Origin of the sequence: Paenibacillus pinistramenti, from assembly GCF_005869875.1 — a bacterium.
In the GTDB taxonomy this organism is placed as follows: domain Bacteria; phylum Bacillota; class Bacilli; order Paenibacillales; family Paenibacillaceae; genus Fontibacillus; species Fontibacillus pinistramenti.
In genome coordinates this window covers 57,672-115,342 of record NZ_VAWG01000003.1, presented here as the reverse complement: position 1 = coordinate 115,342, position 57,671 = coordinate 57,672, and the positions used below count along the sequence as shown (strand labels likewise).

At 50.9% G+C, this 57,671-nt stretch carries 57 protein-coding genes and 1 riboswitch (2 of these 58 cut by a window edge); of the genes, 50 read left to right on the top strand and 7 right to left on the bottom strand.

What is annotated here, in order from left to right; all coding sequences use genetic code 11:
* Window positions 1-147 carry the 5' portion of a phosphatase PAP2 family protein gene (locus FCN15_RS06185; RefSeq protein ID WP_138494134.1) on the bottom strand. Its footprint begins 384 nt before the window's first position, so only the first 147 of its 531 coding nucleotides appear in the window; it begins with the start codon at window positions 145-147; the stop codon falls past the left edge of the window.
* 683 nt (window positions 148-830) lie between these two features.
* Here FCN15_RS06185 and FCN15_RS06180 point away from each other — a divergent pair.
* The 5 genes from FCN15_RS06180 to FCN15_RS06160 all read left to right on the top strand — a co-directional run bounded on the left by FCN15_RS06180 (window position 831) and on the right by FCN15_RS06160 (window position 4,001).
* On the top strand, window positions 831-2,069 hold the full coding sequence (locus tag FCN15_RS06180; RefSeq protein WP_138494133.1) for a glycosyltransferase family 2 protein: 1,239 nt from the start codon (window positions 831-833) through the stop codon (window positions 2,067-2,069).
* A 302-nt stretch (window positions 2,070-2,371) separates the two neighbouring features.
* Window positions 2,372-2,866, top strand: a complete 495-nt coding sequence (infC, locus tag FCN15_RS06175) for a translation initiation factor IF-3 (RefSeq protein ID WP_138494132.1) — start codon at window positions 2,372-2,374, stop codon at window positions 2,864-2,866.
* Window positions 2,867-2,899: 33 nt separating this feature from the next.
* Window positions 2,900-3,100: a 50S ribosomal protein L35 gene (gene rpmI, locus FCN15_RS06170; RefSeq protein WP_068694119.1), complete on the top strand. Its 201-nt coding sequence runs from the start codon at window positions 2,900-2,902 to the stop codon at window positions 3,098-3,100.
* Window positions 3,101-3,137: 37 nt separating this feature from the next.
* Window positions 3,138-3,497, top strand: coding sequence for a 50S ribosomal protein L20 (gene rplT / locus FCN15_RS06165; protein WP_138494131.1), 360 nt, complete (start codon window positions 3,138-3,140; stop codon window positions 3,495-3,497).
* A 177-nt stretch (window positions 3,498-3,674) separates the two neighbouring features.
* Window positions 3,675-4,001, top strand: coding sequence for a hypothetical protein (locus FCN15_RS06160; RefSeq protein WP_138494130.1), 327 nt, complete (start codon window positions 3,675-3,677; stop codon window positions 3,999-4,001).
* Here FCN15_RS06160 and FCN15_RS06155 read toward each other — a convergent pair.
* A complete protein-coding gene (locus FCN15_RS06155) occupies window positions 3,998-4,456 on the bottom strand; it encodes a GNAT family N-acetyltransferase (RefSeq protein WP_138494129.1) in 459 nt (152 codons plus the stop codon). The two genes, FCN15_RS06160 and FCN15_RS06155, sit on opposite strands and share 4 nt — an antisense overlap.
* Before the next feature lie 609 nt (window positions 4,457-5,065).
* On the opposite strand from FCN15_RS06155, the gene ilvB reads away from it, so the two are divergent.
* The 18 genes from ilvB (at window position 5,066) to zapA (ending at window position 28,799) form a co-directional block, all read left to right on the top strand.
* The gene (ilvB, locus tag FCN15_RS06150; RefSeq protein WP_138494287.1) at window positions 5,066-6,757 is read left to right on the top strand and encodes a biosynthetic-type acetolactate synthase large subunit; all 1,692 of its coding nucleotides are present in this window, start codon (window positions 5,066-5,068) and stop codon (window positions 6,755-6,757) included.
* Complete coding sequence (ilvN, locus tag FCN15_RS06145) at window positions 6,757-7,245, top strand: acetolactate synthase small subunit (RefSeq protein WP_138494286.1); 489 nt, start codon at window positions 6,757-6,759, stop codon at window positions 7,243-7,245. Before ilvB ends, ilvN begins: the two co-directional genes overlap by 1 nt.
* A 194-nt stretch (window positions 7,246-7,439) precedes the next feature.
* On the top strand, window positions 7,440-8,432 hold the full coding sequence (gene ilvC, locus FCN15_RS06140; RefSeq protein ID WP_138494128.1) for a ketol-acid reductoisomerase: 993 nt from the start codon (window positions 7,440-7,442) through the stop codon (window positions 8,430-8,432).
* A 195-nt stretch (window positions 8,433-8,627) separates the two neighbouring features.
* Entirely contained in the window at window positions 8,628-9,704 is a 1,077-nt protein-coding gene (gene leuB / locus FCN15_RS06135) for a 3-isopropylmalate dehydrogenase (protein WP_138494127.1), read from the top strand.
* A 148-nt stretch (window positions 9,705-9,852) separates the two neighbouring features.
* Window positions 9,853-10,392 carry a peroxiredoxin gene (locus FCN15_RS06130; RefSeq protein WP_138494126.1) on the top strand — a complete coding sequence of 180 codons (540 nt, stop codon included), beginning with the start codon at window positions 9,853-9,855 and terminating at the stop codon, window positions 10,390-10,392.
* A gap of 207 nt (window positions 10,393-10,599) precedes the next feature.
* Complete coding sequence (locus tag FCN15_RS06125; RefSeq protein WP_138494125.1) at window positions 10,600-11,004, top strand: hypothetical protein; 405 nt, start codon at window positions 10,600-10,602, stop codon at window positions 11,002-11,004.
* 379 nt (window positions 11,005-11,383) lie between these two features.
* Window positions 11,384-12,487 carry an ATP-binding protein gene (locus FCN15_RS06120; protein ID WP_138494124.1) on the top strand — a complete coding sequence of 368 codons (1,104 nt, stop codon included), beginning with the start codon at window positions 11,384-11,386 and terminating at the stop codon, window positions 12,485-12,487.
* Window positions 12,488-12,579: 92 nt separating this feature from the next.
* A complete protein-coding gene (locus FCN15_RS06115; protein WP_138494123.1) occupies window positions 12,580-14,121 on the top strand; it encodes a leucyl aminopeptidase in 1,542 nt (513 codons plus the stop codon).
* Window positions 14,122-14,227: 106 nt separating this feature from the next.
* On the top strand, window positions 14,228-15,190 hold the full coding sequence (locus tag FCN15_RS06110) for an aldolase catalytic domain-containing protein (RefSeq protein WP_203232096.1): 963 nt from the start codon (window positions 14,228-14,230) through the stop codon (window positions 15,188-15,190).
* A gap of 204 nt (window positions 15,191-15,394) precedes the next feature.
* Window positions 15,395-16,933 (top strand): putative bifunctional diguanylate cyclase/phosphodiesterase, encoded by a 1,539-nt coding sequence (locus FCN15_RS06105; RefSeq protein WP_138494121.1) that lies wholly within the window; start codon window positions 15,395-15,397, stop codon window positions 16,931-16,933.
* Window positions 16,934-17,245: 312 nt separating this feature from the next.
* The gene (locus FCN15_RS06100) at window positions 17,246-18,286 is read left to right on the top strand and encodes a BMP family lipoprotein (protein WP_138494120.1); all 1,041 of its coding nucleotides are present in this window, start codon (window positions 17,246-17,248) and stop codon (window positions 18,284-18,286) included.
* A 152-nt stretch (window positions 18,287-18,438) separates the two neighbouring features.
* Window positions 18,439-19,977, top strand: a complete 1,539-nt coding sequence (locus FCN15_RS06095) for an ABC transporter ATP-binding protein (protein WP_138494119.1) — start codon at window positions 18,439-18,441, stop codon at window positions 19,975-19,977.
* Window positions 19,970-21,046: an ABC transporter permease gene (locus FCN15_RS06090; protein WP_138494118.1), complete on the top strand. Its 1,077-nt coding sequence runs from the start codon at window positions 19,970-19,972 to the stop codon at window positions 21,044-21,046. The genes FCN15_RS06095 and FCN15_RS06090 overlap by 8 nt, the downstream gene beginning before the upstream one ends.
* Window positions 21,047-22,009: an ABC transporter permease gene (locus tag FCN15_RS06085; RefSeq protein WP_138494117.1), complete on the top strand. Its 963-nt coding sequence runs from the start codon at window positions 21,047-21,049 to the stop codon at window positions 22,007-22,009.
* A gap of 168 nt (window positions 22,010-22,177) precedes the next feature.
* The gene (locus FCN15_RS06080) at window positions 22,178-22,648 is read left to right on the top strand and encodes a hypothetical protein (RefSeq protein WP_138494116.1); all 471 of its coding nucleotides are present in this window, start codon (window positions 22,178-22,180) and stop codon (window positions 22,646-22,648) included.
* A gap of 496 nt (window positions 22,649-23,144) precedes the next feature.
* A complete protein-coding gene (gene pheS / locus FCN15_RS06075; protein ID WP_138494115.1) occupies window positions 23,145-24,179 on the top strand; it encodes a phenylalanine--tRNA ligase subunit alpha in 1,035 nt (344 codons plus the stop codon).
* A 36-nt stretch (window positions 24,180-24,215) separates the two neighbouring features.
* On the top strand, window positions 24,216-26,657 hold the full coding sequence (pheT, locus tag FCN15_RS06070; protein WP_138494114.1) for a phenylalanine--tRNA ligase subunit beta: 2,442 nt from the start codon (window positions 24,216-24,218) through the stop codon (window positions 26,655-26,657).
* Between the two features lie 183 nt (window positions 26,658-26,840).
* Window positions 26,841-28,799: a cell division protein ZapA gene (gene zapA / locus FCN15_RS06065; protein WP_162515299.1), complete on the top strand. Its 1,959-nt coding sequence runs from the start codon at window positions 26,841-26,843 to the stop codon at window positions 28,797-28,799.
* A gap of 56 nt (window positions 28,800-28,855) precedes the next feature.
* On the opposite strand, the gene FCN15_RS06060 is transcribed toward zapA, so the two are convergent.
* The gene (locus FCN15_RS06060; protein WP_138494112.1) at window positions 28,856-29,236 is read right to left on the bottom strand and encodes a cupredoxin domain-containing protein; all 381 of its coding nucleotides are present in this window, start codon (window positions 29,234-29,236) and stop codon (window positions 28,856-28,858) included.
* Between the two features lie 248 nt (window positions 29,237-29,484).
* On the opposite strand from FCN15_RS06060, the gene FCN15_RS06055 reads away from it, so the two are divergent.
* Entirely contained in the window at window positions 29,485-30,591 is a 1,107-nt protein-coding gene (locus FCN15_RS06055; protein ID WP_162515298.1) for a GGDEF domain-containing protein, read from the top strand.
* A 73-nt stretch (window positions 30,592-30,664) separates the two neighbouring features.
* Here FCN15_RS06055 and FCN15_RS06050 read toward each other — a convergent pair whose 3' ends face one another.
* Window positions 30,665-31,021, bottom strand: coding sequence for a phage holin family protein (locus tag FCN15_RS06050; RefSeq protein WP_138494110.1), 357 nt, complete (start codon window positions 31,019-31,021; stop codon window positions 30,665-30,667).
* 219 nt (window positions 31,022-31,240) lie between these two features.
* Between FCN15_RS06050 and FCN15_RS06045 the strand changes: the two genes are divergently transcribed.
* Genes FCN15_RS06045 through FCN15_RS06035 form a run of 3 tightly spaced genes read left to right on the top strand, consistent with a single transcriptional unit; the run spans window position 31,241 to window position 34,656 of the window.
* Window positions 31,241-33,601: an endonuclease MutS2 gene (locus FCN15_RS06045; RefSeq protein ID WP_138494109.1), complete on the top strand. Its 2,361-nt coding sequence runs from the start codon at window positions 31,241-31,243 to the stop codon at window positions 33,599-33,601.
* Complete coding sequence (locus FCN15_RS06040) at window positions 33,585-34,034, top strand: DUF350 domain-containing protein (protein WP_238996532.1); 450 nt, start codon at window positions 33,585-33,587, stop codon at window positions 34,032-34,034. The genes FCN15_RS06045 and FCN15_RS06040 overlap by 17 nt, the downstream gene beginning before the upstream one ends.
* A 25-nt stretch (window positions 34,035-34,059) precedes the next feature.
* On the top strand, window positions 34,060-34,656 hold the full coding sequence (locus FCN15_RS06035; RefSeq protein ID WP_138494108.1) for a hypothetical protein: 597 nt from the start codon (window positions 34,060-34,062) through the stop codon (window positions 34,654-34,656).
* A gap of 63 nt (window positions 34,657-34,719) precedes the next feature.
* Here the strand turns inward: FCN15_RS06035 and FCN15_RS06030 are convergent, their stop codons facing one another.
* The gene (locus FCN15_RS06030; RefSeq protein WP_238996531.1) at window positions 34,720-35,919 is read right to left on the bottom strand and encodes an NAD(P)/FAD-dependent oxidoreductase; all 1,200 of its coding nucleotides are present in this window, start codon (window positions 35,917-35,919) and stop codon (window positions 34,720-34,722) included.
* Window positions 35,920-36,122: 203 nt separating this feature from the next.
* On the opposite strand from FCN15_RS06030, the gene FCN15_RS06025 reads away from it, so the two are divergent.
* The 10 genes from FCN15_RS06025 to FCN15_RS05980 all read left to right on the top strand — a co-directional run bounded on the left by FCN15_RS06025 (window position 36,123) and on the right by FCN15_RS05980 (window position 43,220).
* Window positions 36,123-36,359 (top strand): hypothetical protein, encoded by a 237-nt coding sequence (locus tag FCN15_RS06025; protein ID WP_420819550.1) that lies wholly within the window; start codon window positions 36,123-36,125, stop codon window positions 36,357-36,359.
* Window positions 36,360-36,379: 20 nt separating this feature from the next.
* Window positions 36,380-36,742 carry a spore coat protein gene (locus tag FCN15_RS06020; RefSeq protein ID WP_238996530.1) on the top strand — a complete coding sequence of 121 codons (363 nt, stop codon included), beginning with the start codon at window positions 36,380-36,382 and terminating at the stop codon, window positions 36,740-36,742.
* Between the two features lie 154 nt (window positions 36,743-36,896).
* On the top strand, window positions 36,897-37,397 hold the full coding sequence (locus FCN15_RS06015) for an Lrp/AsnC family transcriptional regulator (protein ID WP_138494105.1): 501 nt from the start codon (window positions 36,897-36,899) through the stop codon (window positions 37,395-37,397).
* A gap of 13 nt (window positions 37,398-37,410) precedes the next feature.
* Complete coding sequence (locus FCN15_RS06010) at window positions 37,411-38,622, top strand: aminotransferase class I/II-fold pyridoxal phosphate-dependent enzyme (RefSeq protein WP_138494104.1); 1,212 nt, start codon at window positions 37,411-37,413, stop codon at window positions 38,620-38,622.
* 197 nt (window positions 38,623-38,819) lie between these two features.
* Window positions 38,820-39,092 carry an aspartyl-phosphate phosphatase Spo0E family protein gene (locus tag FCN15_RS06005; protein WP_138494103.1) on the top strand — a complete coding sequence of 91 codons (273 nt, stop codon included), beginning with the start codon at window positions 38,820-38,822 and terminating at the stop codon, window positions 39,090-39,092.
* A 117-nt stretch (window positions 39,093-39,209) separates the two neighbouring features.
* On the top strand, window positions 39,210-39,776 hold the full coding sequence (locus FCN15_RS06000; protein WP_138494102.1) for a cob(I)yrinic acid a,c-diamide adenosyltransferase: 567 nt from the start codon (window positions 39,210-39,212) through the stop codon (window positions 39,774-39,776).
* Window positions 39,777-39,783: 7 nt separating this feature from the next.
* Window positions 39,784-40,740: an RluA family pseudouridine synthase gene (locus FCN15_RS05995; RefSeq protein ID WP_138494283.1), complete on the top strand. Its 957-nt coding sequence runs from the start codon at window positions 39,784-39,786 to the stop codon at window positions 40,738-40,740.
* A 5-nt stretch (window positions 40,741-40,745) separates the two neighbouring features.
* Window positions 40,746-41,105: an arsenate reductase family protein gene (locus tag FCN15_RS05990; protein WP_138494101.1), complete on the top strand. Its 360-nt coding sequence runs from the start codon at window positions 40,746-40,748 to the stop codon at window positions 41,103-41,105.
* A 79-nt stretch (window positions 41,106-41,184) separates the two neighbouring features.
* Window positions 41,185-42,072 (top strand): 5'-3' exonuclease, encoded by an 888-nt coding sequence (locus FCN15_RS05985; protein ID WP_138494100.1) that lies wholly within the window; start codon window positions 41,185-41,187, stop codon window positions 42,070-42,072.
* Window positions 42,069-43,220, top strand: coding sequence for a phosphodiester glycosidase family protein (locus FCN15_RS05980; RefSeq protein ID WP_238996529.1), 1,152 nt, complete (start codon window positions 42,069-42,071; stop codon window positions 43,218-43,220). The genes FCN15_RS05985 and FCN15_RS05980 overlap by 4 nt, the downstream gene beginning before the upstream one ends.
* Before the next feature lie 8 nt (window positions 43,221-43,228).
* On the opposite strand, the gene FCN15_RS05975 is transcribed toward FCN15_RS05980, so the two are convergent.
* Window positions 43,229-43,531, bottom strand: coding sequence for a DUF3055 domain-containing protein (locus FCN15_RS05975; protein WP_138494099.1), 303 nt, complete (start codon window positions 43,529-43,531; stop codon window positions 43,229-43,231).
* A 270-nt stretch (window positions 43,532-43,801) separates the two neighbouring features.
* Between FCN15_RS05975 and FCN15_RS05970 the strand changes: the two genes are divergently transcribed.
* Window positions 43,802-44,812 carry an HRDC domain-containing protein gene (locus FCN15_RS05970; protein ID WP_138494098.1) on the top strand — a complete coding sequence of 337 codons (1,011 nt, stop codon included), beginning with the start codon at window positions 43,802-43,804 and terminating at the stop codon, window positions 44,810-44,812.
* Between the two features lie 77 nt (window positions 44,813-44,889).
* On the opposite strand, the gene corA is transcribed toward FCN15_RS05970, so the two are convergent.
* Window positions 44,890-45,825, bottom strand: coding sequence for a magnesium/cobalt transporter CorA (corA, locus tag FCN15_RS05965; RefSeq protein WP_138494097.1), 936 nt, complete (start codon window positions 45,823-45,825; stop codon window positions 44,890-44,892).
* A gap of 73 nt (window positions 45,826-45,898) precedes the next feature.
* On the opposite strand from corA, the gene FCN15_RS19130 reads away from it, so the two are divergent.
* The 12 genes from FCN15_RS19130 to FCN15_RS05915 all read left to right on the top strand — a co-directional run.
* Window positions 45,899-46,042, top strand: coding sequence for a hypothetical protein (locus FCN15_RS19130; RefSeq protein WP_162515297.1), 144 nt, complete (start codon window positions 45,899-45,901; stop codon window positions 46,040-46,042).
* Window positions 46,043-46,258: 216 nt separating this feature from the next.
* Window positions 46,259-46,389: riboswitch (SAM riboswitch) on the top strand.
* A gap of 122 nt (window positions 46,390-46,511) precedes the next feature.
* Window positions 46,512-47,468, top strand: coding sequence for a homoserine O-acetyltransferase MetA (gene metA, locus FCN15_RS05960; RefSeq protein ID WP_138494096.1), 957 nt, complete (start codon window positions 46,512-46,514; stop codon window positions 47,466-47,468).
* A gap of 14 nt (window positions 47,469-47,482) precedes the next feature.
* On the top strand, window positions 47,483-48,718 hold the full coding sequence (locus FCN15_RS05955; protein ID WP_138494095.1) for an aminotransferase class I/II-fold pyridoxal phosphate-dependent enzyme: 1,236 nt from the start codon (window positions 47,483-47,485) through the stop codon (window positions 48,716-48,718).
* Window positions 48,719-48,720: 2 nt separating this feature from the next.
* On the top strand, window positions 48,721-49,908 hold the full coding sequence (locus tag FCN15_RS05950) for a trans-sulfuration enzyme family protein (RefSeq protein ID WP_138494094.1): 1,188 nt from the start codon (window positions 48,721-48,723) through the stop codon (window positions 49,906-49,908).
* A gap of 172 nt (window positions 49,909-50,080) precedes the next feature.
* Entirely contained in the window at window positions 50,081-51,217 is a 1,137-nt protein-coding gene (gene mqnC / locus FCN15_RS05945) for a cyclic dehypoxanthinyl futalosine synthase (protein ID WP_238996528.1), read from the top strand.
* A 155-nt stretch (window positions 51,218-51,372) separates the two neighbouring features.
* The gene (locus tag FCN15_RS05940) at window positions 51,373-52,248 is read left to right on the top strand and encodes a putative sporulation protein YtxC (protein WP_162515296.1); all 876 of its coding nucleotides are present in this window, start codon (window positions 51,373-51,375) and stop codon (window positions 52,246-52,248) included.
* Window positions 52,249-52,644: 396 nt separating this feature from the next.
* A complete protein-coding gene (gene thrS / locus FCN15_RS05935) occupies window positions 52,645-54,582 on the top strand; it encodes a threonine--tRNA ligase (RefSeq protein ID WP_138494091.1) in 1,938 nt (645 codons plus the stop codon).
* Window positions 54,583-54,919: 337 nt separating this feature from the next.
* Window positions 54,920-55,477, top strand: coding sequence for a 3D domain-containing protein (locus tag FCN15_RS19590; RefSeq protein ID WP_420819554.1), 558 nt, complete (start codon window positions 54,920-54,922; stop codon window positions 55,475-55,477).
* 92 nt (window positions 55,478-55,569) lie between these two features.
* Entirely contained in the window at window positions 55,570-55,803 is a 234-nt protein-coding gene (locus tag FCN15_RS05925) for a hypothetical protein (RefSeq protein ID WP_138494090.1), read from the top strand.
* 10 nt (window positions 55,804-55,813) lie between these two features.
* The gene (locus tag FCN15_RS19125) at window positions 55,814-56,026 is read left to right on the top strand and encodes a hypothetical protein (RefSeq protein WP_162515295.1); all 213 of its coding nucleotides are present in this window, start codon (window positions 55,814-55,816) and stop codon (window positions 56,024-56,026) included.
* A 46-nt stretch (window positions 56,027-56,072) separates the two neighbouring features.
* Entirely contained in the window at window positions 56,073-57,062 is a 990-nt protein-coding gene (liaF, locus tag FCN15_RS05920; RefSeq protein ID WP_138494089.1) for a cell wall-active antibiotics response protein LiaF, read from the top strand.
* A gap of 7 nt (window positions 57,063-57,069) precedes the next feature.
* Window positions 57,070-57,671, top strand: the 5' portion of a protein-coding gene (locus tag FCN15_RS05915; protein WP_138494280.1) for a HAMP domain-containing sensor histidine kinase. It continues 433 nt past the right edge of the window; only the first 602 of its 1,035 coding nucleotides appear in the window; it begins with the start codon at window positions 57,070-57,072; its stop codon lies beyond the right edge, outside the window.

Sequence of the window (57,671 nt, the reverse complement as noted above, 5' to 3'; positions counted from 1 at the left end):
ACAAGCTGAAATCGTGAAGGTTGCTCCTCCGAGATGTGTTGCATAAACCAGCAGGTTATTCAAAAAACGCCGATGCAGCCCGGTATTGATCTTAATAAACAGGCTGCGGTCTGCTTGATTGAACTTGGCAAAAATTCGCGGAAGCATCTTGAAGTTCCCCTTTCTGTAAAAGGTTTTCCTTTGCGAAGTCCAGTCTGAATTCATTATTCTAAATTATTATTCTAATTATAATTAAGGCATATCTGGTATAAATGTATCATATTTTTGATCTTCGGACGGGCTTTTTTGCATGAATAAACGCTTTGTACCGGGGTTTTTTAAGTGGGTTGTTTCAATCATATCCGGAAAGTTTAAATTAAATTGAGTTTTAATGTAAACTTTTTGCCTTTTTGTTTCGTAATTTATAATGGTCTTCATTTATCGTGATTGGGCTTGTTATAAATTAGGCTTTCTGAAATCCTGAAAAAAAAGGAGGGCCGAAGGAAATAAAAAGGATTAAAATTGATGAAAATAAGAAAAGCAGGGATGAAACCAAGACTTTGATGCCTTCACTGCCTTAAAGCAGGCTCCTTCGGCTGTTTTTTAGCGAATGAAGCACAAATCGCCTTTTGACAAATAAAGAAAAGTCATAGAGAATCGTTATGGCATCTTGTTCGTCGCGGTTGCAAACCCGCAAATGAAGTAAACTGCAGTGAAGGTGGTCAGCGGGCTTAAGTCCGCGCAACGCATTATGGACCAGTGATAATAAACAAAGAACACTGATCTTAGAGAGAGAAAGAGACAAAGCAAATCATTCAACAGGGTTAAAAAAAAGGGGGCTGCAGAGAATCATGTTCGATGGCTTATTGATTACCCTCCAGATTATTCTGGCGGTGATCGCCGTGTATCAGTTCGTATTCTCATTGTTCGGCATGTACAGAAAGAAGCGCAAGATACAGCATGCACCGGAGAAATCCTTTGCCATACTGGTCGCGGCGCACAATGAAGAGCAGGTTGTAGGGGCTCTGATGGAGAATTTGAAGGAGCTGAATTACCCGCGGGAGCTGTATGACGTCTTCGTCATCTGCGATAACTGTACGGACCGTACAGCCGAAATCGTCCGTTCGCATGGCATGAATGCCTGCGTGCGCACGAATAACAACCAGCGCGGCAAAGGTTTTGCGATCGAGTGGATGCTGAAGAAATTATGGGAAATGCCGCGGCAATACGACGCGATCGTCATGTTTGATGCCGACAACCTGGCGCATCCCGATTTCCTGAAAGAGATGAACAACGACCTCTGCGAAGGGGCCAGAGTCATCCAAGGCTACATTGATACCAAAAATCCGGAGGACTCCTGGATCACTGCATCCTATGGGATTTCCTACTGGTATGTAAACCGCTTGTGGCAGCTGTCCCGCCACAATCTGCGCATGGCGAACTTCCTCGGCGGTACGGGAATGTGTTTCGAAACCAATCTGCTGAAGGAAATGGGCTGGGGCGCAACCAGTCTGGTTGAGGACCTGGAGTTCACAATGCGCTGTGTAGACCGGGGCGTTCATCCGGTATTTAACTACGACGCCAAGCTGTTTGACGAGAAGCCGCTGTCCTTTAAAGCTTCGGCGCGCCAGCGCCTGCGCTGGATGCAGGGTCACTTTACCGTTGCCCGTCGTTACTTCTTCCCTCTGCTGTGGAAGAGCATTAAAGAACGCAGCCTGATCAAGATGGATATGGCGCTGTACGCGGTCAACGTCTACATCGTGCTGATTACCTTTTTGCTTGCTGCACTGGTTTGGGCAGATCAATCCTTGTTCAGAGGGCCGCATTTCTCGACGCTGTATTCCTACCTTCCGGTGTGGGCATCGTTCTTTGCGGTGGGAGCTAACGTAATTACGTTCCTCCTGGCTATGGCTCTGGAGAAGGTAACGTTCAAGAAAGTGTATCTGTATCTGATTTTGTTCCCGGTATACCTGATTTCCTGGTATCCGATTACGTTCTACGCCTTCTTCACGCAAAACAACAAGCAGTGGAGCCATACCCAGCATACACGGGTAGTGCGCCTGGAAGAGGTACAGAGCAAACAGGGATAGCATCCGATAAAGTTTGCTGAAGCTTGTTGACATAAGCGGATGAAATGTGGTATATTAATCAAAGTGTTGTGAATGACGAATATTGGATTGTAAGAAGAGGCTGCCGCTTCTCACCTGTCCGACAATTGTTGGCTGGTTTTGATCCGACCAAAACTTATGAATGAAATATTCATGATGAAATGGACGATCAATTTGGGATGCGGGTGTCTGACCCGCATCCCTTTTCATTTTTGAAATACAATATTTAAGCCGCTTGCTGCGGCCATCCTTTTTGGAGGTGGAGAACTATCAGTAAGGAACATTTGATCAATGACGAGATTCGGGCGAAAGAAGTTCGTTTGGTTGGACCAGACGGCGAGCAGATCGGCATCAAACCGATTCGTGAAGCACAGCAGATGGCTGTCGACTTGAATCTGGACTTGGTAAATATTGCGCCGACGGCTAAACCGCCGGTGTGCCGGATTATGGATTACGGTAAATTCCGTTATGAGCAGCAGAAGAAAGACAAGGAAGCCCGTAAGAATCAGAAGATCGTGGACATCAAGGAAGTCTGGTTCCGTTCCAACATTGAAGAACATGACTACCAAACGAAGCTTCGCAACGTGATCAAATTCTTGAATGAAGGCGACAAAGTGAAATGCTCTGTTCGTTTTCGCGGTCGTGAAATCGCTCATGCCGATATCGGTCAGAAAATTTTGGAGCGCGTGAAGACTGAAGTGGCAGAAATGTCCAGCATCGAACGCCAGCCGAAGCTTGAAGGCCGAAGCATGATTATGATTTTGGCGCCTAAGAATTAAGCGCCATTTATAAACTATGAGGGGGAAGACCTAATGCCTAAAATGAAAACACACAGCAGCCTTAAAGGCCGCTTCAAAATTACGGGAACTGGTAAAGTAAAACGTTACAAAGCCAACAGAAATCACCTTCTGTCCCACAAATCCAAGCGCGCTAAACGCGTATTGGCTAACAGCCCTGTGATGTATTCCGGCGACGTAAGCCGTCTGAAACAAGGTTTGGCTAACCTGAAATAGTCTATTTTTAAACAATTTATCTGGGAGGTTTATTACTATGGCAAGAGTTAAAGGCGGATTCGTCGTTCGTCGTCGTCATAAGAAAATTCTGAAACTTGCAAAAGGTTACTTCGGTTCCAAACACCGCATCTTCAAAACAGCTAAGGAGCAAGTGAACAAATCCCTGCTCTACGCTTACCGTGACCGTCGTCAGAAAAAACGCGATTTCCGCAAATTGTGGATCGTTCGTATCAACGCTGCTGCACGCCAAAACGGCTTGTCCTACAGCAAATTGATGTACGGCCTCAAGCTGGCTGAAGTGAACATCAACCGCAAAATGCTTGCGGATCTGGCTGTTAACGACATCACAGCTTTCAATTCTTTGGCAACAGTAGCTAAAGAAAAAATCAACGCTTAATCGCTTATTTCATAAGTCTTGAGCAGAAGGCGCCCATTTTGGGCGCCTTTTTTGTACTTTGAAACGGCTGAGCGGCTGAGCGTTGTCCGTGTATTTTTCATCGGCCGGGCAATTGTACAAACATCCTTCCGCAATGCCGAATATTCTGAAAAGAATAAAGCAGGAGGAGGGAGTATCATGAAGAAAGCTCGTATATCGGAATCCCAGTTAAAGCAGCTTGTCGGCAAAAAAATCGTTGCGTATAAAAAAGACGGTGGTCTGGTGACAGGAACTCTGGTGAGAATCAGCGGCAAACGTCTGTATGTAAAACCGGAATCAGGTAAAAAAGTGAAGACCAAAGCGATAATACCGCTGGCTTTATTTGATCTGCTGGCCATCGGCACTGCGCCATATGCTTACGGCTACGGCGGCGGATACCATCCGGGATATGGCTACAACGGCTATGGCGGCTACGGCGGTTACGGCGGCTATGGCGGCTATGGTTACCCGGGCTTTTTTATTTAAATTTTAAGAAGAAACAGCGGCTTCTCCATCTCGTAGCACTGCGACTGAGGAACGAATCGAAGGGTCTGGTAGCCTAATCTCGTATAAAACTGGTGGGCGTGTGAATTTCCGGCGTCCACCATTACTTTTGAGCGGAGGCAGCCTCTTGAAGCTCCGAATTGCTCGGCTTTTGCCATTAAGGTTTTGCCATAGCGTTTGTGCTGCTGGTTACCGGCAACTGCGATCATGTCAATGAATAACAGTTCCCCGTGAATCATAAAATGGATAAAGGCAATAGGATCTGAATCGTAAGTGGCCGAAGCGACTAAGGTTACGCCACGTTTCATTCGGGCCGGCAGTTCCTTGCGGATCTTCTCCAGCTCAGCGGCAGGCAAATGGCTTTGGGGGACAAGCTCTTTCTCGATCAGTTTATAAATGACAGGGTCATCCTGTTTAGGTCTGCGATATCGGATCACCGCGCATTCCTCCTTAGGTCTGGGTGAATGTCTTGGGTATCCTATGTAGATAGCCTGTCAGGAGTTACAAACCAAAAAAATAAATTCTTAACTCTTGACTTAACGTGTGAGGTGAACATATAATGTTCCTAACCATTTTAACCATTTAAAGCTATAAACTAATGGCTATGAAGAGGACGAAGCTTAAGGGCTCTATGCTCAGAGAGTGGATGGATTTGCTGAGACCACCACCATTACTCCCTTAATGCGCGCTCACCTCGGAGCTGTTTTCCTGAAAGGTGCCAAGAAATGTTATTAACACTCTGTTAATAACTTCCGAAAGCAGTGAATAGGGGGAACCGTTAAGTCCACGTTACGGATAAAGGGTAAGTTAAAGAACGCTGTAAGGCTCTTTATTTACCCGCCAAGACTTGGCATTGCGAGATGCCTTGTGAATTTGGGTGGTACCGCGTAAGGAGTATAAACCTTTCGCCCCTCTAGCGATATGACGCTGCGAGTGGGTGGAAGGTTTTTTTGTTGCTGCTGTCCGTCAGACCTGAGAGGAGGAAACGTAAAGTGAAAACGGAATCCCAAGAAATCAAGTCAACTGAACAACTACGTGAGAAATGGATGAAACCTGAGGTCATTACCGGTTCGGAGGTTTTACTTAGAAGCTTGCTGCTGGAAGGCGTGGAATGCGTCTTTGGATATCCGGGAGGAGCAGTCTTATATATCTACGATGCGCTTTACGGGTTCAGTGATTTCCATCATTTGCTCACCAGGCACGAGCAGGGCGCTATTCATGCAGCCGACGGGTATGCCAGAGCAAGCGGCAAAGTGGGCGTATGTATTGCGACTTCAGGTCCTGGCGCCACGAACCTGGTTACGGGCATAGCCACGGCTTACATGGATTCGGTTCCGCTGGTAGTCATTACAGGGAACGTCAACCAGCAGCTGATCGGAACTGACGCCTTCCAGGAGGCTGATATTACCGGCATCACGATGCCAATTACGAAGCACAGCTATCTGGTAAGAGACGTGAAGGACTTGGCCCGCATCATTCATGAAGCCTTTCATATCGCGAACACAGGCAGAAAAGGCCCGGTGCTCATTGATATTCCAAAGGACGTATCCGCTGCAGCAACGCTGTTTGAACCGGAGAAAACCATGAAGCTCCGCGGCTACAATCCAACGATCGCGCCTAACCGGCTCCAGCTGGATAAGGTAGCGGCAGCTATTAAGGAAGCAGAGCGGCCGGTCATTTTGGCAGGCGGCGGGGTTGTTTACTCTGGCGGACACGAGGAACTGCTTGATTTTGCAGAGAAAACGGAAATTCCGGTAACGACCACCCTGCTTGGACTTGGCGGATTCCCAAGCGGCAACCGTCTTTGGATGGGCATGCCGGGTATGCACGGTACTTATACAGCAAACAATGCGATTCAGCAGTCGGATCTGTTGATTTGTATCGGGGCGCGCTTCGATGACCGGGTAACCGGTAAGCTTGATGGATTCGCTCCTAAAGCAAAGATCATCCACATCGACATCGATCCGGCTGAAATCGGGAAGAACGTTCATGCGGATATCCCGGTTGTAGGGGATGTCAAAACGGTGCTGGAGCAGTTAAACAAGCTCGTTGCACGTGCAGAGCAGGCAGATGCCTGGCGTGACCAGGTTCAGCAGTGGAAAGCCGACAAACCTTTCAAATATAAGGATTCAAATGACGGTTTAAAACCGCAATGGGTCATTGAAATGCTGAACCGTACGACCCAAGGGGCAGCGATTGTGACAACGGACGTTGGCCAGCATCAGATGTGGGCAGCCCAATATTACAAATTCAACCATCCGCGCTCCTGGATTACCTCCGGCGGACTCGGAACAATGGGATTTGGCTTCCCGTCGGCAATCGGGGCGCAGATGGCCCATCCGGACCGGCTTGTCATCTCCATTAACGGTGACGGCGGCATGCAGATGTGTTCCCAGGAGCTTGCGATCTGTGCCATTAACAAAATTCCTGTTAAGATTGTGGTCATCAACAATCAGGTACTCGGGATGGTGCGGCAGTGGCAGGAACTGATCTACGAGAACCGGTACAGCCACATCGATTTATCTGGCAGCCCTGATTTTGTGAAGCTGGCAGAGGCCTACGGCGTTAAAGGACTGCGGGCAACGAACAAAGAGGATGCTGAAGCCGTTTGGCGCGAGGCGATGGAGACACCGGGACCTGTATTGGTAGAGTTCGTGGTGAACAAGAACGAGAACGTATATCCGATGGTTACTCAAGGTTCTACCATTGATCAAATGCTGATGGGGGATTGTGAATGATGACGACTACAAAACATGCGATAGCTGTATCCGTAAACGATCAGCCAGGTGTATTGCAGCGTGTGTCCGGCCTTTTTGGCCGGCGCGGCTTCAATATTGAAAGCATTACGGTAGGCCAGTCCGAGGAAGAAGGACTTTCCCGGATGGTTATCGTCACTGAAGGCGATGACCAGACGCTGGAGCAAATCGAGAAGCAGCTTTATAAGCTGATTGATGTCATTAAAGTCGTGAACCTGAGCTCCAAACCGATGGTTTCACGCGAGCTGGCTCTGATCAAAGTGAAAGCAGAACCGGCTGAACGCCCGGAAATCAAATCGCTGGCAGATACCTTCCGCGCATCGGTTGTGGATATCGGCACCAAGAACATGATGATCCAGGTAGTAGGTGACACCGAGAAAATTAATGCCATGCTGGAGCTTCTGAAGCCCTATGGAATTCAAGAGCTGTCCCGCACCGGCGTAACAGCCATGACCAGAGGCAACGCCTGATTCTCAGCCTGCTCATGAGCGGGGATTTGAGCCGATCTTATATCTTATAATTGAATGACTGTATCAGCGTCTGCCCGGCAAGCCTGCCAAGATCGATTGAAATACCCGCTCATTTGTTTGCAGGGTTTAGCAAGAAGCTCTGTGCATTCGCACAGCGGACTAAAACTAACATTATTCTTAGGAGGAATTCAACAATGGCAGTGACTTTGTACTACGAACAAGATGCAGAACTTAGCGTATTGAAAGGCAAAACCATCGCAATTATCGGTTATGGCAGCCAAGGCCATGCCCACGCTCAAAACCTGCGCGAAAGCGGCCTGAACGTCATTATCGGCCTGCGTGAAGGCAAATCCTTCAACAAAGCCAAAGAAGACGGCTTCGAAGTATTGTCGGTAGCTGAAGCAACAAGCCGCGCAGACGTGGTTCAAATTCTGATGCCGGACGAAACACAGGCAGCTGTATACAACAGCGAAATTGCTCCTAACCTGAAAAAGGGCGCAGCCTTGCTGTTCGCACACGGCTTCAACGTTCATTTCGGTCAAATCGTTCCTTCCCAAGATAATGACGTTTTGCTTGTTGCTCCTAAATCCCCAGGTCATATGGTGCGCCGTACCTATGTTGACGGATTTGGTGTACCAGGTCTGATCGCGATCCACCAGGATGCTACCGGACAAGCCAAGCAAATCGGCCTTGCTTATGCAAAAGGCATCGGCTGTACGCGTGCAGGGGTCATTGAAACCTCCTTCCGTGAAGAAACCGAAACCGACTTGTTCGGTGAGCAAGCTGTACTGTGCGGCGGTGTCAGCGCCCTGATCAAAGCTGGCTTTGAAACGTTGACAGAAGCTGGATATGCCCCTGAAATGGCTTACTTCGAGTGCCTGCACGAGCTGAAGCTGATCGTCGACCTGATCTATGAAGGCGGTTTGGCTACAATGCGTGATTCCATCAGCAACACGGCTGAATATGGCGATTATGTCACTGGTCCACGGGTCGTAACCGATGAGACGAAGAAAGCAATGAAAGCCGTTCTGTCCGACATTCAGCAAGGCAAGTTTGCACGCGACTTCATCCTGGAGAACCAGTCCAACCGTGCATTCCTGACAGCTACACGCCGCAACGAGGCAGCTCATCCTATCGAAGTGGTAGGCGCAGAGCTCCGCGGTTTGATGCACTGGATTAAGAAATAAGAATAAGACATCAGGCGAATAGATGTCTGAACAATACGGCCGCGCAGCTTAGCTGCGTGCGCCGTATTTTTTTATACTCACAAAGAGGGCTATAGGCTAATCCTATTAGCTTAATAGCTTCTATATCTTTGGCAACACTGCCCTGCTATGTTACAAATAAAGAAGATGAAAAATCGTGCTGAGGAGAGGATCAACGTGGCAGAAGTGAAGAAGATTGCGGTAATTTCCGGAGACGGCATCGGACCGGAAGTCGTTAGAGAAGCAGAGAAAGTATTGAAGAGAACGGAAGAGTTGTTTGGATACCGGTTTGAAACCGAGCATGCTCTGTTCGGCGGGATTGCGATTGATGAGAAAGGAACTCCGCTGCCGGAAGAAACACTTGAGGTTTGTAAGAAAGCCGATGCCGTTCTGCTTGGAGCTGTAGGCGGCCCTAAATGGGACAGCAATCCGAAGGAGCTGCGTCCAGAGACAGGACTGCTGGGCATCCGCAAGGCACTCGGGCTGTTCTCCAACCTGCGTCCTGCTGTTGTCTTCGACTGCCTGAAGGACGCTTCCACTTTAAAGCCTGAGGTGCTGGAAGGAACAGATCTGATCGTAGTGCGGGAGCTGACCGGAGGCATTTATTTCGGGGAGAAATACCGCCGCGACAGTGAACAGGGCCAAGAGGCTGTGGACACTTGTACATATAACGTAAGCGAAGTCGAACGGATCGTGCGCCAGGCTTTTGAAATTGCAGGCAAACGCCGCAAGAAGCTGGCTTCTGTGGACAAAGCCAACGTGCTTGAAACGTCACGGCTGTGGCGTGAAGTAGTTAACCGGGTTGCGCCGGAATATCCGGATGTGGAGCTTGAGCATGTGCTTGTCGACAACTGCGCGATGCAGCTGCTCCGCCGTCCTTCAAGCTTTGACGTTATCGTTACGGAGAACATGTTCGGGGACATCCTGAGCGATGAAGCCGCAATGCTGACAGGCTCGATCGGGATGTTATCTTCCGCTTCACTTGGTGAAGGCAGCTTTGGCCTCTACGAACCGGTTCACGGCTCCGCTCCTGATATTGCCGGACAGAACAAGGCCAATCCGATTGCTACAATCCTGTCTGTAGCGCTGATGCTCCGGATGACCTTCGGTTATGAGGATGCGGCAGATGCGATCGAGAAGGCAGTCAAGCAGGTGCTGGATGCCGGCCACCGTACCGGGGATATTGCAGTAGACCCATCCTCCGCTGTAGGAACGGACGCCATGGGCGATTTGATTGTGGCAGCAATGGGTTAATTATAATAATTATAAAAAAGTAATGACTATAATCTTGACTTTAAATATGTAGAGATGATAACATCAATTTTGTAAATGAAAAACATTATCATTCATCAAACGGGGAGCGGTTAATGCGACCTTACATATTTAAAGGAGGAATTTATTCATGGCACAACGTTTGGTTGGAAGACCAGCACCAGATTTCAGCATGGAGACAGTATCGGGGGACGGTAAAGAATTTGGACATGCAAAATTGTCCGACTACCGCGGCAAATGGCTGGTATTCTTCTTCTATCCGCTGGACTTCACATTTGTATGTCCTACTGAAATTACAGCTCTGAGCGATGCTGCTGATCAATTCAAAGAACTGGACACGGAAATTCTGGGCGTCAGCATTGACTCCGTCCACAGCCACAAAGCTTGGATCAACACTGCTAAAGAAAACAACGGATTGGGACAACTGAACTTCCCGCTCGCTTCCGACATCACGAAGAAAGTTGCTGATGATTACGGCATCCTGATTGAAGAAGAAGGCGTAGCACTGCGCGGATTGTTCATCATCGATCCAGAAGGCGAACTGAAGTACCAGGTTGTTAACCACAACGACGTGGGCCGCAGCGTAGAAGAAACACTTCGCGTGCTTCAAGCTCTGCAATCCGGCGGACTTTGCCCAATGAACTGGAAGCCAGGCGACAAAACGCTGTAAGGCTTAATCGCCCAGCTATAGCGAAACCCCCTTTGACGAAAGTCAACAGGGGGTTTTTTCACCTGACAGCTTGTAACGAAAATATGACTTAAACGCGTAAAAATGGGTAAAAATCTAACGTATTGAAAGGAATTGCTCCCTTAGTTCGCGAATAAGTTATAGCAGTTAAACCATTAAGAGTGAACCGACAACAGGAGGGTGATGGGAATGAGCTTTTGCTGTGGAGGCAGCATGGTGGGGACGAAAGGAACCTTGAAACATTACCGGACTCAGGTTCACAATGTTCCCTTATTATTGTGCCCGGTGTGCCACCGGGTTGAGGTCCATTATAAAGTAGAGAATGAGTACGAAATTCTAGCCGAGTATGCTCATGCGGACGGAGCTTCGGAGATTGATTTTGCCGATTTTGTGTCCGAGGATGATGAATCCATATTTGTCAACTGCGTCAATGATGAACGCGAAGATCCGCTTGATATCGTAAAACGCCAGATTGACAGTTCCCTTGATCTCCTGCAGGTAGCGAAATTTATAGGGGATGAGAAATGGGAGGGTGAACTGAAACGCAGACTGGCTTATATGAGCAGACGAAAGGCAAGGCTTCAGCACCGCTGATCTCTGTATAAAAATCTTCCAAAGCAGCTTTTCGAGCCCGAAAAGCTGCTTTTTTCTCTTTTCTGTAAAATAAAGTCTATAAAAGGCGAATCCCCTTTTTTCGACAGTTTCTCTGATTGACTGGGCTGGATAACCTCTTTATGATTAAAATGTAAGTGATAACTATGGCAGGAGAAGCCCGTGATCGGACTTTTCAAGCATAGTTAGTTGTCTTTAAACAGTTAAATAATGGAATTAAAGGATTATTTTATAAAGTTTAAGCTCGGCCTCTAAAGTGATTGCGCCCTCGCATAAACTCAAGATCACCCTGCAATTCTCCACCGAAGATGAACAGCCCTACCGGCAGGAACATCATTCATGGGAAAAGGAGGATAACAACTTGTTGAGTGATATCGAAGAAACCTTGCTCCAACCGGTCGAATTTTTTAGATCTGCCCCACCTAAAAAAAACAAGTATGAAAGAGTGCTTCATCACCTGGATCACGCTATTATTTTAATCAATTGTGAGGGACAAATTACATTTGCCAATTCGTTAATGGCAGCTATCCTGGAGCTGCAGCCGCAGACTCTGGAGGATTGCAGCATTCGCCAATTGTTAACGCTTCCATTTATGGGGAGAAGTAAACGGAAATGGACCCTGCAGATTTACCGTGAGGTCATGCAGCAGCATAAAACGAAATTTGAGCTGGCAGATGAATACGGAAGATATTGGATGATATCGGTTACATATACCGAAGACCTGGACGGCGATTTATTGCTTAGCTTCAAGGACATTTCCGATTATAAGAAGATAGAACAAACGGCTTCGCATAATGATAAGTTAGCGATACTTGGCAAGATCTCCGCGGCAATTGCCCACGAGATCCGTAATCCTCTGACGGCAATCCGCGGGTTTATCCAACTGCTGCGGCCGCATTTGATGCAGCTGGGCAAGGACGAATATGCCCGGATTATTTTGATGGAAATTGACAGAACCAACGATATCATTCACGAATTTCTGGACTCCTCCAAGCCTTCGGCTCCTGAGAAAGCGGTATTGAGGGTTTCCTCACTGCTGCGCCAAACGGTGCTGTTAACCGAGAGCGAAGCTTTAATGAAGGATTGTGAAATTTCGCTTCAGTCGGAAGCCGATGAAATGCTTATCTCTATAGACGCCAAGCAGATCAAACAGGTTCTGCTGAATCTTATTAAGAATGGCATGGATGCAATTGAAGAAATAAGCGGCCGCAAGGGTGAAATTCACATACAAGCCAAATCTGAAGGCAGGAATGCAGTCATTTCGATCAGCGACAATGGCAGCGGGATGGAACAGGCCCGAATCAAACGGCTGTCAGATCCGTTCTTTACGACCAAAGAGAAGGGGACCGGGCTCGGCTTGTCCGAGAGCTACCGGATTATTAAGGACCATGGCGGCTCCATCAATGTGGAGAGCAGCATTGGGATTGGAACTACATTTAAAATATCGCTTCCGCTTGCTAACTAAACAGGAGATCCGATTCGCCGTTTCTTAAGAAACGGCTTTTTTGTTTAAATAACTGTTGGAAGAGGCATGAATAAGGAAATAAAGCCAAGCTGATGATAAAGGAAGGTGCTCAAGTGGACGGAAATGTAGCGGAGGTAATATGGAGGAGCGGGGGCATTCCGGCTGAATCGGACGGGAAGGTGCTTATTCTCCTGTTAGTGAAGAAAGATATGATGAACGGCTCAGTTGACTCTTGGCTAAAGCCGTATATCCAGAACCTTATGCAAAGCAGGCTGTTCGAAGGAGAAGTGAATCAAACGTTTGTACTGCCGCTGCCGGACCGCAAGCCTGCGGAGACGGTTATTTTAGTAGGGGCGGGTGAGCACCCGCTTACTGCGCATGAGCTGAGATTAAGCGCTGCAGCTGCAGCCAAGGCGGCACTGAAGCTTCAGCCGGATCAAGTGCTGATCAAGATTCCAGCTTCCATAGGCTCCTATTTGGTGGAGGGCCGAAATGAGCTTGCCGCGCATGCGCTTACGGAAGGTTTCTTGCTGGGCGCCTATGAGAGAGCCGTCTATAAGCGTGAGAAGCCGGTGTATGAAGGCATTCGAAAAGTCATTTTCTATCATGAGGAAGCAGACGTAGGTCAGGAAGAGAAGGAGTGGGAGAAAGGCATCCGCTCTGGACGCGCCTATGCAGCCGGGACGATTACTGCCAGAGATCTGACCAACCTGCCGGGCAATATGCTTACACCGGAGGATTTGGGAGAAGCGGCGGTTGAATTAGCCCAGCGGTATGGTCTGGAAGTCGAGGTCCTGGACGAAGCGGACCTACGCGAGAAGGAGATGGGCGGAATTCTGGCTGTTGGACAAGGCAGCGTGAACCCTCCGAGGCTTATTACTATAAAGTATCAGGGCCGGGAAGACTGGGAGGAAGTGACCGGACTTGTCGGTAAGGGAATTACCTTCGATACGGGCGGCCTGTCCCTGAAACGGGCCCCTGGAATGGAGGAAATGATCAGTGACATGGGAGGAGCCGCTTCTGTACTGGGAGTAATGGAAGTCTTAGGCATCCTTCGCCCTCAAGTCAATGTTATAGCTGTAATTCCAGCTGCGGAGAATATGCCCTCCGGGAGTGCGATGAAACCGGGCGATATTTTGACCACCCGGAGCGGCCGGACGGTTGAAATGCTGAATGCGGATGCGGAAGGCAGAATTGTGCTTGCTGACGGCGTGACCCATGCGAAGGAGCAGGGCGCGGTAAGAATTATAGATATTGCGACTCTTACAGGAGCCATATTGTCGGCACTAGGGGACATTGCAACTGGGGCGGTGACCAATGACGAGACTTTTTTGCAGAGCTTTATCTATGCCTCCAAACAAACAGGAGAGAGAGTTTGGCCTCTGCCCTGCTATTCTGAATATTGGGCGATGCTGAAGAGCGGCGTTGCGGATTTGAATAACCGGCCGGGGCGAAACGGAGCGGCAATTACGGCAGGGCTGTTTATCGGGACTTTTGCGGAAGGTCTGCCCTGGATTCACCTCGATATAGCCGGTACGGCTTATTTAAGCAGGGAACGCGGCGTCGACCCGAAGGGGGCGACTGGAGTAATGGTCCGCACGATTGCGCAGTGGCTGGTGGAGAATGAGTCCTAAACCAAAGCAGGACATGAAGAGCAGGATAAAACTGCTTTACTTTAACGTGCTGCATCAAGTAAGATAAAAGGGACTATATTCCGCAGATTAAGAAAGGGTTTCAATTATGAAAATTAATCCCTGCAAAATTGTTGATTGTACCATCCGGGATGGAGGCCTTGTGAATAATTGGGACTTCAGTGTAGAGTTTGTCCAGCAGCTTTATGCCGGGCTGAATGAAGCCGGTGTTGATTATATGGAGATCGGGTACAAGAATTCCCCCAAGCTGCTGAGCGGCGCTGAAGGGGCCGGTCCGTGGCGCTTCCTGAACGACGACTTCCTGAAGAAGGTTATTCCGCAGAAAGGTCATACCAAGCTGTCCGCCCTGGTGGATGTTGGCCGAGTTGATGAAGACGACATTCTTCCGCGCAGTGAAAGTCTGCTGGATCTTATCCGCGTAGCCTGCTATATCAAAGATGTCGATAAAGCGCTTGAACTGATACAGAAATTTCATGACTTGGGCTATGAAACAACCATAAATATTATGGCTTTATCCGGTGTAATGGAGAAGGAGCTTCTTGAAGCTTTCGATTTGATCCGGGAGAGCTCGGTCGATTTTGTCTACATCGTAGACTCCTACGGCAGTCTTGACCATAAAGATATGCTGTATCTGGTGGATAAATTTAAAACAAACCTTCCAAATAAACGTCTGGGTGTTCATACCCACAATAACCTGCAGCTGGCTTTCTCGAACACGCTGATTGCCGCAGATAATGGCGTCGAGCTGCTGGATGCTTCGGTTTACGGAATGGGACGCGCAGCAGGCAACTGTCCGACAGAGCTTCTGGTCACTCATTTGAAGAATACCCATTACCAGCTCCGCCCGGTACTGGAGGTTCTGGAGAAGCTGCTCGTTCCTTTGCGTGAGAAAGAGGAGTGGGGCTACCTGCTTCCTTATATGATTACAGGCACACTGAACGAGCATCCGCGTTCGGCAATGGCGGTGCGGGCTTCGGAACGCAAAGATGCGGTTGTAGAATTTTACGATAAAATGACAACGCCTGAGGTTAGTTTCCCCAAGCATAAATAATTCAATGAAGCCTTGATCCGGCTGCTTTCATGCCGGTCAAGGCTTTTTTATTCCTATCGGCCCGATAAATTCTTTTTTACGGGGAGGAAGGAAATTAGCAGGTGATGTGGAATTGTTACAAATAAGGCGATAAGCTGCCCTATTTTGACAAAATTAAGCGAATAACCGAAATCGTATAAATATGCACCCGGGGGCTGAAAACATATGCGGTTCAGGCAAGAGGGGAACGAGGGGCTGGCAAGGCTGCTTAAGCTGCTGTTATTGCTGATTATGGCAGGCGGCTGTCTATTGTTAACGATAGATGCATTTGAGAGCAAGGACGTTTGGCGCATACTGGACTGCCTCATTCTGCTGGCCGGCTGCTGCTGCTTAGCCGGAACTGCATACCGGATGGACCGTCCGATTGCGGACAGGCAAACCGTCAAGCGAGAGAGAAGTAATCAGGAGAATACGCTGGCTGGAGCCAACGATCCGTTGACAGGCCTGCCCGAGCGGATAGCTTTTCGTACAAGCCTGCAGGCCTTTCTCGAGAAGGAAGCCCAGCCGGGCACAGGCAAGGGAATCTGTATTATACATATCAATCATTATAAAATGCTGAGCGGAATTTTAGGGGATGAATCGGGGGACCGGCTTCTGCAGATTATGAGTGAGCGGATTGCCTCAAGCTGCCGGATTCAAGGGAATTTGTTCCGGGTCGGAGTGGATGATTTTGCAATATTAATGAGTGAATATGCAGAACCGGACGAAATAGTTCAATATGCTGAACATTTTCTGTCCCAGTTCGACTCCACGGTAAGACTGCTCTCGAACGATTATCATATTTCCTTAAGCATAGGCTATGCGCTATACCCTCACGACGCACAATCCAGTGAGGAGCTTGTCCGTTATGCCGAACTGGCCGCCTGCTATGCGAAAGCTAACGGGATGAACTGCTGCCGGTACGCCGGGTACATGGGCACGGCAATCTTAACCAGGCTGGAATTGGAAAATGATCTGCGGAAAGGGATCGAGCGGGAAGAATTTTTTATTGAATATCAGCCTCAAGTGAACCTGGACTCCGGCAAAATGGTCGGGCTTGAGGCGCTTGTGCGCTGGAACCATCCAAGACGCGGAATAATTCCGCCCTCCGAATTTATTCCGCTGGCTGAAGAGTGCGGATTTATTGTCCAGCTTGGCGAATGGGTTCTGCGGACAGCCTGCATTCAGAACAAGAGATGGCAGGACGATGGGTTTGAGCCGATTTCGATTTCAGTTAATATGTCCATGCGGCAGTTCAAGGATTCCCGCTTCACCAGCACCGTGGCGCAGATTTTGCAAGAAACCGGACTAGATCCCCGCTATTTGGAATTAGAGATTACAGAAAGCATGACGATGGACCCCCATTCTGCCTATGGCCAGCTAATGGATTTGAAGCAGCTTGGCATCCTGATCAGCATTGATGATTTCGGGACAGGCTACAGCTCGCTTCACTATTTGAAAAATCTCCCCATTGACCGGATCAAAATTGACCGTTCCTTCCTGCAGGAGATCTTCGGCGACCGGAGCAATGCGGCTATCGTCTCTTCAATCACTTCTATGGCGCGTCATTTGAAGCTGAAGATTACAGCAGAAGGCGTAGAGAACAAGGAGCAGCTGGAATTCTTGAAGCTTCAGAACTGCCACGACGGCCAGGGCTATCTGTTCAGCAAGCCAGTGGGTGCATACAGGCTGGAGCAGGATTTTTTGGTCAGAGCGGCCGTGTAAGTCTTCCCCTTCCGTGAATACGGAAGGTTTTTTTGTTTGACTGCATATCAGACCGATAACTTGGCGAATAATACAGCTATTGAAAGCTTTGATTAAAGAGAGTGTAAGAAAGAGGATATATACCGAACGTAGCATGTCAGATATGTCAAATTAAAGCGATTACAATAAAAAAAGAGCGAATAATCAGTGGTTGCTGTTGATTATTGTGTGGATTTTACGCTTTGATCTATGTATAATCTAGTTTGTCAAAAGGCAGTGCCGAAGAATACCTGACTTTAATCGGCATTTTATTTTTAAGGGGGAAACCACTCAATGAAGAAAAGTTTTAAACTGTCGATCGTATTGCTGCTTGCTCTTACGGTCGTATTGGCAGGATGCGGCAATAATAAAAACAACGCCAATTCCGGTGAATCTGCAAATGCTGGTTCAAGTGGTAACACGGCTTCCAACGTAAAAATCGGTCTGGTTACTGACGTCGGCGGCGTAAATGACAAATCCTTTAACCAATCTGCTTGGGAAGGTCTTTCTGCCGTAGAAGGTGCTAAAACGGAATATCTTCAAAGTACAAAAGCTGATGATTATGAAACAAACCTGAACAAATTCGTAAAAGGCGGCTATGATCTGACTTGGGGTATCGGCATGGATCTTGGCGACGCTGTAGGCAAGGTTGCTTCCGAAAATGCAGATGCGAAGCTTGCGATCATTGACGCAACGGTTGACCAGCCAAACGTTAAATCTGTTACTTTCTCCGAGAACGAAGGTTCTTTCCTAGTTGGTGTAGTAGCAGGCCTGATGACAAAGACAAATAAAATCGGTTTTGTCGGCGGTACTGAAATTCCGGTTATCAAACGCTTTGAAGCCGGCTTCCAGGCAGGTATTCAAGCTGTAAATCCAAACGCTCAGCTGCTGGTTAACTATACAGGCGCATTTGACAAGCCTGACCTTGGTAAAACGGCTGCCGCTACATTCTATGACAACGGCGCGGACATCGTGTTCCAAGCTGCAGGCGGTACAGGTACTGGCGTATTTAACGAGGCAACTGCCCGTGTTAAATCCGGTCAAAAAGTATGGGTTATCGGCGTAGACAAAGACCAATCCCTGGAATTTGGCGATGAGGTTACTCTGACTTCCATGGTTAAACGTGTTGACGAAGCCGTTAAACGCGTAAGCCAGGAAGTAATTGACGGTACTTTCAAAGGCGGAAGCGAAGTTCTCGGCTTGAAAGAAAATGGCGTAGGCATTGCTGATACTTCCAGCAAGAACGTTCCTGCTGACGTACTGGCAAAAGTTGAAGAATACAAACAAAAAATTATCAGCGGCGAAATCACAGTTCCATCTGAGCCTGCTAAATAATTTCTCTCTTATACAAGGGTTCAAAGTACAAGCATGAATTAAATACGGCACGAAAATCGACAAGGCTGGTTTTTGAACTAGCCTTGTTGTCACGTTATCGTGTATATTGTTCTATGGGCTTTAGAAGCCTAATCTGGAAGAAGGGTGATCTCATGAACTCAGCGACTCCCGTTGTCGAGCTCAAAGGCATTACGAAACGCTTTCCAGGCGTCGTAGCAAATGACTCGATCAGCTTTAAGCTGTTTAAAGGTGAAATTCATGCACTGCTTGGTGAGAATGGCGCGGGTAAATCTACATTGATGAATATCGTCTTCGGTCTGTATCAACCGGATGAAGGCAGCATTGAAATTAATGGCGAGCCCGTTATTATAGATAATCCCAACAAGGCGATCGATCTTGGAATCGGAATGGTGCATCAGCATTTCAAACTGGTTGAACCTTTTACGGTTACAGAAAACATTATTTTGGGGATGGAGCCAAAGAAAGGCTCGAATCTGGACACGAAAACAGCTGCGGCCCGTATTCAGGAGCTGTCCGAACAATACGGCCTGCGGGTTGACCCATATGCCAAAATTCACGATATTTCGGTGGGGATGCAGCAGCGTGTCGAGATTTTGAAAACGTTATACCGCGGTGCGGATATCTTGATTTTTGATGAACCGACAGCGGTTTTGACTCCTCAAGAAATCACTGAGCTGATGGAGATCATGCGCAGACTGGTTGCTGAAGGTAAGTCAATCATTCTGATTACCCACAAGCTCAAAGAAATTATGCATATTTCGAATACAGTTACGATTATCCGCCGCGGCAAGGTGATTGACACGGTAAAAACATCTGAAGCATCGCCAAGCATTCTGGCGGAGAAAATGGTTGGCCGCAACGTGACTTTTAAAGTGGACAAGCGTGCTGCAGCACCAGGCGGGAACGTCCTTGAGGTACGCGACCTGTTTGTCAAGAACAAAGAGGGCGCAACCGTTCTTAACGGATTGAATCTTAATGTCCGGGCTGGGGAAATCCTGGGGATTGCCGGCGTAGACGGAAACGGCCAGACCCAGCTGATTGAAGCGCTGACCGGCCTCAGCAAAGTGGAGAGCGGCTCTATCCGGCTGAACGGCAAAGAGCTAGCCAATGCGACGCCCCGCCAAATCAGCGAGAGCGGGATAGCGCATATTCCGGAAGACCGGCATAAGCACGGTCTGGTGCTGGATTTTTCGATGAGTGAAAATATGGTGCTTGAAACGTACTATAAGGAACCGTACAGCAAGAGAGGTTTCCTGGATTATAATGCCATTAAGAAGCAGGCCCAGCGTTTGATTCAGGCATTTGACGTGCGTACTCCGAGCGCTGAAACAAAAGCCCGCTCCCTGTCGGGGGGGAACCAGCAGAAGGCAATTATAGCCCGGGAAATAGACAAAAATCCGGACGTGCTGATTGCGGCGCAGCCTACACGCGGACTTGACGTCGGGGCAATTGAATTTGTGCAAACCCAGCTGATTGCCCAGCGGGATCAAGGCAAAGCAGTGCTGCTGATCTCCTTTGAGCTGGATGAAATCATTAATGTATCCGACCGGATCGCGGTTATTTACGAAGGGCAAATCGTCGGCGAGGTGCTTCCTGAGCAGACCAACGACCAGGAGCTTGGCTTGATGATGGCGGGCAGTACGGTCGCCGGAGGTGTGAGACATGAGTAAAATTTTGAAATTATTTTCAGGCAGTGGAGCAATCTCTATTATTGCCATTGTGCTGGGGCTGATTGTTGGTGCTGTTGTTATGCTGATCGGGGGCTATGAGCCTCTGCTGGCTTACAAATCGCTGTTTAGCCAGGTATTCGGCAACACCTACGATTTCGGGGAAACGCTGCGTGAAATTACACCGCTGATCTTGACCGGTTTCGCCTTTGCTTTTGCAGCCCGGGCGGGATTGTTTAACATCGGCGGTGAAGGACAGTTTATTGTCGGGATGACTGCGGCCAGCGTAATCGGGATTAAGGTTCATGGTCTTCCTATTTATATTCACGCTCCTCTTGCAGTGATTGCAGGCGGGCTGTTTGGCGGCATTTGGGCAGCGCTGGTTGGCTACCTGAAAGCTAAACGCGGCGTTAACGAGGTTATTACAAGTATCATGCTGAACTGGATCGCGCTTTATCTGGCGAACTTTATTGTGAGACACTTCCTGTTGATGGAAGGCAAACAGCGTTCGGAAGATATTCTGCCTACAGCATCGGTTTCGTTCCCATGGCTGTCGGATCTGATGGACAGTGCCCGTATTCACTGGGGAATGCTCATTGCGGTTCTTTGCTCGGTATTCTTCTATTACTTCATGTGGAAGACGAAACAAGGCTTTGAGCTTCGCGCTGTCGGTAACAACCCGAACGCAGCTCAATATGCGGGGATGAACGTAGGCCGCAACGTCGTGAAAGCGATGTTTATCAGCGGAATCTTTGCCGGTCTTGCCGGCGCCTTTCAAATCCTGGGAGTATTCCATTACCAGTCCATCATGTCCGGTTCGCCCGGTACAGGCTTTGACGGCATCGCGGTGGGGCTTATCGGTATGAACAATCCGTTTGGTATTCTGCTCGGCGCCCTGTTGTTTGGTACTTTGACATATGGATCTGCAGGTATGAGCTTTGGTGCAGGTGTGCCTCCGGAATTGATCCGTATCGTTATCGGCTCGATCATTTTCTTTATTGCGGCACAAGGCATTGTGCGTGGGATTATCAAGCCGTTTTACTTTAAACGCAAGAAAGAGAAGGTGTTGTAAATGGATTGGGTAACGACACTGGGACAATTAATGAATACAACGCTTGTCTTTTCAACGGCGCTGATCTTTGCAGCTCTGGGCGGGATTTTCTCCGAGCGTTCCGGGGTTACGAACCTGGGCCTTGAAGGCTTCATGATGTTTGGAGCATTTGCGGCGGCTGTAGCCACTTATTATGCCGAAGATGCCGGAATGGGTTCCGCTGCGCCTTGGATTGGCTTGATTGCAGCTATCGTGCTTGGGGTTATCACCTCACTCATCCATGCGGTCGCCTCCATTACGTTTAAAGCGGATCAGACGATCAGCGGTATCGTAATCAACTTCCTTGCTGCAGGTGCTACGCTGTATTTTGTAAAGTTGATTTTTGACGGAAATGGCGAAACGCCTCTGCTGACGCAGGTCTTTAACAAAGTTGCCATTCCGGGCTTGTCGAGCATTCCGATTATCGGTGAAGGGCTGTTCCATAACTACCCTACGACCTACATTGCAATCGTTCTTGTGTTTGTTGCATTCTATGTGCTGTTTAAAACACCGTTCGGCCTTCGCCTCCGTGCGGTCGGCGAGCATCCCAGCGCAGCTGATACGGCCGGGATCAACGTCAACCGGATGCGTTATATCGGCGTAATGATCAGCGGCGCCCTGGCTGCATTGGGCGGAGCAACGGTTACGCTGACGACTACAAGTACCTTTGCGCACAATACGATTTCCGGTCAAGGTTATATCGCGATTGCGGCAATGATCTTCGGAAAATGGAATCCGATTGGCGCATTTGGGGCTGCGGCATTCTTTGGTCTGTCACAGGCTGTGCGGACCTACGTTACGCTGTTCTCCTGGTCCAAGGATATTCCTCAGGAATTCATCTACATGCTGCCGTACTTGCTGACGATTATCGTTCTGGTAGCGGCTGTCGGCCGCTCGGCGGCTCCTGCTGCATTGGGTCAGCCTTATGACCCGGGGAAACGCTGACGTTTGCTTTAACGCAGTTCAAGAACCGAACCCGCGAAGCTGATGCTTTGCGGGTTTATTATTTTTTACACATCATGCAGTGGATTTGTCAGATTCAGACGGAAGTTTATAAACCGGTGCAGCGGGTAATAACAGCCTATAGCCACTACATCTGAGGAGGTTATCGGCATGTCCAAAAAATGGATTGGTGTATTTACATCACCGGAAGATGCAATAGCTTCAGTTGGGGAGCTCAGAAAATTAGGGTTTGCGGAAGACCAGCTTTCTCTGCTGAGAAATTACAGGACGGAACTGCTGACGGAGCAAGACATTTCGGGCGTAAGATCTTTTGAAATCGGGGGCACCGATTCGGTCCTGACGATCGTTGAAATCATCGGGACGGAGCTTCCGGATAAAGAATCCGCTATTTTTGACCAGCATATGAATGAAGGACGTTATCTTCTTGTAGCCGATGAAGGCAGCCGGGAGAGCGGCGAGGTGTATCAGATCTTCCAGCGGCATAATGCCGTTTACTCCAATTATTTTGAAGACGGAGAAACAGCCGGGGAAGAGCACTTCTATGGTATTCAGAGCAGCGCGGATACGTACTACGGTGACCAGAAGGCCAACTTCAGCCACGGTCATGGAGGCGCAGAATAACACAATTCCAGGGTAAAATGCAGAGAATACAGAACAGAGGGACGCACCAGGAATCCCGCAAAGTTACAAATCGTCCTAAACAGCTCTTGCGATCAACCTTAGCATTGCCTATAATAGTCTATAGTGTTTTTGCCGGGTTTCCGGTATAGTTAATTCCATTAAACCAATAATGTAATGCGAAGATGGAGACAAGTAAGCAGTGCCTCTTTACAGGGAGGGAACGCCGCAGATTGAGAGCGTTTCTACAGAATCAGGCTGACTGAAATTCACTCCGGAGCAGTTCCTTGAACCGCCTGGTCCGTTTGGCAGGCTTCAGTAGAGGATACCGGCAGCGAACCGTTATTTCGATGAGTGAGAGATAAACTGCGAAAGTTTGCTTATTTATGGCTGGCAAACCGCCAAGTTGATCTCTAACAAGGGTGGTACCACGGTCTTTTCGTCCCTTTCCGGGAGAGAAGGCCTTTTTTGTTTGCAACCATTAATTAGGAGGTTTGACATGAGAGAACGTTTGGAACAGCTGAAGCAGGAAGCATTGTCCGAGCTGAGTGGAGCAGCGGATGCCGGTCAGCTAAATGATCTGAGAGTCAAGTACTTGGGCAAGAAAGGGGCCCTGACGGAAATCCTGCGCGGAATGGGTTCTTTAAGCGCGGAAGAGCGTCCTGTTATCGGGCAGGTGGGTAACGAGGTTCGCGGGGCCATTGAAGCTGTTATTGAAGAGAAGCAGCAGAAGTTTGAGCAGCTTGAAACGGAGCGCCGCCTTGCTGCTGAGAAGCTGGATGTTACGCTGCCGGGCCGCCCGCTGAAGCAGGGGGGCGTGCATCCGCTGAACCGGATTATCCAGGAGATCGAGGATATTTTTATCGGGATGGGCTACACGATTGCGGAAGGTCCTGAGGTTGAAACGGATTACTTCAACTTTGAAGCCTTGAATCTGCCTAAGAACCATCCGGCACGCGATATGCAGGATTCCTTCTATTTGACCGAGGATCTGCTGATGCGTACGCAGACGTCTCCGGTTCAGGCACGCACCATGAAAGCGATGGAAGGCGAAGTTCCGGTAAAAATCATCTGCCCGGGCAAAGTGTACCGCCGCGATGATGACGATGCAACCCATTCCTTCCAGTTCAATCAGATCGAAGGCCTTGTGATCGGCAAGAACATTCGGATGAGCGACTTGAAAGGAACACTGCTGCAGTTCAGCCGGAAAATGTTTGGGCCGAATACCCAGATTCGGCTTCGTCCAAGCTTTTTCCCATTCACTGAACCAAGTATTGAAGTTGACGTAACCTGCGTGAAGTGCGGCGGTAAAGGCTGCCGGGTATGCAAAAACTCAGGCTGGCTGGAGATCCTGGGCAGCGGCATGGTGCATCCGCGTGTGCTGGAAATGGGCGGTTATGATCCGGAGCAGTATACCGGGTTCGCGTTTGGTATGGGGGTAGAACGGATTGCGATGCTGAAATACGGCGTTGATGATATCCGTCATTTCTATAACAACGACATCCGCTTCCTGGAACAATTCGCCCGTCACTAATTGTATGGAGCCCAAAGCCCAAAGGAGATGTGAACAATGAAAGTATCAACCTCTTGGTTGTCTGATTATATATCGCTGGAAAATGTGGATATTAACGAGCTCGCAGAGCAAATTACCCGTTCCGGTATTGAAATTGACAGTGTGGAGTCCCTGAACAAAGGGGTAACCAAAGTCGTAGTCGGTTATGTCAAAACGAAAGAAAAGCATCCGGATGCGGATAAGCTGAATGTGGTTACGGTGGATGCCGGTCAGGAAGAAGAGCTGCAAATCGTCTGCGGTGCGAAAAATATTGACGCCGGGCAGAAGGTGCCGATTGCACTCGTTGGAGCGAAGCTTCCCGGCGGCCTGGAGATCAAGAAAGCGAAGCTGCGCGGTGTAGCGTCTCAGGGCATGGTTTGCTCCGCCAAGGAGCTTGGCCTGAACGACAAGCTGCTGCCAAAGGACCAGCAGGAAGGCATTCTGGTGCTTCCGCCGGAGACGACAATCGGCACTCCGATTGAGCAGATCTTGAATCTGAACGATCAGATTATGGACTTCGACTTGACGCCGAACCGTTCCGACTGTCTGAGCATGCTGGGAGCGGCTTATGAAGTAGGTGCCATTCTGGCGCGTGATGTGAAGCTGCCTGAAGCCAAAGTAGCAGAGAACGCTTCCCTTGCCTCGGATTCGATCTCTGTAAAAATAAGCAATCCGGAGCTGTGCAGCCATTTTGCCGTGCGGGTCATTTCCGGCGTGAAGATCGGCCCTTCTCCGCAGTGGATGCAAAACCGGCTGATGGCGGCAGGCGTCCGTCCGATCAACAATGTGGTTGACGTTACGAACTATGTCATGCTGGAGTATGGCCAGCCTCTCCATGCTTATGATGCTGACCGCATTGCAGGCAGCCAAATTGAAGTCCGCGCAGCCCTTGAGGGAGAAACGATTGAAACCCTGGATGGCCAGGAACGCAAAGTTCCGGCTGGCGCGCTGCTGATCGCAGATGCCGAGAAGCCGATCGGCCTTGCTGGCGTAATGGGAGGGGCTAACTCGGAGGTTACAGAGAATACGGTAAACATCGTGCTGGAATCCGCCAAATTCGACGGAGGTGCCGTACGGAAGGCATCGCGTCACTTTGGACTGCGTTCCGAAGCCTCCCAGCGGTTTGAGAAGGAAGTAGATCCTGCGCGGGTCATTCCGGCGCTTAACCGGGCGGCCGCGCTGATTGCAGAGTATGCAGGCTGCACCGTTCAGCAGGGAATTGTGGAAAGCGGCGGAGACGGAACCGAACCGCTCGTCATTCCGTTATCCCTGACCAAGCTGAATCAATTCCTGGGAACCGAGATTTCGTCCCTGGAGGCCAAGACGATTCTGGCAAGACTGCACTTCGAATGCGGAGATTTGCCGGATAATGTGCTGGAAGTGAAGGTTCCAACCCGCCGCGGCGATATTACCCGCGATGTAGATCTGATCGAAGAGGTGGCCCGTTTATACGGCTACGATAAAATTCCGACAACCGCGATTGAAGGACCTACAACACAGGGCGGTTACTCCAAGCCGCAGCTGCTTCGCCGCGGAATCCGCACGATGCTGACAAACGGCGGGCTGCAGGAAGTCATCAGCTACTCTTTTGCCAACCGGGAGGCTGAAACGCTGTTCCCGGCGTTGAGAGAGGGACGCCACTCCGTCAAGCTGGCCATGCCGATGAGCGAGGACCGCAGTGTGCTGCGCACAAGCCTGATCCCGCAGCTGGTGGACGTTGCCGTTTTTAACCGGAACCGGAAGCAGGAGAACTTGGCTTTGTTTGAGATCGGGTCCGTATTCCAGAACGAAGAGCCGGAACTTACGGTACAGCCGAAAGAAATTCCGATGCTGGGCATTCTGATCACAGGGCTCCGCCAGGAAAAACAATGGAATTCCGCGTCAGACAAAGTCGATTTCTATGACCTTAAGGGGGCGGTTGAATCGGTAGTGGGCTTCCTTGGACTTACCGGACAGATCACTTATGAGGCAGACCGTCCGGAAGGGTTCCACCCGGGCCGTTCGGCATCGATTTTCCTGGATAACAGCCACAGCAAGCAGCGGATCGGAGTTCTCGGCCAAATGCATCCGGATCTTCAGCGCAGCAAAGAGCTGGACGATACGTACGTGGCGGAGCTGAAGCTGGAGCCGTTGTTTACCGCAGATACACGGGCGATCGAATACCGCGATCTCCCAAGATTCCCTTCCGTCCAAAGAGATATTGCAGTTGTCGTAGCAAATGAAGTGACCGCTGCCAGCCTCATCAAAGCAATCGAGGACAGTGCGGGCGAGCTGCTGGAGAAGGTTCAGGTATTTGACGTGTTCACTGGCAGCAAGCTTGGCGAAGGGAAAAAGAGCATCGCTCTGTCCCTGGTATACCGGCATATGGAGCGTACGCTTACCGATGAAGAAATTACGGAAGTGCACGGACGCGCTGTTGCTGCGCTTGAGCAAACTTTCGGCGCAGAATTAAGAAAATAGGCAGGAATCAGAGAAGGCCGCATCGAATCCTCTTATTACAAGAGTGGGTTCGTGCGGTTTTCTTTTTTTACATACCCGCATTGAAGCTCATTCGGATTCTTTATAACAAAGACGGCTATGCCGTTTTCGAGCGTGCATCATTTACATCAGGAACAAACAGAAGAACGAAGGAGGCACAGCGTAGTGGCTAAATCAGAACGAGTCAGTGTTGCAGTTGAAATTTATGGAACATCCTATAAAATTGTCGGCAGTAACGCCGAATATATGAAGCAGGTTGCAAGTCATGTGGATGAGCGCATGCGTGCCATTGCGAAAGCCCATCAGTATTTGGATACCCCGCGGCTTGCGGTATTGGCCGCCGTTCATATGGCGGAAGAAGCGGTTCAAATTGAAGAGCTGCAGAGCCAGCTTTCCGAGCTTGCGGAGAGCAGGGAGGCGCTGAAGAGAGAAATAGCTGTTCTCCAGGAACAGGCAGTCAAGCAGCAGGAGCGTTACGTAAACCTGCAGGAGGAGCGTTCCCATCTGAAAGCTGAATCAGCTGAAGCGGCAGACAAGCTCGCAAAGCTGGAGAACAGCCTGAAGCAGCTGGAGGCAGCCGGCGAGCAGAAATCCGCAGCGCTTGCCGAGGCCGAGAAGATGGCTGGAGATCTGAAGAGCGCTAAAGGGCGGATCGAGGCGCAGCAGAAGAATCTGGAGATGGAGCTGAAGCAGTCGAAGGATGCGCAGTCTGCATTAATCCAGCAGCTGCAGGAAGCCCGCAGTCAGGAGACGGCCGTTTCAAACGAAGCGAAGCAGCTTAAGGAAGAGCTCGCTAAGCTTGAACAACAGCACAAGGAGAAGCTGACACAGCTGGAGAACCAGCATAAGGATAAACTTCTCCTGCTGGATAATCAGAATAAACAGGAACGGGCCAAGATCGAGCAGCAGTACAAATCCCGGCTGGAAAGCCTGGAGAAGCAGCTCAAAGACACCCAGGCCAACCTCGCAGCCTCCCATGAGGAGAAGCGCAGACTGAAGCAGCAGATGGAAAGCGCCGGACGCCGTGAAGAGCAGCTGTCTTTGGAATCGGCCCAGGCGGCAAAGGATGCGCAGACCTGGAGGGAGCTGGCAGATAGCCGGACTCAGGAGGTTGAACGGCTGGAGCAGAGCCTGCAGCAGGCTTCCGAGCATAATGAAGCGCTTGAGAACGGGTTGTCCGCTTACCAGGAGGAGCTGCAGTCGGTCAAAGAAGCAGCGGCGGCTGGAGAGAGCGAGCTGCAGCAGGCCCTTGCTGAAATAGAATCCATGATGGATGAGCGCCGAAGCCTGGCTGCTGAACGCGAGCAGCTGGCGGAAGAACAGTCTCATCTCAAAAAAGACCTTGCCCAGCATGCGGAAGAACTCCGCCAGGCGCTTTCCGAGCTTGATGCAGTGGTGGAAGAGCGGCGGAAGTGGGCTGCAGACAGAGACAAACTGTCGGAGGAGCTTAAAGAGCTGCAGGAGAAGCTAGCGGAGCGTGATGCTCAGCTGGCGCAGGTCTTTGCAGAGATGAACGGATTAACCGATGAGCTTGAAGAAGCGAGGCTGGCTGCGGAACGCAATGGTGAGCAGGCATTATCCGAAATGCAGAAAGCGCAGGACCTGAGCCGTCAGACAGATGAACTTCAGCAGGAAGTTGGGACGCTCAAGGCGGCACTCGAGCAGCAAGCCGGTGAAACGGAAGAATACGCTGCGCTGGTGGATGAACGGGAAGCTGAGCTCACATCCGAACGTGAGCAGTCTGCACGCCTGCGGAGCCTGGTGGAAGAAGCCGAGCAGAAAGAGCGTGCAAGGCTGGAAGCGGAAGAGGAGCTCCGCAGTCAAATGACGGAGTGGCAGCAGGAAGCGGCGGCAGGACGTGAACAAACGGAGCAGCTCATGAAGCGGGCAGAGGCTTCGGAAGAAGAGAGCAGGAAGCTCCAGGAGCAGCTGCAGCTGATCGGCGATCAGTTTGAAATGGTCTCGCATGAATACCGTCTGCTTCTGGCCGAGAAAGAACTGAATCTGGAGCGGGCTTCCAATCAGCAGGAAGAGCTGGAGAGCCTGAAAGTGGAATATGCGAAGCTCCAAAGAGAATATAACGAATGGATTGAACTGCTGGAACATGACCAGCTGTCCAAGTGAACCTAAAAAACCAAGCCTCGGAGTTAACCGCCGCAGGCTTGGCTTTTACAAGATTATTATTCGACGATTACTTGAGCGGTCATGTTCTTATGCCCTGGGCCGCACGGAATGGAACAGGACATTTCATACGTCCCCGGTTTATCCGGCGTAATGATGACTGAAGGGTGGGCCTGATCGAGTTTGACGTCAAGGTCCGGAATTTTTAAGCCATGATTACCGGCTGCGCTGTCCAGCGTAATTTCTACCGGAACTCCTTCTTTAAGATGATAGACCTGCTGGTCAAATTGGTAATTGACGGCTTTGACCTTCAAATGGGCCTCGGCCTTGCTGTCCGGCTTGTCCGTATTTTGGCTGCTCGCATCTTTAGTTCCTCTTGCGCAGGCCGTCAGAGACAGCAGGATCAGGCCAGTCAGCAGGAAGGCAAAACATTTTTGCATAGGGCACCTCTTTTTCAAATATCATCCACTTTATTTTAGTCGTTCCCGCTATAGAAATACACTTGCTATATACGTTATAATAACGATGTTCACCAATAGACAGGGAAATGACACGGTGATACCTCGTATGAACGGGATAACGGTGTCTTTTCGCGTTCTATCTTGCTTTTTTGCTGTTTTGCTAACTTCACTAAAGGTTAAAGTAGGCGATTTATATTCTCGGGATATCGAAAAAAAACTTTGCTGCTTTGTCATGGAACCGCAAGATTATGATCTTCTACTGGTTAACCGCGCTTCTCTTATTTGTTTCCGAGGCGATCTCCTGGTTGACTTCCTTTAAATCGAAAGAATCAAGCAGATTCTGGGGTAATAATGGCTTAATTTATATATCTGTAGACTTGTTTATTGTCCTCCTGCTTTGTGCCGTTGAGCTTTGGCTCAGGCGGGAGAAAAAGGTCTATCTGAAGCGGGCCGTATTGTTCTGCGGTCTTGTTCTCAGCTATGTCTTTTATTTTGTGCTGGATCCGATCGTGAACGGTTCGGAAATTATTTTAGTCATGCCGCTGATGACTTCCCTGGTCTATTTTGAGAAAATGCTCCTGAAATCGTTCGCAATTTTAAACATCGTTCTCTACCTGATTGTAACGCTGGTGCCGGCTGTTCTGCAATGGACGAGTTTCGATTCCGCAGATTTTGTGCTGGTCTTGACTGTGCTTCTCATAGGCTCCATGCTCGGTCAGAGTGTTATCATCCGTTCGCAGGAAATGCGAAAAGCGGTTGAAAGCTTGGTGAAGTCGGAACAGAAGCTGATCGTCGAGAAGGCCATATCCGACAAGCTGCTCAAAATTGATGCGCTTACGGGGCTTTATAATCACAAGACCTTTCATGAGTATATCGAGAATCTGATTCAGCATGCGGAAGCCAACGGTGTTCCTATCCATTTGGCGGTGCTGGATATCGATAATTTCAAGATGATCAATGATACGTTCGGCCATTGGGTTGGGGATATTGTGCTTAAAGAGGTGGCTGCCCGGGTGACGAAGCTGATCAGCCCGAATGATTTTGCAGCCCGGTATGGCGGAGAAGAGTTTGCTTTGATCTTTGCAGATACAACTGCTGAAGAGGCTCAAGGCTGCTGTGAAGCGATCCGGTCGGAGGTAGAACAGATGATTCTGCCGCAGCTGGAAGGTCGGAGCGTGACCATCAGCTCCGGGTTGTGCAGTTATTTTTCGGGAGACGGCAAGGAGAAGCTGTTCCGCAATGCGGATGGCTCGTTGTATCAGGCAAAACGCTCCGGCAAGAACAAGGTCGTTGTTTATCAGGAGCTCGGCAGCATGGTCACCATGCACATGTAGGTGCATGATTTAAACCCCTGGCCCGCAAGGCCAGGGGTTTAACCGTGAGGACAATAAATGGTCCCCTCTAAACTTATTTTCGGTCATGGGCGGCATTAAATGGAGTAGCAACAGGAATGAAGAGGTCAATGATCCCGATGACCAGTGCTGCAAGCAGGGCACCAATAACGGACACATGAACGCTGCTCACCATAAATTGGGCCAGCCAGATGACAAGGGCACTGACGATAAACCCGACAATTCCGCGTCCAAACGGGTTGACTCTTTTGCCAAAAATCCCTTCTATAATCCATCCCAGCAGGGCGATTACGAGAGCGAGCAGCAGCGCGCTTCCGAACGAGCCTACTGTGAATTGAGGGACCAGCCAGCCCACAACGAGAAGAACTAATGCGGAAACAATGAAACGGACAACATGTCCAAGGAAATGCATACCCAAATGTCCTCCTTTTACTGATTTAGCGGATATCGTTATCGGTTATAGCATGGACGAATTGGCGCAAAGTTATGTACGCGTCTGAAGCAAAGTTATGTACGCGTCTAAAATGGTGTTTTAGACCCTGCATTGTTTATAATAAATATAGTTTGAAAGTAAACGCTGTTCTGCAGAGACCACGGTTTATTTTCTGCAAGCGAAAGGAGCTGTACCTTCGTGAATCCAAAAGTGCTTAAAACGATGGAATACCATAAAATTATAGATACTTTAGCTCAATATACCGGGACGGAGCTCGGGCGGAATCTGGCTAAAGAGCTTAAGCCTGCAACCGAGCTGGACCAGGTGAAGCATTTGCTGCAGGCGACAGATGAAGCTGCGAAGGTCGACCGGCTGAAGGGCGCCCCGCCATTCGGAGGAATTGTCAACATTGTTCCGGCTGCCAAAAGAGCAAGAATAGGCGGAACGCTGAGCCCTCACGAACTGCACGGCATCGCCTCAACCCTGTCCGGAGGGCGCCGGGTGCGCCGCCATCTTGCTGCGCTTCATGAGAATGATCCGATCCCGCTGCTGTTCCGTCTGACGGAGGATTTAAGCGACCAGAAGGCGCTGGAAGATGAAATTAAACGCTGCATTGATGAGAATGCGGATGTGCTGGATTCGGCAAGTTCGGCTTTGGCCCAAATCCGCCGTGAGCTGCGCGGCGGCGAAGCCCGGATTCGTGAGAAGCTGGACGCGATGATCCGTTCCTCAAATGTATCCAAAATGCTCCAGGATCAGCTTATTACCATCCGCAACGACCGCTTTGTTATTCCGGTTAAAGCAGAATACCGCTCCTACTTCGGCGGCATTGTGCACGACCAGTCCGGTTCGGGAGCCACTTTGTTTATTGAACCGGAATCCATTGTGGCGATGAACAATAAGCTGCGCGAGACCAGACTGGCTGAGGAACGCGAGATTGAAGTGATTCTGCAGAAGCTGACTGCGTTGGTGGGCGAGCAGGCGGAGCTTTTGTATTATGACTGCGATATTCTGGCGGAGCTGGATTTTATATTTGCCAAAGCCAAGCTTGCACGGGAAATGAAGGCTTCGCTGCCGATCATGAATGACCGCGGGTTCCTGAAGCTCAAGAAGGGCCGTCATCCATTGATTCCGGCTGATAAAGTTGTGCCTTTGGATATCGAACTCGGCAATCACTACACTTCCATCATCGTGACTGGCCCCAATACCGGCGGTAAGACGGTATCGCTGAAGACCATTGGACTGCTCAGCCTAATGGCCATGTCCGGATTGTTTATTCCTGCTGAAGACGGCAGCCAGCTCTGCGTATTTGATGCTATTTACGCCGACATCGGAGATGAGCAGAGCATTGAGCAGAATCTCAGTACCTTCTCGAGCCACATGACCAACATCATCAGCATCTTGAACACCATGTCGCCAAAGAGCCTTGTGCTGCTGGATGAGCTTGGTGCAGGGACTGACCCGGCGGAAGGTTCAGCGCTGGCGATCGCTATTCTGGATTATATTCATTCGCTTGGCTGCCGGATGGTTGCTACCACACACTACAGTGAGCTGAAGGCTTATGCTTACGAGCGCAAAGGCGTCATCAACTCCAGTATGGAGTTCGATGTGAACACGCTCAGCCCGACCTACAGGCTGCTGATCGGCGTGCCGGGGCGAAGCAACGCTTTTGCGATTGCCGAGAGACTCGGATTATCGACTTCCATCCTAGACTTCGCGCGGGGAGAGGTTAAGGAAGACGACCTCAGGGTGGAAAATATGATCGCTTCGCTTGAGCAGAACCGTTTAAGTGCGGAACACGAGCGGGAGCAGGCTGAGAAGCTGCGCAAAGAGATGGAAAGTCTCCGGAGCAAGTATGAGCAGGACCTCGAAAAACTCGAAGAGCAGCGCGATAAACGGATCGAGAAAGCAGAAGCGGACGCAAGGGCAATTGTCGATAAAGCTCGGGATGAGGCCCAAACCATCATTGAAGACCTCCGCAAGCTTGCGCTGGAGGAAGGGGCATCGGTCAAAGAGCATAAGCTGATCGCCGCCCGCAAAGCGCTGGATGAAGCTGCTCCGGCGCAGCGCAAGAAAGCTCCGGCCGTGCGCAAAGCGCTGAAGCAGCGCCAGATCGGCCCCGGCGATGAAGTGCGGGTATACAGCTTGAATCAGAAGGGGCATGTCGTTGAGCTGGCGGGCAAAGATGCGGTCGTTCAGCTGGGGATTATGAAGATGAAAGTCAGCCTGGATGATTTGGAGCTGATTCCGCAGGATCAGACAGCCAAGGCTCCGCAGAGAACGGTGACGAATGTGAAACGAACGAAAGACGATTCGGTTCGCACCGAGCTGGATCTGCGCGGCTCCAATCTGGAAGAAGCTCTTATTGAAGTGGATCGTTTCCTGGACGAAGCCTTTCTGGCGAACCTGGGTCAGGTGTACATTATTCACGGCAAAGGCACAGGAGTGCTGCGGTCGGGCATGCAAGAATACTTGCGCAGACACAAGCATATAAAGAGCTATCGGCTGGGCAATTACGGGGAAGGCGGCGCAGGCGTCACGGTTGCCGAGCTTAAATAGGCACGAGGGGGTAGTTGCCCTGGACACGATTGATCAGCTGCTGGCATTTCCATTTGGACATACCGTAGGAATATTATCGTTAGCCGTTCTGGAGCTGGTGGTATTTCTGGCCTGTTTCGAAGCGCTCACGTCTTACAACTGCTGGGAAGAGATTGCCTCCGGGAATATGGCGGCCGCGCTGGCAACAGGGGGGAAGATCGCAGGAATCTGCGTTATTCTCCGCTCTGCGGCTGCTTACCCCGGGATAAATGAATTTATCCTGTGGTCCAGTCTGGGCACATTACTGCTCTTTATCGTGTATCTGTTATTTGAATTTTTCACCCCCGTATTTAAAATTGACGAAGAGATCCGGGCGCGGAATACGGCGGCAGGGGTCATCTCGATGACCATCTCGATCCCGCTGGCGCTTGTGATTGCAGCGTGTTTAGTCTAGACAAAGTAGGAAGGAATGAAGAAAGATGGAGACAACCATTTGTCCATGGTGCCAGACCGAAATTGTATGGGACGAGGAGATCGGCCCGGAGGAAGAATGCCCGCACTGCCAAAATGAGCTGAAAGGTTACCGGACTTTGAGCGTGACTTTAGGCGAAGATGAAGAGGAGCTTGATGAGGAGTTTGAAGAAGAGCATCGTCATCAGCATCAGCATCAGCATCATTCGGAATCCGATTCGGAAGAAAGCTCTTGGGAGGAAGAAGATGAGGAAGCAGGCTACAGAACTCAATCGCAGGGTTTAACCCGGCTGCCTTCTCTGCCAGGCGGTGAAACAGATCTGCTTGCTTACGAGTCCGCCATTGGCAGAATTCTGGAGGTTCAGGATCAAATGCCGGAGTGCCCGCACTGCCGGGAGTATATGATTCACAGCGGACAAAATCAGGTGGAGCCGGACGTTTACAGCTCGATCATTCCTGCCGGAATGAAGCACTCCTTGCTTGAAGCTCCTTTCCGCATGAACGTATATGTTTGTCCTTCTTGCTTTCATATCAGCACTTTTCTGGCTGATGAAGACCGTGTACGTTTTGCAAGTCAGGTGCAGAAAGCCGCAGAGAACGAATAATTTTCGTTTAAGCACAGACGGCGCAATCTGAGTCTTAGGACGCCCCTTCACAGGGGCGTTTTTTTATGACCTGCTGCGGGCAGGCGACGGCCTGGAGGACCGCTTCAGCGCATACAGCTCCAAATCCGGGCTGCGCTCTCCCATTATGGCCTGCGTAATCAGCCTGGCGGCGATATAACTGTAGACGGCCCCGTTCCCGCCGTACCCCTCCATAAACCAGCAGCCCGGATAATCGGGATGTTCTCCGATAAACGGCAGTCCGTCCCGGCTCTGCCCGAAGACGGCTCCCCAGGCATATTCCGCTTTGACCCCGGCAGCTTGAGGAAAAAGCTCCGCGAGCCGCTCCAGCAGTACTTCGCTCCGGCTTCTGAAGCGGGCTTCATCCAAGCCTGACGGGCTCAGCTGCTCATCCAGACCGCCCACGATAATCCGGTGATCGGGAGTCGTCCGCAAATAAAGATAGGGACGGGCAGATTCCCAGATCAGACATTTTTCATGCCACTGATCCAGAAACGAAACGGGTTCGGTTACAAGAGCGAAGGACTGCGTCAGATAAGCCCCGCGGTCTCTTCGGATTTCCTGCGATTCATAACCGGCTGCAATGATGACATGATTTGCGGTAATGACATGTTCTCCGCTCCTGCAGCGGACATGATTGCCCTCATGGTGGAAGCCGGTCACAGGACTGTTCTCATAAATTTCTGCTCCCTTTGCGGCTGCAGAGGTCATTAAGGCGTGGATCAGGCGGTAAGGATTCAGCTCCGCATCCCCGGATGTGTAGATAGCCCCCGGCTTGGCGAACGGAAACCGGCTTGCGATCTCCCCGCGGTTCAGCCACTCAGCTGGCAAACCATACCGGTGAAGGGTTTCATATTCTTCGTACAGATCAGCCAAATCCTCATCACTGCTGGCAAAATACAGGCTGTTCCGGGGGAACATTTCGCCAGCGCCGCCAAGCTCTCTATCCATGTCCAGCAGCCCTTTGACCGCATCAAGGCATGATTTGTAAAAGCGGACGCCTTGTTCCTCGCCAAAGGTATGTATGCAGGAAGTCAGCGTTTTGTCGCTGGTGTACTGGATCAAACCGGTGTTTGCGCTGGAGCTGCCGGAGGCAATCCGCTGCTTCTCAAGCAGGATCACCTGCCTTCCGGATTTGGCCAGCGTACAGGCGGCGAGTGCTCCGCTTAATCCGCCTCCAATGATCAGCACTTCACACTGAACGTTCCGGGAAAGGGAGGGATACTGGTGTACCTGGCCTGCCATTGCCGGCCAATATAAAGTTCCCGAATGAAGCAGCATTTAATCCACAACCTTTCTTAAGTAATGAACAGCATTTATGAACAGCATTTGTGAACAGCATTTGTAAGGAACAGCCCGCCTTTGACGGAACCTCGGTTAATCTAACATAATGCCCAGGATAAGGGACATAATAAGCTGTGTTCATTTTACAAAGGAGGATGAATCAGGTGAACAACAATCAACAAATGCAGGCTTTGTCCTGCAAAGAGCTGGAGTATATCGCAGACTGTATTTCCAATGAGAGCATGCAGATCAAGCTGTGCAGCACAATTGCGGCCCAGTCTCAGAACCAGGCGGTTCGTCAAGCCTGCCAACAGTATGTACAAACGCATGAGCAGCATATGCAAATGCTGTCCGACTGTCTTCGTCAGCATGAGCAGCTTGCGCCTGCGCAGGTTCAATAAAGGGATAAGGAGAGATGATGATGACAAATCAACTGCTTACCGAAAAAGACCTTCTTGGCACCACCCTTGCCGATCTGCGGCGTTCGGTCCGCGAGTATGCTACAGCTGCAACCGAATCTTCCTGTCCGATGGTCCGCCAGATGTTCACCCAGCTGACCGACAGCACCTTGAAGCTTCAGGGGGACATGTATCAGCTGATGGCAAGCAACAATATGTACAGCGGAGTATCAAAGGCAGGACGCCAGGAAGTTTCGAAGCGGCTGCAGTCTGCCCAGCAGACAATGGCCCAGGATCAGCAGTTTGTTCAGCAGCAAATGGCCGGCAGCATGGGTGCCCAAATGTCTTCTATGCAGAATCAAATGAGCGGGGCCCCTACTCTATAGCTAACCTTTTTTGCAGGAGAAGAATCTATCGTTTACTGAATGCTAAAGTGCCGCCTACCTGGACAATCTTCCACGGGATGGCGGTTTTTCTTTGCAGGAACCGGTAATTCATGTAATATAGTTAATAAAACTTCAGCAGGCTTAGGAGGGACACATGAAGGTATTAAGCGAACTTAAACAAAAGCTGATTGAGCTTCTCAGAGAGGATGCGAGGTACACGCCCGAGCTTCTTGCGACAATGCTGGGCGCATCCGAGGAAGAGGTCAAAACGGCGATTCAGGAGCTCGAGCAGGAGCATATCATCGTTAAATACGCAACCGTCGTCAACAGCAGCAAGCTGGATGATGAGAAGGTGACCGCTTTGATCGAGGTTCAGATAACACCTGAACGCGGCAGAGGGTTTGACAGCATAGCGGAACGGGTCTATTTGTACCCGCAGGTAAAATCCGTTTACCTGATGTCTGGCGCCTACGACCTGCTGGTGGAAGTGGAAGGGCGCAACCTGAAGGACGTTGCGAGCTTTGTTTCCCAGAAGCTGTCCACCCTTGAATCCGTATTGTCCACCAAAACCCATTTTATTTTGAAGAAATATAAACAAGACGGCGTTATTTTTGAAGATCATGAAGAAGATCACCGTCTTATGATATCTCCGTAAAGGATGTAATGAGATGATAGTGAACTCTGATAATAAAACAGACCGTACTGAAGAGAAGAAATCCATGCTGGATTATCTGGCCCCGCAGGTTCGTCAGATCCAGCCTTCGGGTATCCGGAAGTTCTTTGATCTGGTGAGCGGAAACAAGGACATCATTACGCTTGGCGTGGGAGAACCCGACTTTGTGACTCCGTGGCATGTTCGGGAAGCCTGCGTTTATTCATTGGAGCGCGGTTTTACCCGGTATACTTCCAATTCCGGCACCCCCGAGCTGCGCGAAGCTATCGCTCAATATTTGTATGACAATTTCAGCGTCGCCTATGAACCCAAGGATGAAATCCTGGTAACGGTCGGCGGAAGTGAAGCGATTGACCTTGCTTTGCGCGCGCTTATCTCGCCCGGCGATGAAATTTTAATTCCTGAACCAAGCTATATTACGTATTCTCCGATCACCACCATCAGCGGCGGAGTCCCAGTCGGGATTGAGACGTTCGCCAAGGACCAGTTTAAGCTCCAAGCCGAGCAGCTGGAAGCGGCCATTACGCCGAAATCCAAGGTGCTGGTGCTCAGCTATCCAAGCAATCCGACGGGCGGCATTATGACTTATGAGGACTGGCTGCCGATTGCCAAAATAGTGGAGAAGCATGACCTTATTGTCATTTCGGATGAAATTTACGCCGAGCTCACTTACTTAGGGAAGCATGTCAGCTTCGCTTCTGTACCCGGCATGAGAGACAGAACAATTCTGGTCAGCGGATTCTCGAAGGCTTTTGCAATGACCGGCTGGAGAATGGGATATGTCTGCGGACATCCCGATTTGATCTCTGCGATGCTCAAGATCCACCAGTACACCATTATGTGTGCGCCGGCAATGGGGCAGGTGGCCGCGCTTGAAGCGTTAACGAACGGCATGGAGGAGAAGGACCGGATGGTCGATTCCTACAACCAGCGCCGCCGGCTTGTGGTTCAAGGATTCCGGGATATCGGCCTGGAATGCCACGAACCGCAGGGTGCCTTCTACGCGTTTCCGAGCATCCAGTTAACCGGGCTCAGCTCTGATGAATTCGCACAGCGCCTGTTGAGGGAAGCTAAAGTGGCGGCTGTTCCGGGAGATGTGTTTGGACTCGGCGGAGAAGGGTACCTGCGCTGCTCCTATGCAACCTCGGTCTCTCAGCTGAACGAAGCGATCCACCGGATTGGCGAATTTGTCCGTAAGCTGGGATAAGCTTTCAGACAAATTTACAAAAGTTTCAATTTTTAATTGAACACTGGATGTGCGGCGTGTTATAATTAGTGTTCGAGGGCTTTTTTTAAGTTTATTTATTGCTGTTAAATTAGGCTAGGTTATGTTAAGTTATGTTAATTTTGTGTTTTGTTCTGCCCAAGGAAGGGCAAGGGAATCATTCAAGGAGGAGTGGGACAATGAGTTGCGGGGAATACAATTTGCCTAATTATATTGGAAGTATGCTTGCTGAGAACAGCAGTAACAATTGGATGTTTGAGAACCAAAGCATCTCCACTCCGGCCCGTAAGCTCTCCTTGGAGGATGAAATCAGACTGCTTAGAAGCAGGATGGAGAAGATTTTTATGGAGGAGCAGTCTTTTACGTCAGATATTGTCGTTGAGATCAGCACCCTTCTGGATCTTAAAATTAACGAATACATGAAGGCCCGAAGCGGCCAATGGAACCAATAATCCGGATTGTAAATTTGCGATAGGATGATTTGTGATATGATGTGGGAAGATCCTGTTAATCGGGGTCTTCTTTTTGTTGAATACGGCTAAAGACATAGAAAGGCAGGGCTTCAAGCGATGAAAATGTATACGCGCACGGGTGACCTGGGACAAACCTCGGTCATTGGCGGAAGAGTCCGCAAAGACGACTTGCGAGTGGAAGCCTACGGCACTCTGGATGAACTAAACAGCTTTGCCGGCCAGGCAGCCGCCCTTGCAGACAGCGGGGAGTTTGCGCCTTTGAAGGAGCAGCTGATCCGGATTCAGCATGAACTATTTGACTGCGGGTCGGATCTGGCTTATGTGAATCCCGCCGAGCAGGGCTTTAAGGTTCATTCCGGACTGGTCCAGAATCTCGAAGCCTGGATTGACTCCTGGGAGGAGGAGCTGCCCGCGCTTGAGCGGTTTATTCTGCCGGGAGGATCCTTGCTGGCCGCGTCTCTTCACGTCTGCAGGACGGTATGCCGGAGGGCGGAACGCCGCGTCATTTCCCTGGCGGCCGATGCCGAAACGGAGAGCAATGCCGAAGTGATCCGGTATTTGAACCGTCTGTCCGATTATTTCTTCACAGCGGCCCGGCTGGCGAACGTGAAAGCGAGTGTTCCGGAGACCGAATATGAACGCAGCGGAAAGGTGTTTCGATAACCCGATTATGAACGATTATTATAGTCCGATTACTTATTCGGTCACGGCTGCTGAAGAGGGCTGGCTGCTTAAGACCGTGCTGAGCAGAAGGCTCGGGGTCTCACGCAAGCTGATGTCGCGCCTGAAGCTGACCGAGCTTGGGATCACGTTAAATGGAGTGCGGGAATATATCAGCGTTAAGGTCAAGGAAGGCGATGAAGTTGCGATCCGGCTGGAGCAGGAGACATCGGAGGACATCCTGCCCCAGCCTATTCCGTTCGAAATCCTGTACGAGGACGAAGCGCTGCTCATCATTAACAAACAGCCGGGCATCATCGTCCATCCGACCCACGGCCATTATACGGAGACGCTGGCCAACGGCGTCGTTTATTACTGGCAGGAGCGCGGGGAGCGGTTCCGCTTCCGTCCGGTCCACCGGCTGGACCAGGAGACAAGCGGTGTGCTGGCCGTTGCCAAGAACGCCTACGTTCACCAGCATATTTCAGAGCAGATGATTGCCGGAACCGTGCTGAAAAAGTACACGGCGCTCGTGCACGGCACCCCGCCCGCCGCAGAGGGCAGGATCGACGGTCCGATTGACCGCGATCCCCTGGATCCGCACCGCCGGATCGTCACCGAAAGCGGGTATCCCGCTTTGACGCTGTACAAGGTGCGGGAGAGCTGCGCAGCCAGCTCGCTCGTAGAGCTGCAGCTGGGGAGCGGCCGGACCCATCAGATCCGGGTCCATATGACCTCCATCGGCTGTCCGCTGATCGGCGACAAGATGTACAGCTATGACACGCTCGCGCTCCCTGAGCCGCAGCGTGAAGCCGCCGCGGAGCTGGACGCGGCCATCGGCCGGCAGGCGCTGCATGCCGAGCAGCTTGGCTTTGTGCACCCTCTTACGGGTGAAGAGGTGCGGTTTACTGCGCCTTTTCCGCCGGATATGGTGCAGCTGCAGCAATTTTTAAAGAAGAAGAGGTAGAGAACATGAGCAAGCTTACGGTTTATCACTATCCCAAATGCGGCACCTGCCGGAATGCGGTGAAATGGCTGCAGTCCCATGGACATGAGCTGGACCTGCGTCATATTGTGGAGGCGCCGCCATCCCCCGCTGAGCTGGACCATCTGGTCACTCAGAGCGGGTTTGAGCTGAAGAAGTTCTTCAACACCAGCGGCGAGGTGTACCGGGGCATGGGCTTGAAGGATAAGCTGCCCGGACTCTCAAGAGAAGAGCAGCTGGAGCTGTTAGCGTCTAACGGGATGCTCATTAAGCGGCCGGTTGTCACAGACGGCGAACGGGTAACCGTCGGATTCAAAGAGGATGAATTTGCCGCCGTATGGGGCTGAGGAACTATGGTAGTATAGAAGACAGCTGGTTAAAGACAGATCGTGCTTTAAACTATCATTTTTATAAGGAGAGAGAGAATTGACCGAAAGCAAGCAAGAAACCCTGCTGCTGGTGGATGGAATGGCTTTGATGTTCCGGGCCTACTACGCTTCCGCGGTAACGGGCTATATCCGCCGGACAAAAGCGGGGCTGCCGACAAACGCCGTATATGGCTTTATGCGTTACTTCTGGGATGCTGTGGAGAAATTTGCGCCGACCCATGTCGCCTGCTGCTGGGATCTCGGCAGTAAAACCTTCCGCACGCAGCAGTACCCTGCCTACAAAGGCAACCGCTCGGAAGCGCCGGATGACCTGATTCCGCAGTTCAGCGTTATTCGGGACGTGATGGACAGCCTCGGAGTGCCGAACATCAGCTCGGAGGGATATGAGGCGGACGACTGCATTGGCACCTTGGCCGCGCAGTACAGCCAGTCGATGGACGTGATTGTGCTGACGGGTGACCATGATATGCTTCAGCTGATTAACGAGCGGACAAGCATTGCCATTATGAAAAAAGGCCACGGCAACTACTTCGTATACACGCCGCAAAGCCTGTTCGAAGAACGGCAGCTTACGCCTGCCCAGATTATTGATATTAAAGGCCTGATGGGCGATCCGAGCGATAATTATCCCGGTGTGCGGGGCATTGGCGAGAAAACGGCGCTGAAGCTTGTCCAGGAATTCGAGAACGTGGAAGGAATTCTGGCCAATCTGGATAAGCTGTCCAAGGGCATACGCACAAAGATTGAAGCCGATCTTGAGATGCTGCATCTTTCAAGGGACCTGGCATCCATCCGCTGTGACATTGAGCTGGTATGCGATCTGGAGGCGTGCCTCTGGTCGCTTGATCCGCATGCGGTCGTGTCCAAGTTTGAAGAGCTGGAGATGAAGAGCATCTGCTCCTGGATGGGAGTAGAGGCGCTTTGAGCTTCCTGTTTACCAAAGGGTTTAAGTTTAAGTCTAAGTATATATCCTCCAAATTCCCGCGAAAAAGCTTGCGGCGCAGCCTCCTGACCGCAGCCGCAGCGATTCTTCTCTTTCAGGCAGCTTCAGCGGTTCCCCAGCCGGCGGACGCGGCAGGCTCGATTCAGGCTGCAGTCCGGACCGTCAAAGTTTCAGGGACAACCTTCACTGTCCGCACGGTCAAGATCCCGAAGGGCACGCCAGTGACGGTGGGGCTGGCCAAACGCCAGGTCGGCCAAACGGACACCCTGGCTTCAATCGTCAAGAGCTACAAGGCGGAAGCCGCCATTAACGGGGCGTTCTTTAACGCCTACGGCGGCCCGGCTGATCCTTACGGCACGCTGATTATTAATGGACAGATCGCCCATATCGGGCGTTACGGCACTACGATAGGCTTCCGCCGGGACGGAACTGCCGTTATGGATACCGTGCGGCCTTCCTTAACGGGCAAGGTTACGGGAACGGACGACAGGGCGAAGAGCTGGTACGCGACTTTCGTTAACCGGACACCGGATGCAGGGGCGAATAATACGATCCTGTTTACGCCTGACAGAGGTTCAAAGGTTGGCTTCAACGGCGGCATCGCTGTTACGGTCAGCGCGGGAGTGGTGACCCGCAAGGCAGCCAATGCGAACACCGCTATCCCGAAGGATGGATTTGTGCTAGTGTTCAGCGGTACAGAGAAGACGATGGCGGAGCGCTTCACCGTGGGAAGCCGTGCAGAGTGGAGTATGTCTTACACCAACCAGGCGGGGACAACGCTGGACTGGTCGGATGTGCAGACGGCGGTCGGCGCCGGTCCAAGACTGGTTACGGATGGAATAGTTACGCTGAATGCGAAAGCGGAGGGCTTCACCGATCAGAAAATATTGACGGCATCCGCGGCCCGCAGCGGAATTGCCATCCTGCCGGACGGCTCCATTCTGCTGGCGACGGTGAATGGTGCAACGATGACGCAGTGGGCGTCTGTCATGAAGGCGTTAGGAGCCAAGCAGGCGATGAACCTGGACGGAGGAGCCTCCACGGGGTTGTATGCCGGAGGCAAAACGCTGACCCCGGCAGGGCGGCTGCTCAGCAGCATGCTGGTATTCGGCAGTCAAGTGACGAAATAAGTAAGCCGTCAATCCGTAAAATGCGGCTCTCCAAGCACCTGATGCAGGAAGCCGGCGAGCTCAGCCTCCTCCTCTTCGGTCAGTCCGTAGATGGAGGACAGATAACCTTCGGTCACCAGATCGTCGGAGCCGAGAATGGCTGTTCTGCCGTTTTGCAGATCGGCGACGAGCTTCTTGCCGTAGAACCGGCTGGTTGTGGTTACAGCCAGATCAAACCGTTTTAAGGACGGGCCGATAAAGGTTACAAAGCGGGTGGACGTCTGCTCGGTGCTGTCCGACAGATAATCAAGATCGTGATCAAATGAGTGCATGGAAGTGCCTCCTCTAATTATTATTCATATTATTCTTCTTATATTTACCTGCATATCGTCATATCGCCATATCGTCGTATATTATAGCTAAAAAAGCGCTTTCGGAAAAGGAAAGCCTTTCTATTGACTGTTAGGAAAAATATGGTATCATGTTTTACAACAGTATACGTCTATCGGGGAAGCACCTCTCTTGCATGCAGGAGAGGTGCTTTTTTGTGTTCTCAGAAGACACGGTCCAGGGAAGTGTGCTGAATATAAGGAGGTGTAAGGATGCGTATCGTATTTTTAAACACAATGGAGAGAAGGCAGCAGAACAGACCTGAGCTTGCAGATACCGCACAGGTTTGGATTGGCGAGGAAGGCGGGCTTTGGCGGATTGGCTGGGATGAAGAAGGAGCAGCAGGCGGGAAGGGCCAGCTTTGGTACGAAGGCGGCTCGTGGTCGGATATGCTCAGCCACTACCGGTATCAGCTGGCAGCCAAGCTGTCAGACGGATTCCGTCCGGTGATCAGCGGCATTTTTCATGAGGATGAAGGCATCAGGGGCACATCTGCCCAGAAGCTGTACTGCTACAGCGAATTAAACGGCAGCGAGGAGATTTATTTGGAGCTGTCTGCCTGGCGGCGCCGGAAGGCTGCAGCGGCCGGCAAGGCTCCATACCTGGTCGCAAGCAACCGGCTGCTCCGCCTGATCAGCGCATTTCTGCCGAAGACAAAGGAAGAGCTGACGCAGCTTCCCGGGCTTGGCGAGGTCAAGGCCGCGGAATACGGAGAAGAGATGCTTGCGGTGACGGCTGCCTATGAAAGGGACTGGCATTTTCCGCTGGACTGGGTGGAGCAGGAGCTGGACGAAGAGACCTTCCGCAGCTGGACCTACAGGCAGAAGGAAGCCCGCTATAAAGCAGAAATTGAGCGCTCCGCAATGAGAAAGCGGCTGCTCGAGGGAATAGGGGAAGGATACAGCCTTGAGCAGATTCAGGAAAGCACGGGCCTATCCAGACGGGAAGCGATTGAACAGCTGGAGCAGCTGGAGAAGGAAGGCTATGACACGCAGGAATTGGTTGAGCGTGAGCTGTCCGGCCTGCCGGATCTGGAGCAGAGTGCTATCCGGGAGGCTTATCTGGCATTAGGCGACGCCCTGCTCAAGCCTGTAATGCAGCAGGTGTACGGGAGCGAAGCCATGCAGCAGGGCGGCCCGGATCTCGAGCGGCGCTACGAATGGCTGCGGTTAATGCGCATCCGGCACCGCAGGGAAGCACAAAGCAAAGTGCAGAGCGCATAAACCAATAAGGGCGAGGTCTGCCTCCGAAAGTTACGGATGCGCCTCGCCCTTGACTTAATCGTTATAAATAAATGCTTTCAAATCCAGTCTTTCTTCCGGAACAGATAGAACATGCCGAGACCGAGCGCCAGCATAATTCCCAGCACGATAAAATAACCGTACTCCGTATGCACTTCCGGCATATTATCAAAGTTCATTCCGTAAATGCCCGTAATCAGCGTCAGCGGGATAAAGATCGTAGTAATTGCGGTAAACACACGCATGATTTCGTTCGCACGGTTCGCAATACTGGACTGGTAAGCTTCTCGTAAGTTGCCCATGAGTTCGCGGAAGGTATCAAAGTTCTCGGAGATTTTGACCGCATTTTCATAGATATCGCTGAAATATTTCTGCAGCTGATCGTCGATGAGGCGCAGGTCTTTCTTATTGAGGACGTTAATCACTTCTTTTTGCGGGCCAAGCATTTTCTTCAGCCATAGAATTTCACTCCGCAGCCCGATAATTTCGTTCAGGTGCGAACGCTTCGTATGAACGAGAATATCTTCTTCCAGCTTCTCGATCTTATCTTCAATCCGGTCACCGACCGTGAAATAGTTATCGACAACAAGGTCAATGAGCAGATACAGGAACCGGTCCGGCTCGCTGACCTCCTGCTCCCATAATATAGGCTTGACGGCCCGGAGCTCGTTGAGCTTCTGTTTCGTTACCGTAATAATATAATGACGGCCCAGAAAGACGTTAAGCGCACGCAGAAAAATTTCTTCATCATCAAAACGGATGCTGTTAACTACAATAAAATAATGGCTTTCGTAAATTTCGATTTTGGGACGCTGTTCCTCATCGCTCAAGCAGTCTTCTACCGCAAGATCGTGCAGCCCGAATACGGGCTGGAGCAAGTCCAAATCCTCTGTGTCGGCATCGATCCAGTAAAAACCTTCCGCCGGTGCCGCCAGTGTATCCTCGAGGTTCTCCACCGCTGTGAAGACACCTGCGTTTACATGGCGAATTTTCATCTGATTCACTCCTTTGTTGATCAACACAGGAGACATCAGCATCGGCTGATCTTAATCAGACAGCACGAAGAAAATGCCGGTAACGAAAGAACCCCCTACTTCCGAGAGCATTCTGCCGAATGAATCCTGTGTGGTTGTTATTGCCCTTGGGGATTTGCTCTGCGGACTAGAGTCGCCTTCCATTTCCGTTCACCTCTACTTCAAACTGGACTTTTGACACTTGTTTAGTATAACGCCGGGCTATGAAAATTTTCAAGCGAAATCATGCTTGCCGAAGCTATACGCCAGCATATGGCAGTCAAGGCCGAAAGGTACCGGATTTACGCGAGTTTTGCTCTTATTATTTGCTTGACGAAAGGCGTCTTATGCTATAAATTTATTGCATAGATTGTTACGTTTTCATGAACGTATTTCCTAAATTGAATACAGCGAAATCTTATCAAGAGTAGGTGGAGGGACTGGCCCGATGAAACCCGGCAACCGGCGATGAATCGCACGGTGCTAATTCTTGCGGAACTTATGGTGCTCATCAGTGGGCATTCTTAAGTCTCTGAGAGATGAGAGAGGCGCATACACCATGACATGATATGACCTTTCTCGATTTTACGAGGAAGGTCATTTTTGCTATATGCCCTCATCCTTCCTAAGATTGCCGCTCAAGCGAACGAAGAGGAGTGAACTGTAAAATGCCAATCAAGATTCCCGATTCTTTACCAGCGAAAGAAGTATTGACGAATGAAAATATTTTCGTAATGGACGAAAGCCAGGCGTTTCATCAGGACATCCGTCCGCTCCGGATTGCCATTCTCAATCTGATGCCTACGAAGGAAACAACGGAGGAGCAGATCCTGCGCCTGCTGGCCAATACGCCGCTTCAGGTTGAATTTGTGCTCCTTCATCCCGGCTCCCATACCTCCAAAAATACTTCTGCTGAACACTTGAATCAGTTCTATAAAACGTTTGAAGAAATCAAACATCTGCGCTTTGACGGAATGATTATTACCGGCGCTCCGGTAGAGCAGTTCGATTATGAGGATGTTACCTATTGGAAGGAAATTCAGGAGATCTTCGACTGGACCGAATCCCATGTGACCTCTACTATGCATATCTGCTGGGCGGCCCAGGCGGGCCTGTACCATCATTTTGGAATTCCCAAGGCTTCTCTTCCGCAAAAATGTTTCGGCGTATTCACGCATACGGTGAATATTCCGAACACCAAGCTGCTGCGCGGATTTGACGAGCTGTTCCTGGCTCCTCATTCCCGTCATACCGAAGTGGCCAAGGCTGATGTCGAGAAGGTGGAAGAGCTTGATGTTTTGTCCGAATCGGACGAAGCAGGCGTCTACATTGTGGCAACGCGGGACGGAAGACAGATTTTTGTAGCCGGCCATCCTGAATACGATCCTTTATCCCTGAAATGGGAATATGACCGTGATGCGGCCAAGGGGATGGACGTCCCCCTTCCGGTGAATTATTTTCCGAAGAATGACCCGTCCCAAACGCCGAGATCGACCTGGCGGGCTCATGCCAACTTATTGTTTGCCAACTGGCTGAATTACTATGTGTATCAGGAAACGCCTTATGATATTGATGCCCAGGTAAACAAGATCCAAGAAAGCCAAAAGGAAGAATATCAAATTTAGGGGGACTAGCGACAATGCCAGAGAACAATCCAGGGAACAATTCAGGGAACAATTCAGAGAACAATTCAGGGAACAAATCAGAACAACTCCGCATTGAAAGCAGGCTGGCGCAGATCGGCTCCATGGAAGAGCCGGTAACCGGAGCGATTACTTATCCGATTTACCAAGCTACCGCCTACCGCCATCCGCGCTTGGGCCAAAGCACCGGCTTCGACTATACCCGCACCAAAAATCCGACCCGCGCGGTGCTGGAGAAAGCTGCTGCCGATCTGGAATCCGGCGATGCCGCTTTTGCCTGCAGCTCCGGAATGGCTGCGCTTCAAACTTTGTTTATGATGTTCAGCTCGGGCGACCACCTTATTGTTTCTCTTGATTTGTACGGCGGCACCTACCGGCTGTTTGAGAAAATTCTGTCCCGCTATGGCATTACTGCGACTTATGTGGATACAAACGATCTGGACGCGCTCGAGTCGTCCCGCCGTCCGGAGACGAAGGCCGTATTTATTGAAACGCCAACGAATCCGCTCATGATGGTGACGGACATTGCGGCTGTTTCCGCGTGGGGGACCCGCCATGGGCTGCTGACCATTGTGGATAACACGCTGCTGACGCCGTATTTCCAGCGCCCGCTGGAGCTTGGCGCCGATATCGTCGTTCACAGCGCGACCAAATATTTGGGCGGACATAACGATGTCCTGGCCGGTCTAATTGTAACAAAAGGACAGAAGCTCTCCGAGGAAATCGCCTTCCTTCATAACTCGATCGGAGCGGTGCTCAGCCCTTCCGACAGCTACCAGCTGATGAGAGGAATGAAGACGCTGGCGCTCCGCATGGAGCGTCATGAAAGCAACGCTACGGCTGTGGCGAAATTCCTGAGCACGCATCCGCAGATTGCGGAAGTCTTCTACCCGGCGCTGCCTGACCATCCGGGTTATGAGATTCAGAACCGCCAGTCCTCCGGAAATACCGGCATTTTCTCCTTTAAAGTAACCGATGCCCGCTACGTCGAGCCGATTCTGCGTCATCTGAATCTGATCGCCTTCGCGGAAAGCCTGGGCGGCGTGGAATCGCTGCTGACTTATCCGGCAGTGCAAACCCATGCTGACATTCCGCTTGAGATCCGGGAGGCGGTAGGCGTCGATGACCGCCTGCTCCGTTTCTCCGTCGGCATTGAGCATCCGGACGATCTCATCGCCGATCTGGCGCAGGCGCTTGAGGCGGCACGCTCTGAAGTGGAAGGGGGCCGCTGAGTATGAGCAGCAAAGACGGAAATAATGGCAGCGGGAACCGCTCTTCCGAGCTGAAGTTTGATACGCGGCTGCTTCACTTCGGCTCTGAAGTGGACGCCGCGACCGGGGCTTCCAGTGTTCCGCTTTATCAGGCGTCGACCTTTCATCATGAAGATATCTTTAACCCGCCGCAGCATGATTACACGCGGTCCGGGAATCCGACCCGCCAGGCGCTGGAAGACTATATCGCCTTGCTTGAGGGCGGAACGAACGGCTATGCGTTTCCGAGCGGCATGGCGGCGATATCCGCTGCATTTATGCTCTTCTCTGCAGGCGATCATCTCATCGTTACCGAGGATGTCTACGGCGGCACTTACCGTCTGCTGACGGGGATTCTGAACCGGTTCGGGCTCGAAGCATCCTTTGTAGACATGACGAAGATTGAAGAGGTTAAAGCCGCTCTTCGTCCAAATACTAAAGGAATCTATATCGAGACACCTTCCAATCCTACGCTGAAAATTACAGACATCGCCGCCCTTGCGGCCTGGTCGAAGGAGCAGGGTCTGATCAGCATGGTGGACAATACGTTTATGACTCCTTACTACCAGCGTCCGATTGAACTGGGCATTGATATCGTCCTGCACAGCGCCACCAAGTTCCTTGGCGGGCACAGCGATGTGCTGGCCGGTCTTGCGGTATCGGCCAACGAATCGCTGGGCCGCCAGCTCAAGTATTTGCAGAACGGTCTTGGCAGCGTGCTCGGCGTGCAGGATTCCTGGCTGCTCATGCGCGGCATGAAGACGTTGTCCGCCCGGATGGCGCACAGTGAGATCAGCGCCCGCAGGCTTGCCGAGTGGCTGGACAGCCGCAGTGATATCACAGCCGTGTACTATCCGGGGCTGAAGGATCATCCCGGCCGTGAAATCCAGGAGCAGCAGTCGGCCGGTTATGGAGCCGTTGTCTCCTTCGATGTTGGCTCCGGTGACCGGGCCAAACAGGTGCTCAACGCGGTGAAGCTGCCGATTGTGGCTGTCAGCCTTGGTGCGGTGGAGAGCATTTTATCTTACCCGGCGATGATGTCTCACGCTTCGATGCCGGCGGAAGTCCGCCTGGAGCGCGGCATTACAGACGGACTGCTCCGGTTCTCTGTCGGTCTTGAGGATGTTGAGGATCTGATTGCTGACCTTGAGCAGGCGCTTGCGCAGGCATAAGTCAATTTTTGAATAGGTAAACTAAATGAGACTTTTTTCACATTTTCCAGGCATCCGGCCCTCCGGGTGCTTCTTTTCTTTTGAAGGGTATGTTAGGATTAGAAAAAGGAACGCCCCGAGTGACGATCCACAAGCTGTTCTAGTTTATGAAATGGAAGGGGGCTGCATCAAAGTGGCTATTGATTCTATCCTTGAGAAAGCGCTGCGCGGGGAACGTGTGACGCTGGAGGAAGCAACCGCTTTGTTTGAGTCGAATGAAATTGAGAAGATGGGGCACACAGCCAACATTTTGATGGAGAGACGTTTTCCGGAGAAGATAACGACTTTTGTAATAGGAAGAAATATTAACTACACGAACGTTTGTGACGTTTACTGCCGTTTCTGCGCTTTCTACCGGAGACCCGGTTCTGAAGAGGGTTACGTGCTGCCTGACGAAACGATTTTTCAGAAGATACAGGAAACCATTGATGTAGGCGGAACGGAGATCCTGATGCAGGGCGGCACCAATCCGAACCTGCCGTTCAGCTATTATACAGACATTCTTCGCGATATTAAGAAGAGATTTCCGGACATTATCATGCACTCCTTCTCTCCGGCCGAAATTCAGAAGATGAAGGTGGTCTCTGACGGCCTGTCACTGGAAGAAGTGTTACGTCAGATTCACGAAGCAGGACTGGATTCCCTGCCGGGCGGCGGCGCTGAAATCCTTGATGACCGGACACGCCGGAGAATCAGCCGGTTGAAGGGCTCCTGGACAGACTGGATGGACGTCATGAAGACCGCGCACAAGATCGGGATGAACACGACAGCCACTATGGTAATCGGCCTTGGCGAAAGCATGGAGGAACGGGCGCTTCATCTGATGCGTGTCCGTGACGCGCAGGATGAATGCATTCAGAACGGATACAAATCTGAGGGCTTCCTGGCCTTTATTCCGTGGACCTTCCAGCCGGACAATACGAATCTGAAGCTGGACCGCCAGACGCCTGAGGAATATCTGAAGACCGTTGCAATCAGCCGGATTGTACTGGACAATATTAAGCACTTCCAGTCCTCGTGGGTGACCATGGGGCCGGAGATTGGCAAGCTGTCCCTGCAGTACGGATGCGATGACTTCGGCAGCACAATGATCGAGGAGAATGTAGTATCCTCGGCCGGCGCTACCCATAAAGTCAATATCTCCTCAACGCTGGAGATTATCCGTCAGGCAGGCAAAATTCCGGCGCAGCGCAATACAAGATATGAAATTCTGCGTACGTTTGACGATGCGAATGAGAAGATCGAGAACGATTTTGTTATGCAGAACTAATTGTTGTTAATATTGTTTACTGGCAGGCTCCCGTTATGGGGGCCTGTTTCTTTTTCCATGCAGCTTAACGCCTTCCATCCATTGCATAGTCCCCGTCCGTATACATGCTCCTCCGGCACCATATACTTGTTTCGAGGACTCGAGGAAGGAGCGATATGATGCAGCTGTTTACCATAACAACATCGGTTGATTCCCGCCGGGCCGCCGAGCAGCTATGTGAAATGTTTCAGGCAGAAGGCGATAAATGGAGTCAGGGACGAAATAACGATCTCTCTTTCCGCTTTGGCTATGGACATGGCAGAGTATACGTGACCTGTGTTTGCAGCGGAGCTTCCATCCCTGCGGCAAGAACAGTCAAAGGCTTGAAGTCTAAAGCGGCCGAGATTATTACGGAGCATATTATGCGGGATAAAGAGCCCATTCTGCTGCGCAGACTGCTGGCTAAATATTATTCCCTACATAAACATGAGGATGCGCCTCAGATCGTTGAGTTAGCCGTTCAAATACTGGACGGGTTAACTTATTATGAGGTGCATATGAGGGGCCGTGAACGGAGAATCGCTGAAATCTACAGTGTGTTTCTGGACAGCCTGACTTCTTTCGGGACCGTCGATGTGGATGGGTGGCTTACGTTCCGGATGCCTGTTTATGAGGATGAACTAAAGGATGCTCTTGATCTTGCCATGGACGAATATCTGCTGGACAAACAGTATGAGGAGTTCATCGGACTGCTTAAATATTTTGTACAATTCCAGGATGCGCGGATGCCGCTGATTCACTTGAAGCATGTTGAGGGCATGGAGTTCCAGCTGCTGGATGACCAGATGCTTCCGCTTGGGCCGCTTCCCCAGGATGATGGAATCTCAGTTAAAATGGCGGATCTGGAGCTGCAGATGGAGGATGCGGTCGTCAGCTCGCTGATTTCCCTCTCTCCGGCCCGCATCATGATCCATACCCAGGAGCCTGAGCTGCGGATGATCGCCACCATTCAGGAAATATTCGGTGAGCGGGCACAGCTTTGCCTTGACTGATCCGGGCTTGACTCTTCTTAAAAAGGGAGCTTATAATACACTAAGAATTTCAAAATGAACAGCGAAGACAAAGACATGGACCAAATCTGACGGGACCGTACAGAGAGAGGAAACATCGGCTGCAATTTCCTTCGGATTTTCCGGTTTGGTTTACCCCTTTGGAGCTGCAGTTCTGAACCGCGGAGTCTGACCTTGTGTCAGCGGCGAACTAGGAACTGCCGGAACCGTTTCCGTTAAGAACGGCTAATGAAGGGCCTGCAACTTGGGCTGAATTAGGGTGGAACCACGGGTACAGCACTCGTCCCTTTCCGGGGGCGGGTGTTTTTTGATTTGTTCTCCGCTTCCGGTGAGAACCGTAAGTCTTAATCATTCTATTTTAGAAGGAGATTGAACAACATGGCCATTTCAATTAACCTGCCGGACGGCTCCGTAAGAGAGTACGCAGAAGGCAGCACTTTGGAAGATGTAGCATCCTCCATCAGCAGCGGGCTCCGCAAGAACGCGGTTGGCGGCAAGCTGAACGGGAAAGTTGTTGATTTGAACACCAAATTAACAGACGGGGCGCAGGTTGAACTGCTGACTCTCGATTCCAAGGAAGGGCTCGAAATGATGCGTCACAGTACAGCCCACCTGCTGGCGCAGGCGGTGAAACGCCTTTTTGGCAATAAAGAGGTTAAGCTCGGGATCGGTCCGGTGATTGAGGACGGCTTCTACTATGATATGGACCTTGAGCATCCGCTGAATCCGGAAGACCTGCAGAAGATTGAGAAAGAAATGGAACGGATTGTAGGGGAAAATCTGCCGATTACCCGCCGCGAAGTCAGCCGGGAAGAGGCGCTTGCGATCTTCACCGAGCTGGGCGATCCCTACAAGCTGGAACTGATTCGTGATCTGCCTGAGGACAGCGTCTTGTCGATTTATGATCAAGGGGAGTTCTTTGATCTCTGCCGCGGGCCGCATGTTCCTTCCACTGGCAAAATTAAAGTCTTCAAGCTGCTCAGCGTGGCTGGCGCTTACTGGCGCGGGAACAGCGACAACAAGATGCTGCAGCGTATATACGGCACAGCTTTTGCTAAGAAGGCCGAGCTGGACGAGCATCTGCGCCTGCTGGAGGAAGCGAAGAAACGCGACCACCGCAAGCTTGGCAAAGAGCTGAAAATTTTTACCTTCTCCAATCTTGTTGGACAAGGCCTGCCGATCTGGCTGCCAAACGGGGCGAAGCTGCGCCGTACTCTGGAGCGCTACATTGTAGACCTGGAAGAGCGTCTTGGCTATCAGCACGTTTATACTCCGGTAATGGGCAACGTGGACCTGTACAAAACCTCCGGCCACTGGGAGCACTACCAAGAGGACATGTTCCCGGTTATGGAGCTGGACAACGAAAGCTTTGTGCTTCGTCCGATGAACTGCCCGCACCACATGATGGTTTATAAGAGCGAAATGCACAGCTACCGCGACCTGCCGATCCGGATCGGCGAGCTTGGCCTGATGCACCGCTATGAAATGTCCGGGGCCTTGACGGGCCTGCACCGCGTGCGTTCCATGACGCTGAACGATGCGCATATTTTCTGCCGTCCGGATCAGATCAAGGAAGAATTTGCACGGGTAATTCAGCTGATTCAGCGCGTTTACGAGGACTTCGGCATCAAGGAATACCGGTTCCGCCTGTCCTACCGCGATCCAGCAGATACCGAAAAATACTTCCCGGACGACGAAATGTGGGAAATGTCCCAGCGCATGCTCCGCGAGGTTGTTGAATCGCTCGGCATTCCTTTCTTTGAAGCAGAGGGAGAAGCTGCCTTCTACGGTCCTAAGCTGGACGTTCAGATCAAAACCGCGCTCGGCAAAGAAGAAACCTTGTCGACCTGCCAGCTGGATTTCCTGCTGCCGCAGCGTTTTGAACTGGAATACGTGGGAGACGACGGCCAGAAGCACCGTCCGGTTGTTATCCACCGCGGCATTATCAGCACCATGGAGCGCATGACGGCCTTCCTGCTTGAGAACTTTGCAGGCGCTCTTCCGCTTTGGCTGTCGCCTGTTCAGGCGAAGGTCATTCCGGTATCCGGCGCATTCGAAGCTTACGCGAAGGAAGTTACGGAGAAGCTGCAGGAGGCTGGAATCCGTGTCGAAGCTGACCTCAGAAACGAGAAGCTCGGCTACAAGATCCGCGAAGGCCAGCTTGAAAAAGTTCCTTACATGTTCATCGTCGGCGAGAACGAAATGAACGCAGGTTCCGTATCCGTCCGCAAGCGCGGCGAAGGCGACCTCGGAGCTAAATCACTGGCCGAAACGATCGGTTTGCTGTCGGAAGAAATCCGCAGCCATACCATCTAATAATTTCAATCATATAAAATTTGGTATAAATCATGGCGTATGTGGACATCCTTGCGAATAAGGGGGAGGATTTCACATGCGCCATTTTAAATTCTGGAACAAACTCACATTGATTTTGATAGGATTCGGATTGTTCTTTAATAGTTTCGAAGGCGAAAGAACCGCAGCTGCATTTGGCGGTTTTTCACTTGGCCGCGAGCTCTACAATGATGTCGGGGTTGACCTGTTTAATCTGGATTTGGGCGAATATGCCGTCGCGGGGTTTGGTCTGAATCAGACTGACCTTTACTATACGTACAGCGCATACGATGAAAGTGATTTTGATCCGGATTTTGAACTGGCCGGAACGAGCCAGGCCGACAGCCATGAGGCTGTTAGGGCCGCGGGCAGCGTAATAGGCAAAGCGATGTCTGACGCGGGCAGGCTTGCGCAGGCGGTCGCGGGACTGCAGAAGCAGGAAACGGTTCAGAAGCCGGCCGAGGTCGTAACTGTACTTGCCACTGGATATACTGCAGGTTATGAATCCACCGGAAAAAGGCCCAGCCATCCACAGTACGGAATCACTTATTCAGGTGTGAAAGTCAGACGCGACAAAGGGGCATTATCAACAATTGCAGCCGATTTGAAGGTTTTCCCGCTCGGTACGATTCTCTATATCCCGGGGTACGGTTATGGAGTTGTCGCGGATAAAGGCGGAGCTATTAAGGGCAACCATCTGGATTTGTACTTCTCGACAACGAAGCAGGTATTTGAAGAGTGGGGCAAGAAGAAGGTCGATGTCCGCGTCATCAAATGGGGCGACGGCAAGCTTACGGAGCAGATGATTCAGAAGTTCGGTGAATCCATTGAAGTGAATGAAGATTTAATGGACCCGACCTGGGAAAATTCCATCTAAATGTTACCTGTATAGCTGGGGTTTCAGCTCCGCATAATACATTTCGGTTAGTCGTTATGGCTGACCCAAATGAAACCGGAGGTGCTTTACCAATGGCTAAAAATCCAGGTTACAAAACACCAAACGAGAAATACAATGCGGAATTCGCAGAGCTCGGCAGCAATCCCGTCCAGCAGAAAGTGAAGTCTGCAGGAGCAATGGGAGCAGCGAAGAGCCCAGGCTACAAAACGCCGAATGAGAAGTTTGACGCAGAATTCGCCGATCTGAGCAGCCAGCCGGTGAAGAAGAAAGTACAGCAGGCGAAAGCCGGCAAACAAATGAAGTAAGGCAGGCCTCTTGAAGAAACAGGAAGCAGGCCAAGCAGAGAAGATGCCGCAGCAGCGGCATCTTCTTTGTTTTTCTATGCCTGTATTCCCTGCCCTCTGCCTGCCATCTGCACTCCCGGCTCATTCCTGCAATCTTCTTTATCTGCATTTGTACCGGCATCCGTCTCAAGACCGAGAGCTAATCAATCTGCCGCCGCTATTCAGCTTGCCGGATCTCGGCTAAACTTATAACATGAACTTACAAGTTAAGGGAAGACGGGGGAATAGACATGTTTAAAGGATGGACTGGCAGAATGGTTGGGGGATTGATGCTGCTGGCAGCCGGTGTGCTGCTTCTTCTAAATATGCTGGGATACATTGAACTCAGCCTTGGGGAGCTGTTTGCAACGTTTTGGCCGGTGTTCGTCCTTCTGGCCGGGTTATCTCAGATAGCCAACAGCGCGAGAAACGGCGGAGCGATATTTGGCGGGCTTGTCGTTACAGTTGTAGGAGGCTTTTTCCTGGCTAGAAATTTGAATCTTGTTGACATGTCGGCAGGCGAATTCTTCAAATACGCGGTACCTGTGGTTCTGATTGCAGCGGGCTTGTCGGTGATGTTCCGGCCTTCCAGACGGAACCGGGATTCCTCCATTGATGCGGGAAGCAACGAGCTTCCTGTTCCGTCTCCTGTTCCGCCTCCGGCTCCGCTTGATCCGTCCCTTGAGCCAAACTTCGGCTCTTCCTTTGATGAAGCCTTTGAGCAGGCTTTTCCCGAGGAGAGCAAGAAGCAGAAGGATCTGGAAGAGAAGGCGAAGGCAGAGGAACAATACGGGCAAGAGCACTATAAACACCATAGACATCATAGACACCACAGAGAATATAGACAGACGGACGCTACCGAAAAAATCAACCGCTCGGGCTTCATTGGCGACGTCCGGCTTGGCGATCAATACTTTGAGCTGAAGCCGGCTAACATCTCCCATTTTATCGGCGATACCATTATCGACCTGACCAAAGCACAGATTCCTTACGGGGAGACAAAAATTAACGTTTCGGCCTTTATCGGAGACGTAAAGGTGTTCGTGCCGGCTGATGCGGATTTGGGCATTTCGGTATCCTCCAGCTCGCTGATCGGCGACATGAAGGTTCTTCAGGAGAAGTCGGGCGGGTTTATGAGCAGCGTAACCTCCAAAACACCGAATTTTAACGAAACCAGCAAACGCATTAAGCTGAACATCAACGTGTTTGTCGGGGATATCCGGGTCAACAGGGTGGGCTGAGCAGATGATGATGAAGGTTTTAAGAAGCACGAAGTGGGAGCTGCTCTTCTACTTCCTGCTCGCTGGTGCTCTGACAGCCGGGGTTCTGTACACCGGCAATTCCACGCATTATATCGTTGTATCCGACCCCCGGATGTGGATCTATTATGTAGCGGGCATTCTTATTTTTACAGTGGTCATTGGTTACATTGCAGGCCAGCGCATCCAGCGACGGCTCGACATTCTTCATTTAAGCATGCTGCAGGTGGCTCAAGGGAATTTATCCGTGCGCATCCCGGATTCAACGGATATGACCTTTGCCGGGATATACGGCGAGTTCAACGGCATGGCCGAAGCGGTGGAGAAGAAGATGCGTCTGCTTCAGCAGCTTGGGGAGCAGGAAGTGACCAATAAAGAACAGGCCGCGGAGAAAGCGGTGCTGGAGGAGCGGCGGCGGCTCGCGCGTGATCTGCATGACACGGTGAGCCAGCAGCTTTTTGCTGTGCATATGGCGGCTTCGTCCCTCCCGAAAATACTGGAAATCCAGCCTGAGCGCGGCCGCGAGGTGATGGAGCAGCTGATTCAAATGTCTAATACTGCCCAGAAGCAAATGCGGGCCCTGATCGCTCA

Excerpts from the sequence above, each read along its gene's own strand:
- FCN15_RS05950 (WP_138494094.1), top strand. The coding sequence starts at position 48,721 with ATGAGCAGCAAAGACGGAAATAATGGCAGCGGGAACCGCTCTTCCGAG.
- FCN15_RS05925 (WP_138494090.1), top strand. The coding sequence starts at position 55,570 with ATGGCTAAAAATCCAGGTTACAAAACACCAAACGAGAAATACAATGCG.
- ilvB (WP_138494287.1), top strand. The coding sequence starts at position 5,066 with ATGAAACCTGAGGTCATTACCGGTTCGGAGGTTTTACTTAGAAGCTTG.
- FCN15_RS06090 (WP_138494118.1), top strand. The coding sequence starts at position 19,970 with ATGAGTAAAATTTTGAAATTATTTTCAGGCAGTGGAGCAATCTCTATT.
- FCN15_RS05970 (WP_138494098.1), top strand. The coding sequence starts at position 43,802 with ATGCGTATCGTATTTTTAAACACAATGGAGAGAAGGCAGCAGAACAGA.
- corA (WP_138494097.1), bottom strand. The coding sequence starts at position 45,825 with ATGAAAATTCGCCATGTAAACGCAGGTGTCTTCACAGCGGTGGAGAAC.
- pheS (WP_138494115.1), top strand. The coding sequence starts at position 23,145 with ATGAGAGAACGTTTGGAACAGCTGAAGCAGGAAGCATTGTCCGAGCTG.
- FCN15_RS06015 (WP_138494105.1), top strand. The coding sequence starts at position 36,897 with ATGAAGGTATTAAGCGAACTTAAACAAAAGCTGATTGAGCTTCTCAGA.
- rplT (WP_138494131.1), top strand. The coding sequence starts at position 3,138 with ATGGCAAGAGTTAAAGGCGGATTCGTCGTTCGTCGTCGTCATAAGAAA.
- FCN15_RS05995 (WP_138494283.1), top strand. The coding sequence starts at position 39,784 with ATGAACGATTATTATAGTCCGATTACTTATTCGGTCACGGCTGCTGAA.
- FCN15_RS06130 (WP_138494126.1), top strand. The coding sequence starts at position 9,853 with ATGGCACAACGTTTGGTTGGAAGACCAGCACCAGATTTCAGCATGGAG.
- FCN15_RS19130 (WP_162515297.1), top strand. The coding sequence starts at position 45,899 with ATGCCGGTAACGAAAGAACCCCCTACTTCCGAGAGCATTCTGCCGAAT.
- FCN15_RS06050 (WP_138494110.1), bottom strand. The coding sequence starts at position 31,021 with ATGCATTTCCTTGGACATGTTGTCCGTTTCATTGTTTCCGCATTAGTT.
- pheT (WP_138494114.1), top strand. The coding sequence starts at position 24,216 with ATGAAAGTATCAACCTCTTGGTTGTCTGATTATATATCGCTGGAAAAT.
- FCN15_RS06160 (WP_138494130.1), top strand. The coding sequence starts at position 3,675 with ATGAAGAAAGCTCGTATATCGGAATCCCAGTTAAAGCAGCTTGTCGGC.
- FCN15_RS06000 (WP_138494102.1), top strand. The coding sequence starts at position 39,210 with ATGAAAATGTATACGCGCACGGGTGACCTGGGACAAACCTCGGTCATT.
- rpmI (WP_068694119.1), top strand. The coding sequence starts at position 2,900 with ATGCCTAAAATGAAAACACACAGCAGCCTTAAAGGCCGCTTCAAAATT.
- FCN15_RS06100 (WP_138494120.1), top strand. The coding sequence starts at position 17,246 with ATGAAGAAAAGTTTTAAACTGTCGATCGTATTGCTGCTTGCTCTTACG.
- FCN15_RS06180 (WP_138494133.1), top strand. The coding sequence starts at position 831 with ATGTTCGATGGCTTATTGATTACCCTCCAGATTATTCTGGCGGTGATC.
- FCN15_RS06080 (WP_138494116.1), top strand. The coding sequence starts at position 22,178 with ATGTCCAAAAAATGGATTGGTGTATTTACATCACCGGAAGATGCAATA.
- FCN15_RS06110 (WP_203232096.1), top strand. The coding sequence starts at position 14,228 with ATGAAAATTAATCCCTGCAAAATTGTTGATTGTACCATCCGGGATGGA.
- ilvN (WP_138494286.1), top strand. The coding sequence starts at position 6,757 with ATGACGACTACAAAACATGCGATAGCTGTATCCGTAAACGATCAGCCA.
- FCN15_RS06125 (WP_138494125.1), top strand. The coding sequence starts at position 10,600 with ATGAGCTTTTGCTGTGGAGGCAGCATGGTGGGGACGAAAGGAACCTTG.
- FCN15_RS06105 (WP_138494121.1), top strand. The coding sequence starts at position 15,395 with ATGCGGTTCAGGCAAGAGGGGAACGAGGGGCTGGCAAGGCTGCTTAAG.
- FCN15_RS05975 (WP_138494099.1), bottom strand. The coding sequence starts at position 43,531 with ATGCACTCATTTGATCACGATCTTGATTATCTGTCGGACAGCACCGAG.
- FCN15_RS06085 (WP_138494117.1), top strand. The coding sequence starts at position 21,047 with ATGGATTGGGTAACGACACTGGGACAATTAATGAATACAACGCTTGTC.
- thrS (WP_138494091.1), top strand. The coding sequence starts at position 52,645 with ATGGCCATTTCAATTAACCTGCCGGACGGCTCCGTAAGAGAGTACGCA.
- metA (WP_138494096.1), top strand. The coding sequence starts at position 46,512 with ATGCCAATCAAGATTCCCGATTCTTTACCAGCGAAAGAAGTATTGACG.
- FCN15_RS05955 (WP_138494095.1), top strand. The coding sequence starts at position 47,483 with ATGCCAGAGAACAATCCAGGGAACAATTCAGGGAACAATTCAGAGAAC.
- FCN15_RS06020 (WP_238996530.1), top strand. The coding sequence starts at position 36,380 with ATGACAAATCAACTGCTTACCGAAAAAGACCTTCTTGGCACCACCCTT.
- FCN15_RS06030 (WP_238996531.1), bottom strand. The coding sequence starts at position 35,919 with ATGGCAGGCCAGGTACACCAGTATCCCTCCCTTTCCCGGAACGTTCAG.
- FCN15_RS06060 (WP_138494112.1), bottom strand. The coding sequence starts at position 29,236 with ATGCAAAAATGTTTTGCCTTCCTGCTGACTGGCCTGATCCTGCTGTCT.
- ilvC (WP_138494128.1), top strand. The coding sequence starts at position 7,440 with ATGGCAGTGACTTTGTACTACGAACAAGATGCAGAACTTAGCGTATTG.
- liaF (WP_138494089.1), top strand. The coding sequence starts at position 56,073 with ATGTTTAAAGGATGGACTGGCAGAATGGTTGGGGGATTGATGCTGCTG.
- FCN15_RS06095 (WP_138494119.1), top strand. The coding sequence starts at position 18,439 with ATGAACTCAGCGACTCCCGTTGTCGAGCTCAAAGGCATTACGAAACGC.
- FCN15_RS05990 (WP_138494101.1), top strand. The coding sequence starts at position 40,746 with ATGAGCAAGCTTACGGTTTATCACTATCCCAAATGCGGCACCTGCCGG.
- FCN15_RS06010 (WP_138494104.1), top strand. The coding sequence starts at position 37,411 with ATGATAGTGAACTCTGATAATAAAACAGACCGTACTGAAGAGAAGAAA.
- FCN15_RS05940 (WP_162515296.1), top strand. The coding sequence starts at position 51,373 with ATGATGCAGCTGTTTACCATAACAACATCGGTTGATTCCCGCCGGGCC.
- FCN15_RS06115 (WP_138494123.1), top strand. The coding sequence starts at position 12,580 with ATGATAAAGGAAGGTGCTCAAGTGGACGGAAATGTAGCGGAGGTAATA.
- FCN15_RS06035 (WP_138494108.1), top strand. The coding sequence starts at position 34,060 with ATGGAGACAACCATTTGTCCATGGTGCCAGACCGAAATTGTATGGGAC.
- FCN15_RS06005 (WP_138494103.1), top strand. The coding sequence starts at position 38,820 with ATGAGTTGCGGGGAATACAATTTGCCTAATTATATTGGAAGTATGCTT.